Annotated in this window: 61 protein-coding genes and 2 pseudogenes (1 of these 63 only partly in view); 33 read left to right on the top strand and 30 right to left on the bottom strand. The window is 37.5% G+C overall.

Going from position 1 to position 57,196, the window contains the following annotated elements:
- The first annotated feature begins 212 nt into the window (after window positions 1-212).
- Window positions 213-1,577: an IS1634 family transposase gene (locus D0T60_RS15300; RefSeq protein ID WP_370524683.1), complete on the top strand. Its 1,365-nt coding sequence runs from the start codon at window positions 213-215 to the stop codon at window positions 1,575-1,577.
- A 382-nt stretch (window positions 1,578-1,959) separates the two neighbouring features.
- On the opposite strand, the gene D0T60_RS15305 is transcribed toward D0T60_RS15300, so the two are convergent.
- The 8 genes and pseudogenes from D0T60_RS15305 to D0T60_RS15340 form a co-directional block, all read right to left on the bottom strand.
- The gene (locus tag D0T60_RS15305; protein WP_163219005.1) at window positions 1,960-2,874 is read right to left on the bottom strand and encodes an AAA family ATPase; all 915 of its coding nucleotides are present in this window, start codon (window positions 2,872-2,874) and stop codon (window positions 1,960-1,962) included.
- Window positions 2,875-2,878: 4 nt separating this feature from the next.
- Window positions 2,879-4,063, bottom strand: a complete 1,185-nt coding sequence (locus D0T60_RS15310; RefSeq protein WP_163219006.1) for a hypothetical protein — start codon at window positions 4,061-4,063, stop codon at window positions 2,879-2,881.
- A 13-nt stretch (window positions 4,064-4,076) separates the two neighbouring features.
- Window positions 4,077-5,381, bottom strand: coding sequence for a bifunctional 2-polyprenyl-6-hydroxyphenol methylase/3-demethylubiquinol 3-O-methyltransferase UbiG (locus tag D0T60_RS15315; protein WP_163219007.1), 1,305 nt, complete (start codon window positions 5,379-5,381; stop codon window positions 4,077-4,079).
- Between the two features lie 206 nt (window positions 5,382-5,587).
- Window positions 5,588-6,139: a GNAT family N-acetyltransferase gene (locus tag D0T60_RS15320; RefSeq protein ID WP_163219008.1), complete on the bottom strand. Its 552-nt coding sequence runs from the start codon at window positions 6,137-6,139 to the stop codon at window positions 5,588-5,590.
- Window positions 6,140-6,221: 82 nt separating this feature from the next.
- Window positions 6,222-6,548 (bottom strand): annotated as a pseudogene (locus tag D0T60_RS15325) (cell filamentation protein Fic); the annotation flags it as partial.
- A gap of 267 nt (window positions 6,549-6,815) precedes the next feature.
- Window positions 6,816-6,983 (bottom strand): hypothetical protein, encoded by a 168-nt coding sequence (locus D0T60_RS15330; protein WP_163219010.1) that lies wholly within the window; start codon window positions 6,981-6,983, stop codon window positions 6,816-6,818.
- A gap of 318 nt (window positions 6,984-7,301) precedes the next feature.
- Window positions 7,302-7,463 carry a hypothetical protein gene (locus D0T60_RS15335; protein WP_163219011.1) on the bottom strand — a complete coding sequence of 54 codons (162 nt, stop codon included), beginning with the start codon at window positions 7,461-7,463 and terminating at the stop codon, window positions 7,302-7,304.
- Between the two features lie 3 nt (window positions 7,464-7,466).
- A complete protein-coding gene (locus tag D0T60_RS15340) occupies window positions 7,467-9,605 on the bottom strand; it encodes a DUF262 domain-containing protein (protein WP_163219012.1) in 2,139 nt (712 codons plus the stop codon).
- A gap of 587 nt (window positions 9,606-10,192) precedes the next feature.
- Between D0T60_RS15340 and D0T60_RS15345 the strand changes: the two genes are divergently transcribed.
- Together D0T60_RS15345 and D0T60_RS15350 are read left to right on the top strand one after the other, a co-directional pair.
- A complete protein-coding gene (locus tag D0T60_RS15345) occupies window positions 10,193-10,570 on the top strand; it encodes a transposase (RefSeq protein ID WP_163219013.1) in 378 nt (125 codons plus the stop codon).
- An 8-nt stretch (window positions 10,571-10,578) separates the two neighbouring features.
- On the top strand, window positions 10,579-11,556 hold the full coding sequence (locus tag D0T60_RS15350; RefSeq protein WP_163219078.1) for an IS3 family transposase: 978 nt from the start codon (window positions 10,579-10,581) through the stop codon (window positions 11,554-11,556).
- 432 nt (window positions 11,557-11,988) lie between these two features.
- On the opposite strand, the gene D0T60_RS15355 is transcribed toward D0T60_RS15350, so the two are convergent.
- Window positions 11,989-12,408 (bottom strand): hypothetical protein, encoded by a 420-nt coding sequence (locus D0T60_RS15355; protein WP_163219014.1) that lies wholly within the window; start codon window positions 12,406-12,408, stop codon window positions 11,989-11,991.
- A gap of 230 nt (window positions 12,409-12,638) precedes the next feature.
- Entirely contained in the window at window positions 12,639-12,944 is a 306-nt protein-coding gene (locus D0T60_RS15360; RefSeq protein ID WP_163219015.1) for a hypothetical protein, read from the bottom strand.
- A gap of 315 nt (window positions 12,945-13,259) precedes the next feature.
- Between D0T60_RS15360 and D0T60_RS15365 the strand changes: the two genes are divergently transcribed.
- From D0T60_RS15365 to D0T60_RS15380, 4 genes are all read left to right on the top strand, one after another.
- The gene (locus D0T60_RS15365; RefSeq protein WP_163219016.1) at window positions 13,260-14,000 is read left to right on the top strand and encodes a Fic family protein; all 741 of its coding nucleotides are present in this window, start codon (window positions 13,260-13,262) and stop codon (window positions 13,998-14,000) included.
- A gap of 8 nt (window positions 14,001-14,008) precedes the next feature.
- Entirely contained in the window at window positions 14,009-14,503 is a 495-nt protein-coding gene (locus tag D0T60_RS15370) for a GNAT family N-acetyltransferase (protein WP_163219017.1), read from the top strand.
- Between the two features lies 1 nt (window position 14,504).
- Window positions 14,505-15,296: a class I SAM-dependent methyltransferase gene (locus D0T60_RS15375; RefSeq protein WP_163219018.1), complete on the top strand. Its 792-nt coding sequence runs from the start codon at window positions 14,505-14,507 to the stop codon at window positions 15,294-15,296.
- A 320-nt stretch (window positions 15,297-15,616) separates the two neighbouring features.
- Window positions 15,617-16,279 (top strand): DUF1361 domain-containing protein, encoded by a 663-nt coding sequence (locus tag D0T60_RS15380; RefSeq protein ID WP_163219019.1) that lies wholly within the window; start codon window positions 15,617-15,619, stop codon window positions 16,277-16,279.
- Window positions 16,280-16,678: 399 nt separating this feature from the next.
- On the opposite strand, the gene D0T60_RS15385 is transcribed toward D0T60_RS15380, so the two are convergent.
- Window positions 16,679-17,809, bottom strand: a complete 1,131-nt coding sequence (locus D0T60_RS15385) for an ISAs1 family transposase (protein ID WP_163219079.1) — start codon at window positions 17,807-17,809, stop codon at window positions 16,679-16,681.
- 351 nt (window positions 17,810-18,160) lie between these two features.
- Between D0T60_RS15385 and D0T60_RS15390 the strand changes: the two genes are divergently transcribed.
- Window positions 18,161-18,907: a DUF4262 domain-containing protein gene (locus D0T60_RS15390; RefSeq protein WP_163219020.1), complete on the top strand. Its 747-nt coding sequence runs from the start codon at window positions 18,161-18,163 to the stop codon at window positions 18,905-18,907.
- 535 nt (window positions 18,908-19,442) lie between these two features.
- Here the strand turns inward: D0T60_RS15390 and D0T60_RS15395 are convergent.
- From D0T60_RS15395 to D0T60_RS15405, 3 genes are all read right to left on the bottom strand, one after another.
- A complete protein-coding gene (locus tag D0T60_RS15395) occupies window positions 19,443-20,150 on the bottom strand; it encodes a hypothetical protein (protein ID WP_163219021.1) in 708 nt (235 codons plus the stop codon).
- Between the two features lie 55 nt (window positions 20,151-20,205).
- On the bottom strand, window positions 20,206-21,339 hold the full coding sequence (locus tag D0T60_RS15400; protein WP_163219022.1) for a WGR domain-containing protein: 1,134 nt from the start codon (window positions 21,337-21,339) through the stop codon (window positions 20,206-20,208).
- Between the two features lie 207 nt (window positions 21,340-21,546).
- Window positions 21,547-22,551, bottom strand: coding sequence for a hypothetical protein (locus tag D0T60_RS15405; protein ID WP_163219023.1), 1,005 nt, complete (start codon window positions 22,549-22,551; stop codon window positions 21,547-21,549).
- 103 nt (window positions 22,552-22,654) lie between these two features.
- On the opposite strand from D0T60_RS15405, the gene D0T60_RS15410 reads away from it, so the two are divergent.
- On the top strand, window positions 22,655-25,207 hold the full coding sequence (locus tag D0T60_RS15410; protein ID WP_163219024.1) for a DUF6493 family protein: 2,553 nt from the start codon (window positions 22,655-22,657) through the stop codon (window positions 25,205-25,207).
- Window positions 25,208-25,209: 2 nt separating this feature from the next.
- Here the strand turns inward: D0T60_RS15410 and D0T60_RS15415 are convergent, their stop codons facing one another.
- Window positions 25,210-25,752 carry a hypothetical protein gene (locus D0T60_RS15415; RefSeq protein WP_163219025.1) on the bottom strand — a complete coding sequence of 181 codons (543 nt, stop codon included), beginning with the start codon at window positions 25,750-25,752 and terminating at the stop codon, window positions 25,210-25,212.
- 314 nt (window positions 25,753-26,066) lie between these two features.
- On the opposite strand from D0T60_RS15415, the gene D0T60_RS15420 reads away from it, so the two are divergent.
- The 8 genes from D0T60_RS15420 to D0T60_RS15455 are packed head-to-tail and all read left to right on the top strand — an operon-like array spanning window position 26,067 to window position 30,209.
- Entirely contained in the window at window positions 26,067-26,519 is a 453-nt protein-coding gene (locus tag D0T60_RS15420; RefSeq protein ID WP_239059581.1) for a pyridoxamine 5'-phosphate oxidase family protein, read from the top strand.
- A 31-nt stretch (window positions 26,520-26,550) separates the two neighbouring features.
- Entirely contained in the window at window positions 26,551-26,946 is a 396-nt protein-coding gene (locus D0T60_RS15425; RefSeq protein WP_163219027.1) for a VOC family protein, read from the top strand.
- 26 nt (window positions 26,947-26,972) lie between these two features.
- Window positions 26,973-27,620, top strand: a complete 648-nt coding sequence (locus D0T60_RS15430; RefSeq protein ID WP_163219028.1) for a hypothetical protein — start codon at window positions 26,973-26,975, stop codon at window positions 27,618-27,620.
- Window positions 27,617-28,246 (top strand): hypothetical protein, encoded by a 630-nt coding sequence (locus D0T60_RS15435; protein ID WP_163219029.1) that lies wholly within the window; start codon window positions 27,617-27,619, stop codon window positions 28,244-28,246. Before D0T60_RS15430 ends, D0T60_RS15435 begins: the two co-directional genes overlap by 4 nt.
- A gap of 19 nt (window positions 28,247-28,265) precedes the next feature.
- Window positions 28,266-28,919 carry a hypothetical protein gene (locus tag D0T60_RS15440; protein WP_163219030.1) on the top strand — a complete coding sequence of 218 codons (654 nt, stop codon included), beginning with the start codon at window positions 28,266-28,268 and terminating at the stop codon, window positions 28,917-28,919.
- A gap of 29 nt (window positions 28,920-28,948) precedes the next feature.
- Window positions 28,949-29,332, top strand: a complete 384-nt coding sequence (locus tag D0T60_RS15445) for a hypothetical protein (RefSeq protein ID WP_163219031.1) — start codon at window positions 28,949-28,951, stop codon at window positions 29,330-29,332.
- 20 nt (window positions 29,333-29,352) lie between these two features.
- The gene (locus D0T60_RS15450; RefSeq protein ID WP_163219032.1) at window positions 29,353-29,790 is read left to right on the top strand and encodes a hypothetical protein; all 438 of its coding nucleotides are present in this window, start codon (window positions 29,353-29,355) and stop codon (window positions 29,788-29,790) included.
- Window positions 29,790-30,209, top strand: a complete 420-nt coding sequence (locus D0T60_RS15455; protein WP_163219033.1) for a lipopolysaccharide assembly protein LapB — start codon at window positions 29,790-29,792, stop codon at window positions 30,207-30,209. The genes D0T60_RS15450 and D0T60_RS15455 overlap by 1 nt, the downstream gene beginning before the upstream one ends.
- Before the next feature lie 491 nt (window positions 30,210-30,700).
- Here D0T60_RS15455 and D0T60_RS15460 read toward each other — a convergent pair whose 3' ends face one another.
- Both D0T60_RS15460 and D0T60_RS15465 read right to left on the bottom strand, forming a co-directional pair.
- On the bottom strand, window positions 30,701-31,069 hold the full coding sequence (locus D0T60_RS15460; protein ID WP_163219034.1) for a DUF6334 family protein: 369 nt from the start codon (window positions 31,067-31,069) through the stop codon (window positions 30,701-30,703).
- Window positions 31,070-31,071: 2 nt separating this feature from the next.
- The gene (locus D0T60_RS15465; protein WP_163219035.1) at window positions 31,072-31,524 is read right to left on the bottom strand and encodes a hypothetical protein; all 453 of its coding nucleotides are present in this window, start codon (window positions 31,522-31,524) and stop codon (window positions 31,072-31,074) included.
- Window positions 31,525-31,678: 154 nt separating this feature from the next.
- Here D0T60_RS15465 and D0T60_RS15470 point away from each other — a divergent pair, with 154 nt between their 5' ends.
- Genes D0T60_RS15470 through D0T60_RS15480 form a run of 3 tightly spaced genes read left to right on the top strand, consistent with a single transcriptional unit; the run spans window position 31,679 to window position 34,509 of the window.
- Window positions 31,679-33,070 carry a WGR domain-containing protein gene (locus D0T60_RS15470; RefSeq protein WP_163219036.1) on the top strand — a complete coding sequence of 464 codons (1,392 nt, stop codon included), beginning with the start codon at window positions 31,679-31,681 and terminating at the stop codon, window positions 33,068-33,070.
- Window positions 33,071-33,091: 21 nt separating this feature from the next.
- A complete protein-coding gene (locus tag D0T60_RS15475) occupies window positions 33,092-33,550 on the top strand; it encodes a hypothetical protein (protein ID WP_163219037.1) in 459 nt (152 codons plus the stop codon).
- Window positions 33,547-34,509: a hypothetical protein gene (locus D0T60_RS15480; RefSeq protein WP_163219038.1), complete on the top strand. Its 963-nt coding sequence runs from the start codon at window positions 33,547-33,549 to the stop codon at window positions 34,507-34,509. The genes D0T60_RS15475 and D0T60_RS15480 overlap by 4 nt, the downstream gene beginning before the upstream one ends.
- 315 nt (window positions 34,510-34,824) lie before the next feature.
- On the opposite strand, the gene D0T60_RS15485 is transcribed toward D0T60_RS15480, so the two are convergent.
- The 4 genes from D0T60_RS15485 to D0T60_RS15500 all read right to left on the bottom strand — a co-directional run bounded on the left by D0T60_RS15485 (window position 34,825) and on the right by D0T60_RS15500 (window position 36,614).
- Entirely contained in the window at window positions 34,825-35,181 is a 357-nt protein-coding gene (locus D0T60_RS15485) for a hypothetical protein (RefSeq protein WP_163219039.1), read from the bottom strand.
- The gene (locus tag D0T60_RS15490) at window positions 35,178-35,633 is read right to left on the bottom strand and encodes a hypothetical protein (protein WP_163219040.1); all 456 of its coding nucleotides are present in this window, start codon (window positions 35,631-35,633) and stop codon (window positions 35,178-35,180) included. The genes D0T60_RS15485 and D0T60_RS15490 overlap by 4 nt, the downstream gene beginning before the upstream one ends.
- A gap of 47 nt (window positions 35,634-35,680) precedes the next feature.
- The gene (locus D0T60_RS15495) at window positions 35,681-36,052 is read right to left on the bottom strand and encodes a DUF6578 domain-containing protein (protein ID WP_163219041.1); all 372 of its coding nucleotides are present in this window, start codon (window positions 36,050-36,052) and stop codon (window positions 35,681-35,683) included.
- Between the two features lie 100 nt (window positions 36,053-36,152).
- A complete protein-coding gene (locus D0T60_RS15500) occupies window positions 36,153-36,614 on the bottom strand; it encodes a hypothetical protein (RefSeq protein ID WP_163219042.1) in 462 nt (153 codons plus the stop codon).
- A 129-nt stretch (window positions 36,615-36,743) separates the two neighbouring features.
- Here D0T60_RS15500 and D0T60_RS15505 point away from each other — a divergent pair, with 129 nt between their 5' ends.
- Entirely contained in the window at window positions 36,744-37,094 is a 351-nt protein-coding gene (locus tag D0T60_RS15505; protein WP_163219043.1) for a hypothetical protein, read from the top strand.
- Here the strand turns inward: D0T60_RS15505 and D0T60_RS15510 are convergent.
- Complete coding sequence (locus tag D0T60_RS15510) at window positions 37,055-37,621, bottom strand: DUF4274 domain-containing protein (protein WP_163219044.1); 567 nt, start codon at window positions 37,619-37,621, stop codon at window positions 37,055-37,057. The two genes, D0T60_RS15505 and D0T60_RS15510, sit on opposite strands and share 40 nt — an antisense overlap.
- 92 nt (window positions 37,622-37,713) lie before the next feature.
- Here D0T60_RS15510 and D0T60_RS15515 point away from each other — a divergent pair, with 92 nt between their 5' ends.
- The 3 genes from D0T60_RS15515 to D0T60_RS15525 all read left to right on the top strand — a co-directional run bounded on the left by D0T60_RS15515 (window position 37,714) and on the right by D0T60_RS15525 (window position 41,170).
- Window positions 37,714-38,778, top strand: a complete 1,065-nt coding sequence (locus D0T60_RS15515; protein ID WP_163219045.1) for an ankyrin repeat domain-containing protein — start codon at window positions 37,714-37,716, stop codon at window positions 38,776-38,778.
- 89 nt (window positions 38,779-38,867) lie between these two features.
- Window positions 38,868-40,055, top strand: a complete 1,188-nt coding sequence (locus tag D0T60_RS15520; RefSeq protein WP_163219046.1) for a radical SAM/SPASM domain-containing protein — start codon at window positions 38,868-38,870, stop codon at window positions 40,053-40,055.
- The gene (locus D0T60_RS15525; RefSeq protein ID WP_163219047.1) at window positions 40,052-41,170 is read left to right on the top strand and encodes a hypothetical protein; all 1,119 of its coding nucleotides are present in this window, start codon (window positions 40,052-40,054) and stop codon (window positions 41,168-41,170) included. The genes D0T60_RS15520 and D0T60_RS15525 overlap by 4 nt, the downstream gene beginning before the upstream one ends.
- A 3-nt stretch (window positions 41,171-41,173) precedes the next feature.
- Here the strand turns inward: D0T60_RS15525 and D0T60_RS15530 are convergent, their stop codons facing one another.
- Both D0T60_RS15530 and D0T60_RS15535 read right to left on the bottom strand, forming a co-directional pair.
- Window positions 41,174-41,608 (bottom strand): hypothetical protein, encoded by a 435-nt coding sequence (locus D0T60_RS15530; RefSeq protein ID WP_163219048.1) that lies wholly within the window; start codon window positions 41,606-41,608, stop codon window positions 41,174-41,176.
- Window positions 41,609-41,758: 150 nt separating this feature from the next.
- A complete protein-coding gene (locus D0T60_RS15535; RefSeq protein WP_163219049.1) occupies window positions 41,759-42,652 on the bottom strand; it encodes a PD-(D/E)XK nuclease family transposase in 894 nt (297 codons plus the stop codon).
- A gap of 772 nt (window positions 42,653-43,424) precedes the next feature.
- On the opposite strand from D0T60_RS15535, the gene D0T60_RS15540 reads away from it, so the two are divergent.
- The 8 genes from D0T60_RS15540 (at window position 43,425) to D0T60_RS15575 (ending at window position 51,459) form a co-directional block, all read left to right on the top strand.
- Complete coding sequence (locus D0T60_RS15540) at window positions 43,425-43,889, top strand: hypothetical protein (protein WP_163219050.1); 465 nt, start codon at window positions 43,425-43,427, stop codon at window positions 43,887-43,889.
- 16 nt (window positions 43,890-43,905) lie between these two features.
- Entirely contained in the window at window positions 43,906-44,562 is a 657-nt protein-coding gene (locus D0T60_RS15545; protein ID WP_163219051.1) for a hypothetical protein, read from the top strand.
- Window positions 44,563-44,625: 63 nt separating this feature from the next.
- On the top strand, window positions 44,626-45,789 hold the full coding sequence (locus D0T60_RS15550) for a hypothetical protein (protein ID WP_163219052.1): 1,164 nt from the start codon (window positions 44,626-44,628) through the stop codon (window positions 45,787-45,789).
- Between the two features lie 336 nt (window positions 45,790-46,125).
- A complete protein-coding gene (locus D0T60_RS15555; protein ID WP_163219053.1) occupies window positions 46,126-46,965 on the top strand; it encodes a hypothetical protein in 840 nt (279 codons plus the stop codon).
- Between the two features lie 135 nt (window positions 46,966-47,100).
- The gene (locus tag D0T60_RS15560) at window positions 47,101-48,042 is read left to right on the top strand and encodes a hypothetical protein (protein ID WP_163219054.1); all 942 of its coding nucleotides are present in this window, start codon (window positions 47,101-47,103) and stop codon (window positions 48,040-48,042) included.
- A gap of 34 nt (window positions 48,043-48,076) precedes the next feature.
- Window positions 48,077-48,787, top strand: a complete 711-nt coding sequence (locus tag D0T60_RS15565; RefSeq protein ID WP_163219055.1) for a hypothetical protein — start codon at window positions 48,077-48,079, stop codon at window positions 48,785-48,787.
- Between the two features lie 11 nt (window positions 48,788-48,798).
- Window positions 48,799-49,653, top strand: coding sequence for an ankyrin repeat domain-containing protein (locus tag D0T60_RS15570; protein WP_163219056.1), 855 nt, complete (start codon window positions 48,799-48,801; stop codon window positions 49,651-49,653).
- A gap of 573 nt (window positions 49,654-50,226) precedes the next feature.
- The gene (locus D0T60_RS15575; protein WP_163219057.1) at window positions 50,227-51,459 is read left to right on the top strand and encodes a hypothetical protein; all 1,233 of its coding nucleotides are present in this window, start codon (window positions 50,227-50,229) and stop codon (window positions 51,457-51,459) included.
- A 417-nt stretch (window positions 51,460-51,876) separates the two neighbouring features.
- Here D0T60_RS15575 and D0T60_RS15580 read toward each other — a convergent pair whose 3' ends face one another.
- From D0T60_RS15580 to D0T60_RS19135, 3 genes and pseudogenes are all read right to left on the bottom strand, one after another.
- On the bottom strand, window positions 51,877-52,317 hold the full coding sequence (locus D0T60_RS15580; protein ID WP_163219058.1) for a hypothetical protein: 441 nt from the start codon (window positions 52,315-52,317) through the stop codon (window positions 51,877-51,879).
- A 268-nt stretch (window positions 52,318-52,585) separates the two neighbouring features.
- Window positions 52,586-53,479: a hypothetical protein gene (locus D0T60_RS15585; RefSeq protein WP_163219059.1), complete on the bottom strand. Its 894-nt coding sequence runs from the start codon at window positions 53,477-53,479 to the stop codon at window positions 52,586-52,588.
- A gap of 76 nt (window positions 53,480-53,555) precedes the next feature.
- Window positions 53,556-54,257: pseudogene (locus D0T60_RS19135) on the bottom strand (Imm43 family immunity protein).
- A 309-nt stretch (window positions 54,258-54,566) separates the two neighbouring features.
- Between D0T60_RS19135 and D0T60_RS15595 the strand changes: the two are divergent.
- Window positions 54,567-55,148, top strand: coding sequence for a hypothetical protein (locus D0T60_RS15595; protein ID WP_163219061.1), 582 nt, complete (start codon window positions 54,567-54,569; stop codon window positions 55,146-55,148).
- Between the two features lie 5 nt (window positions 55,149-55,153).
- Here D0T60_RS15595 and fic read toward each other — a convergent pair whose 3' ends face one another.
- The 3 genes from fic to D0T60_RS15610 all read right to left on the bottom strand — a co-directional run.
- Window positions 55,154-56,041, bottom strand: coding sequence for a protein adenylyltransferase Fic (gene fic / locus D0T60_RS15600; protein WP_163219062.1), 888 nt, complete (start codon window positions 56,039-56,041; stop codon window positions 55,154-55,156).
- 306 nt (window positions 56,042-56,347) lie between these two features.
- Window positions 56,348-57,034: a hypothetical protein gene (locus tag D0T60_RS15605; RefSeq protein WP_163219063.1), complete on the bottom strand. Its 687-nt coding sequence runs from the start codon at window positions 57,032-57,034 to the stop codon at window positions 56,348-56,350.
- A gap of 55 nt (window positions 57,035-57,089) precedes the next feature.
- Window positions 57,090-57,196, bottom strand: partial view of a hypothetical protein gene (locus D0T60_RS15610; RefSeq protein WP_163219064.1) — the final stretch only. 313 nt of this gene lie beyond the right edge of the window; only the last 107 of its 420 coding nucleotides appear in the window; its start codon lies off the right edge, out of view; it ends in the stop codon at window positions 57,090-57,092.

The raw sequence follows: 57,196 nt of genomic DNA on the forward strand, positions 1-57,196 counted from the left end.
AAACGGGTTGCGATTATCCATCAATGCCAGTGTGCCGTCGAGATCGCAAATGATTGCTTTCGGCAAGGACTTATCCTGTTCCAGCAATGAGATTTTTTCCTGACTTCGACACTTTTCCCCGATCTATTTTATATCTCTTTGATTATTAGCGGCTTGCAATTTTATTGTTTTGTTTTTGGGTGTCCCAGTGGCTAAATTTCTATCTTTGGGACATGTTTGTTCGTAAAAAGAGGAACCCTAGTGGAGTTGTCAGCATTCAGATCATTGACAATAGCCACGGCAAGTATCGTGTAGTAAAAACTATCGGTAGCAGTTCAGATGCTAATCGGATAGATGAGCTGTATGCAGAAGGCAAACAATGGTTGAGCGACCATTTGGGCAATCGTGATATATTCGTAGAAGCAGCAAAAGCAGAGGACGAGAAACTAATGATTGAAGAGTTACTTTCCAACATCGACAGCATATTGTTGAACGGCATCCAACTAATTCTCCATAAAGTTTTCGACCTCATTGGTTTTAATCAAATCCAAGATGAAGTGTTAAGGCATCTGGTTACCGCCCGCCTTTCCCAACCTATGAGTAAAGCAGCCACAGTGGATTATCTAAAATCCCATTTTGACCAAGATCTACAACTCCACAAGATATATCGTTATTTGGATAAGTTGGGCAACAATCAGCAAGACCTCATTCAACAAATCAGCGTAGAACATACCCGTAAGATTCTGGGTGGTAATATTGGTTTAGTGTTTTATGATGTGACTACTCTTTACTTTGAATCGGACTATGCTGATGGTTTTCGTGAAACAGGTTTTTCTAAGGACGGCAAACATAGCCAATCCCAGATTGTGCTTGGTTTATTAGTCAGTCGTGGGGGATACCCACTTTCATATTCTCTATTCAACGGTTCCCAATATGAAGGTAGAACCATGATACCCATCATAGAAGATTTTATTTACAAGTTCAATTTAGAGGATTTTGTTGTTGTTGCCGATTCCGGTTTGATGAATAAATCCAATCTAGAGCTTTTAGAGCAGGGCGGTTATAACTATATTATTGGTGCCAGAATAAAGAATGAAACTGATGAAGTTAAGCAATGGATCTTTTCATTGGAGAAAGTTGACGGTGTGTTTTATGAGCATTTTAAAGGGGAGAGGAGATTAATCGTTTGTTATTCACAGAAACGGGCAAAAAAAGACTGTTACAACAGACAGAAGGGAATCAGGCGTTTACAAAAGGCATATAAGAGTGGCAATATAACAAAAGAGAATATCAATAAACGAGGATATAACAAGTTCTTAGACATTTCCGATGATGTGAAAGTAACTATCAATTCGGAAAAGATACACATGGATGAAAAGTGGGATGGCTTAAAGGGGTATATCACTAACACCAATCTTGCTCCGAAAGACGTTTATGCACAATATAATGAGCTTTGGGTTGTAGAACGTGCTTTTCGTGTCACAAAGGGCACACTTGAGGTCAGACCAATGTTTCATTTCAATCCTGTGAGGATAGAAGCACATGTCTGTATTTGCTTTGTGGCGTATAAAGTATATATAAGGAACTGGAACGAATAATACGCCTAAAACAAATCAACCTTAGTGTAGACAAAGTATTGAGCATTGCTAGAACCATAACAACCATAAAAATTAATCTACCTACAAGTGGAAAGGTGATGAGTAAGACTATGATTTTGACCGAACAGCAGAGAAGCATCGCTCGCTTTTTCGATGAAAAATTTTGGGAAAGTATTTAGGGTGTCCCAGTGTCAAAGTCAGGAGGAAATGGACATGATGCCGAAGTAGGTAACTCCTTCCGGCATTGGGAACACAATGTTCGTTTTGATAAATAGATTAGAGCCTATAATAATTATTCTGTGGAAAATTTAAACGGGCTCTTAGTATTTCAGGCTAACAACAGTTGATTTAGGTTAAAAGAGAGCGGCGGTATTCGTCGCTCTCAAAACTCCCCATACCCCACCTGAAAACAACTCAACCCCAACTCCTTACGCCACATATCAACCACCTGATTACGATCATCGAGAATAAAATCAATATAATACTTCCCATTTATTTCCGCATCAAAGATTTCTCTTTTGATGATCGAATCTTTTCTATAATCCTTCGACGGACGCATCCATAGCTGATGATAAGTAATGGCATGTTTTTCAAGGAAACGAACTGTAGGCTCGCGGAAGCGATCTTCCCGACCCGACACTAAAAGTATCCGGTATCCCTGGCCGGCGAATGTTTTCAACACATTTGCTACGGGTTCATTCAATTCATCTTCATCGGCGTGTGTGGCGTCAAACGGGTTGCGATTATCCATCAATGCCAGTGTGCCGTCGAGATCGCAAATGATTGCTTTCGGCAAGGACTTATCCTGTTCCAGCAATGAGATTTTTTCTTTTGTCTTCGGACGGATGGAGAAGTCGAATGTCTTTTTCAACTCTTTCAAATCGCTTAAGAAATGGCGCTGTACATTAATCGGGATACGTTTCCCAGTTTCCTGTTGTCGTTTCTCGCACCTTTCTGCAATAACTTTGGCATCCACCTCAAAAATCTTAAAAGAGATATCGGCCAGGTGATTAAACTTGTTGATATAATGCTCCAGATAATCAGCACGACAGTGTGTAGCGTCTATTATCACATTACTTTTCTTTTTTAGTAATGCATGGATAGAGGCATCAATCATATCGGTTATCAAACATTCTTCGTGTACGGAAAGATTGGAATAGGTAAAATGCATTGTACGGAAATCATCCCGGCTAAGGCGCATCCAATTCTCTTCAGTACGGATAAAGTATTTTGCGAAAGTAGATTTACCCGATCCCGGGGCACCTACCAATATTAATAGTTGTGGATTCTTTTTCATTTTCTTATAACCTCTTGTCTAAAGTAGATTCTACATTCTCGCCCATGATGCGGTCCAGTACCAGATTCTTAAAGAAATAGTTCTCTTTATCTATGTCTTGATACTTCACCTTAAGCAACTCCCAGTTCAGCATCCAGTCGTTGATGGAACATTCAAGTTTCCGGCCGATACTCCTTTTTTGCAGGTAACTGTTGTAATGATTCTGATAATCAACACCGTAAATCATAGTGAGATACTGATTGTTCCTGATCTTGAATGCAGGAGGCAAACCTTTGATAAAAGCCTGACGGGGTTTTACCAATATCCCTTCTTCCAGATTCTTTTCCAAAGTAGCAAACCAGGCATATATCTTATCTATGGAGTCGGCTAATTCTTCATCGTTTCTGATAAAAAGGTGCATAAACTCATCGCTGTTTACTTCTGCATAACTTAGGTTGTCGTTAATAAACTCCTCCGTGCCATCATCAAATATCTTTTTGAGGATGTTAAACGGTTTGAAGTAAATATCGCCCTGACGACCAAAATGGTTTATCTGTTCTTCGTAAATATCCAAACTCTTTTTATAGGCCTCCAGATCAAGTAGATTGAACTGAGTCAACGAATCGTATTGACGAAGGATGTGGTGCGGATACTTTGCCCGTAATTCCTTATGTGGAAGATTTTCTTTGTCGGCCATATACTCTTTGTAAGCAGCAGATTCCCGTACCTTGGTCATTTTATCATATAAGTCCGATTGCAACAGATAATCCGAATGGTTGCGGTGAACATTGAGGTAAGCAACAAATTCGTTCTCGATCAACCCTTTTCCCAGTACGCTCCACGGCATCATTTCCGATTGGATGATTGCAATGCTTAGGTTTGTCCAGTCCATTCTGGCATGCAACTCCCGGCATGCTTCCTTTGCAGCTTTCATGTCGATAAAATCTATCATATACCCATTGCGGCTTACAAAATATGTTTCTTCCAGGTTTTTGTGCAGGTAGATATCGCAGTACGAACCCATATATTTCTTCTGAACCACTATCTCTGTTACCTCGTTTTTATAAAAGAAGCGAACTGCTTTATCTATACTTTCAATTTCATTGCGTTCCAATGATTTTGGCGCAGGAGATATGGTAGGCGAAAAAGCATTTACCTTGTTCGCACAAAAATGGTCTATTCTATTTTTTAATTTCTTCAGGTCTTCCATCTTTTCTAAAATTTCAATTTCCAACTTTACTAATAATACATCCTTGTGTGGGTTGAATACCATTCAAGCTATCGCCCAGTTGAAAATATTCTATATTCAAAGACATGTTTGCCGTACATGTTTCTATCAACTCCTTGAACTCCTGGCGGGTAGGTTCAAAGTGATGATCCTCGTGCCGCATATCACTATCCATTGTATAGTGTTGGTTGAATTCTGCATTCGGGGTGGTAATTATCAGTTTGTTGAATTTGTACGACAATGCTTTACCGATCAACTTCGGTACTTCGGTCAATGGGTTGTGTTCAATCACTTCGGTCATAATGATATTTACCTTCTCGGGAGACACAAACTCATCTACCGAACGATAAAAGTGTAAATTGTCTTCATCGTACCTGCGACCAACTGCTTCTGCCAGTTTAACGAACCGGGCATCCTGATCTACTGCATGGTAAGGTGCGGTAAAACCTTTCTGCATCATCTTTTTATAATACATAAATTCTCCACAACCAATATCGAGAACAGGTATATCGGGCTCCAATTGCTTGGTAATAAATTCCAGTCGCTGGCGGGTAGTTCCCATAAGAACCAGGTTGGCTTCCAAACCATTCTTTGCCAGATAGTTTTCGAATACAGGTTTCAGTTCTTCAAATTGTTGTGGCGATTTTACTGCACGCATAATGAAGAGGTAAAATACAAAGTAGGGCACATTATCAATGTTGGTCAGGATGCGTCCGTACTTTTGTGCCAGATGTTCGTCTATATAAGTATAAATGCTGTATTCGTTTGTTGCATGGGTAAACAGGGCTACGAGTGCCAGCAGGTTGAAAGCTTCGAATATGCTCTTGGCTGTAATTGTTAGTTTAAAGATACGGTTGCTCTGCTGCTCTACCAATATTCCTTCGAAGTATTTGGATAGTAGAAACTTCCCTCTCCGGTACCACGAAGAGTCAATGTAAAACGATGGAACTTCTATTGTACAACTTTCCGTATCGGCTTCGCCCTGTGTTATATGTAGCCAAGCTATTTCTCTTGTTTCGTACTCTTCTTTGCTTTTCAGCAGATGATTAAACAATTCGTTGCAGATGTGCAAGATAGTCAGTGGCGAGCAGTAGCTTTGATAATCCATTTGGTTGGCATCTTCGGGCATATAGCTGTAGCGGGTATCCTGAAATACCACTTCGTAGCAGTGCTTGCTCACGGCATTGCCAACTACCTGCCCGTTTTTCATGGACTTAAAATAGAGTCCAAAGTCGGTATCCGGATTCTTATAGAGAATATCCAGAAGGTGTTTGTTGTCGCTTTTGATTTTCAGTATCATAATTGATATGCTTTAATTGTTGCACAAAGTTAAGAAGGCAGGTGCGCAATTTTTGTGCGTAGTTTTATTTTTTTTCTGAATTGTTTTTCCCTACCTTATTGGCGAAGATGGTATGGGACGTGGCAATACACAAGAACCTGATGCAATTGCAGCAATGGCTTTTTGTATCATTGTTTTATTGATATTGTTAGGTGGCTGGTTTTTGTTTAGCATGATTTTGGCATGGAAAGTAAGGTGGCCGGTGTGTTAAAAACCGCATAGCACTCATTATCAAGTACTTCGCCATCGTAACGTTTCTCTGCCAAGCTAAGCCGACCTTCGTAGCGGAATCCGCATTTCTTCAATACATTCTTCGATCCTTCGTTATATGGATAGCAGTATGCAGAAATCAAATCAAGGTTTAATTCCTCAAATCCAAAACGCAGCAAGGCGGTAACAGCCTCGGTCATATAGCCTTTTCCCCAGTAATCTTCCCCGATTGCATAACCAATCATTCTTGATTTTTCGTTTTGTCTTTTGGGGTCGGCAACCAAACCAATGGAGCCAAACAATTTGCCTGTTTCTTTCAGCACTATACCAAATACAAACTCTTGATTGAGGAATACTATTTTCATTACCTCACGTGTTTCTTCAATGTTTTTATGAGGTTCCCATCCTGCATTTATGCCTACATTTTTATTTTTGGAGTAGCTGTAAATGTCGTCTGCGTCGTTTTCTGTAATCGGACGAAGCAGTAAACGTTCTGTTTCGATGTTCATTTATTCTTGTTTTTTATTGCAAAAGCAAAGGTGTTTAATGTGTTATGATAAACGTTCATTTCAAATAGTCGGCATTATTATTCGCTCGACTGGTATTGACATGGTATCTGACAGAAATAATTGCATCAAGATTATAGTGTTTTGTCTTGTAGGTCTTACCATCTGATGCAGTTACCGAGAATTCCTCGGTAACTGAATTCTCATCTAATTCGTTCTCTTTGAATATGTTTTTAAGATGTAGTGATATGTTGTCTGTTGAACAGTCAAACAAAGTTCCCATCAACTTTTGACTAAGCCAAATCGTTTCATCCTGAACTCGTACTTCAATACCATTTTCCTTCGCCTGATTGGTGAAAATGAGAAATTCAGCTGTACTATTGCGGATTTGTAATTTGTTTTTCTTTGTCATATTTTAATCTTCTTTCTGATAATAAACCTTATAGGATTTCCCTTTTTTATCTTCGCCTTGCTCTATAAGTTCTCGGTTGCCATGAATATAAATATGAAAATTCTTATCCGGTTTTATAATATTTCAACCTATAACAGAGAAAAAGTTTTCTACTACCTTTTCTCCACGAGTATAACTTTCAATCTATTAAGCTCCATTTGTCAAATTATTGATGTGTTTTGCAAATGTATTGATTTGTTTCCAATCAACCAATAGGATGCTACTATTTTAGTTTTCATCGGTTTGACTTAACTGATTGAGGAATAAACCTTTCACAGAGTTTTTGAATTTCAGAAGTAATGATTTAGTAACCGTGCGTATTTCAGCGTTTTGCGGTGTAATACTATCAAATAACTCGGCTGTAAAGGTAGATGATTTCTTTGGGACTTCAAGCATATATTTTTCCTTTTTTATCTGGTAAACACCCTCTTATGAAAAGAACAAATAAGACAAGGCTTTTATCGAAAATACTCTTTCGAGGTACGAGAAAGGAAGATTTTTGATAAAATTCATTTTGACCTTGACGTTTTGTCCTTGAAATATACCTTTGTGTTCAGATAATAAAGGATATTCCAACTATTTTTTATCTCATCTACGTCCATAGGCAACGGTCTAACTCATAATCAATATATTCTAAACCTGCTATGCCCAAGTAATATTGATGTATTTTACCTTTAATCAAGCCTTTAGAGAAAGTGATTTTAAGCAGGGAACTTACATTATAGTAGATATTTGAAGAATTGCCCTTGCGGATATCCACATAAAAACCTTCTGGCTATTCTCTTTTACAAATTGCCACCAAGCGGGATTATCCCCTTTACGTTTTTTAAATAATTCATCATCAGTGTTTAATGAAGTAAAATCACTATTTTTCATGATCTATTCATCTGATTGATTATCCTCTTCTTCATCTGGAAACGTAAAATCAAGAAACAGCAATTCTGCTTTTGCATATTCGTTTTCAAATTTTAATTCCCAACGTTTCTCCATAAACTCTAATAGTTTATTTCCTCTATGCAAGATAGATTCAGGATTCCATTCATCATAACCGGCAACCTCAATCTCTGAATGAGAACCATCAGAATACCCTTGTCTTATTTTCTCATTCCTGTCATTGTATTTTGCCTTTTTCTTTTCTTCAAAACAATCATTTTGCAGGCTTGAGTTAATGCTCTGAGATAGAGGTAGCAAATTGCCTAATGTGCCTTGGAAATATGGGCGTTGAGATTTCTTATAGCCCTTAAAGCTCTCTTTCCAGCATTTATGCGTAGGCGTTTGTGGGTAAATATGTTCGATTGATACTTTGTCTTTTTCGCTTTTTACAAAAAGTTTCCAATCAATCTTTAGGCTACCTCTTTGTCTAACTTTATCCATCTCATATTCGTAAAGAAAATAACGAAGTCCGTTCCAATAATAGAATCCACCCCCACTTTTGAACTTTTTATCTAAGAATTTCTGAAAATAACCATAGTCAAAATATGTATTTCCGTCATCTTTAGAGATATAAAAGAATACTTCTTCTGTCAGATTATTAATTCTTTCTACTACTTCATTTACTGTAAAGTGATTTACTCTTAATAATCGAGCTGTTCTATAGAACTCACTATTTCTGAAATTAGCCATTGAGCGACTCATTCTGAATGCTATGAATATAAACCTCTCAATAGTTTTAAAAAGCTTTATTCTTTCATTAGCATTTATATTCTTATTGAGGAAAGAGGCTGTGACCAAAGGGCGGAAATACATTATCCCTATCCTATTTAATCTGTCAATCCATAAGCATTCTTTGGAGGTCAGATCGGGATTATTGATAGGATTATGAGTATTATACCAATGAACGGCAGCAGATTTTAGACTATTCACATAATCCTCTATTTCTTTAGGAGAAAGTTTAGAGCGTAAAACCGTAATTTCTTCTTCTCCATTTACATTAACCTCCTCTTGATCTTGATCTTCGTCCTCTTTAATCTCTTCAAAATCTTGTAACGAGGTGATCTCTATCTCTGTTTTTGTGTATATATTTTGCGGAGTGAATTTTTGTTCTAATAAGAATCTTATATAATCATCACCTTTTTCTCTTGTATATTGAAAATACATGATCCAATGAGCGACTAAGAAGTCATCGTCATTTAGCGGATTTCGTTTATTTCTTCCCAATTGGTAATATACTTCTTTCCAAGCGTCATTAATTTTCTCTCTTAAAGAGTTTCTTTCATCTTTTTTCAGTTCACTTTCTTCGTATAGAGTTGTCAAATAAATCAGCCTGTTTTTCAGAAGCTCCAAATTTGATAATTTCTTACCTCTGTTGTTCATTGTTTCAAAAGCCACAAACACATCAAAATCATCACTAATTTCATAGACATTAAACATCAAATTTTGTGTGGCTTTCTTAAATAATACCTCTATTTCAGGCAAGCCATATTGATCGTAATATTTCTGAAGACTCTCTATGAAAAAGCGTTTTGCGTTTTCAAGGTTGAGTGTATAGAATGTTTCTTGAATCGTACCACTATTTGATTCGAGGAAAATTTTATGTCGAAGATATTTGAAACTCGGATTATCTACTTCATAACCAAACTTATAGGTTCTAATAATAAACTGGGGTGGACGTTCTATGACAAGATATTCTTCTTTAATGGCTTTTAGGCTAAATGAACCAAGATAAATCTCATCATCTGTTTTGCCTATATTCTCTGGGGTAGATTTTAATAGCTCTAAAACAGCCTGAATGAAAATCACGAATGTTGTAAGACGTTGTTGACCATCTACAATATGAAATGGCTTAAAGCCTCTTTCTTCTATAAGCCAACGTTCATCATTCCAGTTATTCCATGTGCTTCTATCTGCTTTTTTTAAAGAAAGAAGCCCTGTGTAATGAAATCTGTTAGAAGGAAGATTAACTAAATCTTCCCAAAAGTCTTTTAGTTGTCTGGTTGTCCAAGCATAGCCACGCTGATAGTCTGGTATTTTAAATATTCTGTCCTTGAATATTCCTTTTAGTGATTCTAACTCATTCATATAATTATCTTGTTTTCATTGTTCTGCCAAAATTAGTAAATATCAGGAAAATAGACATCATTATCTCTTAAAAACCTTTATCCGTATTTCGTTCTGGCTTCGTCGGAGGCTTATATTCCTTGCCTTCTCTTTGGCGTGGGCAGAGCGGGTTTTATATGTGGTCTTACAGTCTGTCGAAGTTTGCCGAACTGTTCTTTAAACCAATCTATGATATTCTGCCCGTTGATAGATAATTTCAGCCTGTCGGTGTCGACCTCATAACTTAATGATTTTTCTGGTTACAAAATTAGTTATTTGACGGCATGAGAAACTACGCAAGCCACTGAATAAAAATCGATTAGAAAATTATCTACATCGTCATTTAAGTAATGATATAGTAGCGAAACTCCTACTGTGGTTCGCTTAAATATGCTTTTCAGCCTATTGCAATACAAAGCGTAACGAACACAGATTCAGTTAATTCGTTACACTCTGCTTAAAAATGCTTTCTGTTTAGGAGTTTATTTTAGTTTTCAACATAATTACAAAGGGCTGTCTTATACTGATATAGGTAGACACATTTAGTAACCAATAAATGTGCAACTATTATGCGTAAAAAAGCAAAAGTTTACAGTGATGAAGATCGTTTATCTCTTCTTCAACTCTATTATGAATCAGGTCTTAGTAAGAACGCTTTTTGTAAGCAACACGGTGTTTATGACATATCTTTGCTTAATAGCTGGATTCGAAGATACTCTGTTCGCGAAAAAACACTAAATTTGCCTTCTGACCAAGAATTCTCAGAAATGCCAAATCGCAGTAAGGATGACTACAAAGATGAGAATGCGCAACTCAAGAAGCGCATAAAGGACTTGGAAAAAGCCCTTTCTTACTCTAAGCTTGAAACAGAAGCGCGTGATCTTATGATTACCCGTGCTGAGGAGTACTTTAATATTCCCATTAGAAAAAAATCTGGGGCCAAGTAGTAACGGAACTGGTCAGTCAGCGCAATCTTAAGGTTGCGTTGGCTTGCCGTCTGTTTGGCCATTGCCGTCAAGCCTTCTACCAGTCAAAGGCTGACATTGAATCAGAGATGAGAAGGAATCGCGTGATCTTGGATGCGGTTCATGAGATTCGTAACGAGGATCCCGGTATCGGTGGGTACAAGCTTTGGATAATGCTCACTATGCTATTCGGCGAGAAATTTATGCCTGGCCGCGATAGCTTCTACATGCTGCTTCGCCGCCATCATTTGATGCTTCCCGTTCGTAAGGCGCGATGTACGACAAACTCCAATCACCGCTATCGTAAGTGGAAGAATCTGATAAAGGGATTTGTCCCAACCGCCGCTGGTCAGCTGTGGGTCAGTGATATTACATATATATCACTTCATGGTGGGAATATATGTTATCTTCACCTGATCACTGATGCATACTCTCATAAGATAGTAGGATGGGTACTTGCCGATACTCTTCGCGCTGCCATCACTGTGGAAGCACTACTACAAGCAATAAAGCAAGCAACATCCATCAGGGGAAACGAAGATTTATCCGGACTGATACATCATTCCGACCGTGGCGTACAATATTGCTGTGACCAGTATGTAGGAGTGCTTCAAAAGTACAAAATCGGGGTCAGCATGACGGAAGATTATAAACCTACGGACAATGCTATTGCTGAGCGTATCAATGGAATAATCAAGGTGGAAACAGTCTATCGAAGAGAACGATTCAACGATATAGAGCATGCTCGCAATGTTATCGGACGCTACATACACTTCTACAATTATCGAAGACCACACATGAGCATAGGGTACAAGATACCAGCTGTGGTACATCTGGAGAACGGAATACAGAAAAAAATGTGGAAAAAGAAAAAATATCTTCCCAAATGTGATAATAAAGAAGAAGATACTATACCTTTGCAAGACCGAACAACAAGTCAGGGCGAAGGTGTATGCCGGCAAACCTGAATAAAGATTTTATGCCCCTTCGAGGGGCACAAAATCTTACCGAACAAGCAAGCCGGGCTCGGAAAATCCGGCAAGGTTTGGGAGCAGATGTCAAGGAAAACAGCACAACTTTCTCAGTTGTGTCTACTACGTCAGTACGACTTTCACAAAAGTGTCTACTGATATAGATAATAAAACAGAAAACCGTCTACTGAAATCAGGAAAAGACAGGCACATACAGCTAAGTCAGTCAACACACCCGGCTAAGTCGCCCAACTCATACGGCTAAATCGGCTGTCGCATACGGCTGAATCGACCGTTTCGACCGTATAAGTTGGCCGGATTTTACATGTAAAATCTGACCACATTGTGCATCGTACAAAAAAATCCCCCACAAACACCTTAATATATAAGACATTTGCGGGGGAGTAAACTCCGGTGGCGGTATAAAACCTACCCGTTTTTCTTTGCTGCTTTGCGGGCTTTTACGGATAGTACCTGCTCGTAAGTATGGTCGGCTACGGAGGTGCGAATCATGCGACCGGGACGAAAACGAAGTTTCACGTCGCGAATACATCCTGAGGTAAATTCTTCTTTTGTAGCCGCTCCGCGACTTGAGATGTGATACTGAAACCTACCAAAATCGCCCAGGCTAACGCTGTCTCCATCGGCCAGATGCTCGCCCGTTTTCTGAAACAGAGAGAAAATGGTACTCAACACATCGCCCTCAGTCTGACTACTCGAATACGCGATTTCACGCGCAAGGCGGTAAATGTCAACATCTTCGCGCACTTGGCTACGGGCATAAAACCTCTTATCATCTTGTGGGCGCAACGGGTTTCCTAACTCTGCAATACTGTACTTTAAACTCATAATAATGTTTGTTTTAGGTGAATAAATAAAGATTATATATACAAAGGTAAGGCAAGGGGGTGACGTAACATGTCGTTGCCTTGAAACAAAACAAAAATAATTTATTCACACATTGAGTTAGCACATTCGAGTCGATCAAAGTGCCCGAGAAGGGGCTGTGGGGTGGGTTACAGAACGGGCTGAATAATAATTTACTTTTTGGGATAAACTACTATCTGAAAATGCCATGATTAGCCCCCCATACCCAAACCAAACTTTGATAATACAACCTCAAGAAAACGATCATCAATCCCTCTTATTGGTAGCTCCGCAATGAGACATGAAGGGTTTTCACCAACAATCTCATATTTTTCGACTCCTCTGTTACGCAGGCGCAAGAGGTAAACCTGCTTACCATTGCTACAATAGAAATCAACTTCGTGGTGTTCCGACATTTTATCCGGGATTTCATGTATATCAATGATTTTCCATTCGCCGAATACTCTGTCATAGCCACCTTGAAAAGAGGCTCGGTTTTCAAAGTCTTTAATAGTCATAATTCTAAAGTCATCTTAACTTTGTAATCACTAAACAATAAATAACGCTTCATTATGTACAAAGTACTCAGCAAAGATACGATTACGAATAAGATAATTCCTCATTTATCTGCAGCAAAACATGGACTTAAGACGAAATGTTGTCTTGGTAACTATTGTTCTCCGATGTATTTCTTATCTTTGTGTTGCGTAGAAATACGCATTCACTGCGTAAACACCTTGGACAATTAAAGAAAAAGAAAGTAATTAAAACTCCGGCGTGCAACAAGCGTTATAAACTCAATATTATCAATATTAATAACAGAAAACAATAATATGCACCCCATATTCAATAAAGAACATAAAGAAAAAGCGGCTTTCATATTGCAAAGTCCCTTAGCTAAATTGTCAGAACTTTATTCTAATGAAATAAAAGACTTGGCAGTTGTATGGTGTTATTATTCCGGGAAAATAGAAGGTAACACCTATACATACGTTGAAACAGAAGCTTTGCTGAAAGACGGTATTACCTCCGAAAAGCGGTATGAAGATGCTAAGATGCTTAAGAACCTCTATAATACATTCATTTCAGAACTTGAATATATCAACAAAGGGGAAAATCAAGAGGCAATAAATGAACGTACTCTTTTCAGGGTACATCAATCTATTTCAACCGGATTGGTTTCTAATGAAGAATCGGGAGCGTTAAGAACGCGTGGTGTTCGTATTAGTGGAACAGAATACACTCCCCCTAAAAGCTTGCAGGAAATAAAAAGCGGATTAAATGAGATTCTGTTTAATCAGGAACAATATACCAACCCATTAGAAAAAGCTGTATATCTACATTGTAACCTTGCACGTTTGCAGCCTTTTATTGACGGAAATAAGCGAACAGCCCGCATGATGGAAAGCATTGCCTTGATGAATGCAGATATAATCCCGGTTTATTCAGCCAAAGATGCTGATATACTGAATTACAGAAAAGGATTGATTGCCTTTTATGAAACGGAAGACTATACGATATACGCTGATTATTTCTTGAATAGGCAGATAGAGCGTATAAAAGAAATAGAATAGTAATTAGTATGAATTTAGAAAAGAATAAAATCCGCCAAGCAAGCCCGTCTGATATTCCGATTTTGAAAGAGTTATATCAGAATACAATTATGACTGTAAACCGAAAAGATTACACAGTCGAGGAAGTGGAAGATTGGGCCTCATGTGTAGATGATGTCAGTTATTTAGTTGAGCATTTCGATGAACAGCATTATGTAGTGGCAGAAAGTAAAAATGGAATGATTGTAGGTTTTGCTTCTGTAAATGATACTGGTTATATACATACGTTGTTTGTACACAAAGATTTTCAGCATCAGGGGATTGCAACATCTTTATATAAATTCATTGAAGTCTATGCGAAAGAAAAAGGTGCAAAGAAATTAACATCAGAAGTTAGCATCACAGCAAAACCGTTTTTCGAAAAGCAAGGTTTTCAAGTTGATGAAGAGCAAAAACGGAAAGCAAATCAATTGTACCTCACTAATTTTAAGATGAGTAAGGAACTTTTTAAGTTTGAAGAATAAAATGAACACAGATTACAAAGTTGGTGATTTGATTTATGACGCAAATATTTATGATGGATTAAATACCTTTCTGTCTGATTTGCAATTTTATAAAAAGTGGTTACCAAAAAATAAGGATGCAAAAATACTGGAACTTTGCTGTGGTACAGGAAGGCTCACCATTCCCATTGCACAAGATGGATACAATATTTGCGGAGTAGATTATACTCCATCAATGCTTGAACAAGCAGAGACAAAAGCATCCAAAGCTGGATTAGAAATTAATTTCATAGAAGCTGATATTCGGACATTAAACTTACAGGAGAAGTTTGACCTTATTTTCATACCATTTAATTCAATCCATCATTTATATAAGAATGAAGATCTGTTTAAAGCATTCAATACTGTTAGAAACCATCTTAAAGACGGAGGTTTATTTCTATTAGATTGTTTTAATCCTAATATTCAATACGTCGTTGAAGCAGAGAAAGAACAGAAAGAAATTGCTGCATATACTACCGCTGATGGAAGAGAAGTTTTGATAAAACAGACAATTCGATATGAGAATAAGACTCAGATTAACCGCATAGAATGGCATTATTTTATTAATGGACAATTTCATTCAGTCCAGAATTTAGATATGAGACTGTTTTTCCCGCAAGAATTAGATTCATATTTGAAATGGGCTGGATTTAGTACGATTCACAAGTTTGGAGGCTTTCAAGAAGAAGTTTTTGAGGATAAGTCGGAAAAACAGATATATGTATTAAAATTATTGACTAAAACAGAATTATTGACTGAATTGCAATTTTAAGAAATTATATCTGTCTGATTATCAATATAGAATGATTTTTGGCACGAAATCGCCAGAAAGATTCTCCTAATGATGTTGTCAAGTTGATATTTGTTTTTTTTATTTATTTTTGCTTCAAGCATATTCCATGAATTTCTCTTGAATTTGCAAATTAGAAAGCAATTTTGTATGACATTATGAAGAATAATCTTTGGAAAGATACGAATCATTGGAACTGTTGATTTCGCAGTCTCAATTTTGTTCTCAGAAATTAATAACATTAACTGACGAAATTGAAACAAAGTGCTTAACTTTGGACGAAATATGATTATATAATCGTTATGTTGACAAAAATAAGAAACGCAAATCGTCTAAATGAACTGTTATTTTTGGGTGGACTATCTCTTTTTTGTTTTGCCCTAACAATATTGAGGCATGGTTACTCTGACACAAAAGCATTCTTGTTCTTAAATTGGAATTTGTTTTTAGCATTTATTCCTTGGTTATTAACCACTTGGTTGATAATACACCCCAAAATTCAACAAAACAAAATAATAGTTGGTTTAGTTATTTGTGTTTGGTTGCTGTTTTTTCCCAATGCCCCTTATATTCTTACGGATTTGTTTCATTTAAGACTTAAATTATCAATGCCTATTTGGTTTGATTTAGTCTTAATACTCTCGTTTGCGTGGACAGGCATACTTTTTGGATTCTTCAGTTTATGGGATATTGAACGCATTCTTTCAAAGTATCTGAAACAGAAATATATTACTATGGTTTCAGTTTCGCTATTGTTTTTGAGCAGTTTTGGTGTTTATTTAGGGCGATACCTTCGTTGGAACAGTTGGGATATTATACAAAATCCATTTGGATTGGCATTCGACATTAGCGATAGATTTCTTAACCCATTTGCTCATTCAAGAACTTGGGGGATGACAATCTTTATGGGATTATTATTATGTATTCTCTATTTCTCGTTTAAATTTATAAAGAAGCGAGAATGAGGTGTTTGATGAAAACACATTACTATAATGAGTAACGAAAATAGAACTATTGAACCAAATTCCAATGTCCTCACAATTCATTGCTAAAAAGTATCCATGAGCCCGAAACGATTCTCGGCTTGCGGCAGTTTATATCGGAAGGCGAAACGGTGGTTTTTGTCGGCTCCTCGGGTGTTGGCAAAAGTTCGCTGGTGTTATCCTCCGAGTTATATTTCACTCACCCTGAAGGGGTGATCATTAGGTCACTCCTTTTAGGGAGAGTGTTTTCTGAGATGCACGGCTTTTTCATTTAAGCTTTGATTTAGGCGTACAATGCCCCTACCCATACCTGTGCAATATGGGCGCTAACTCTATTGTTGGTAATCAATAATTTACAACTATATCAAATCTGAATTATTCTCATTTTTGATCTAGAAAATGCAACATATTAGTGAAACTCGCTGATAGCTCTCTCATTATTTGAGCCGTCCCCTTTCTCTTATCTGATATTTTTTTCCTTCTGTTCTTCCAAACGGCAATCAGTGCCAACACCATCCTTTGAATTGTGTCCAGGTTCCTTGCCGCCCGTTCAGCTTTACGCTTTATACTGTCCTGGCGGAGATTGCGGTCAAGATCCCAGTGCATGCTTTCAATAGCCCAATGCTGTTTGGTTATCCGACTAAGCCGTTCCGCACTGCTATCCAGACTTGAAATGTACAGCCGCTGTTCAGATGAACTCTTGCCATCAGACTTTTTCTGTGTAGATGTGAGTATTTCTATAACTGTCAAATTGCCATTCCATTTTTCCCTGTCAACAATAAGCTCTTCTCCACGGTATATACGGCATATCCTTGACTCAATCCTGCCGTGTTCCAAGTATGGACCTTCCTTATAGACATCAGTGGGAGTGGCGGTTTTTATGGAATCTTCAAGCCCATAGCGCAAAGATCTTTGATTCGCCTTGAGTTCGATCACGAAGTCTGCTCCTTTATCTCTAATCTTGTCTATTATTACCTTTTGAAATGACATGGCATCTGCCGTGACTACACATCCTGACACATCTACTTTGTCCAATAGTCGGGGAACGGATTTGATTTCGTTACTTTTCTCCTTGCAAATATCAGTAGCCAAAGTAAAGCCCGAACGGAGTGAATATGCGGATACGATATCAGGGTTACGTCCGTTATCGTACAAGGTACCTCGCATAGCCTTTCCATCAATACAAATGATGTCAGTTTCCCAAACGGATATTTCCTTGCGGAAAACCTCTGCAAAAGCAGACATTCGATCAGCCATCTTTTCATCGTCTATGTTTTGAAACACACGGCAAAGTGTGGCTTCTGAGGGTAACCCGGACGGGAATAGCCCTTTTGCTTGCAGACGTTTTAAGTGACGTTTGCCAAATTGAAGTATTTCAGCTCTGGTAATACACTTACTGAGCCTGCCCAAGATTGCAAGCATGAGGATATCTTCAAGTTTGTGTTTGAAGTTTCCCCTGCTTGTTCTGCGGTATTCGGGAACTGATGACACAAATTTTCTCAAATGAGTCATAATGCTGCCACGAAGACAGTCAAGGTGTTTCTTCTTTAGGTTAATTATGCGTAAATAGTTGTATATCAGGAAAATAAGTCGTATTTTTGCTATCGCAAAAACAAAGGCGGAAGACAAATTAGCATTGAATTCCGCCTGCAAAAAAATATTAAAAAATGAACGATAAGAAGAAACACCTAAGGCGGTGCTTCGGCATCGCTGTGCACGAATATAAGGATTTTTATTACAACAACAAGTAATGAACAATATTTCTTAAATGAAAAAGCCGTGTGAGATGCACAAATATCGAATATTTTTTTGATTATCAGAAGATATATATATAAATTCGCAACGTAATGATTAAATTGTAAGATGATAGAAGACAACCACACCCATCACGACAGAGAAGCCAAAAAAACAATATTAAGCAATATTGAAACTTATGGTTGCCACTTGGCGCTGATTGAGCCGGACAATTATCTACCCGGATTTGTTTACACAATTGGGCTTCATAAGAAGTTCAACCACCCAGAAATAATTTGCTTTGGATTGCACAATGAAATTATGGGAGCCATTTTAAATCATGCTCGGGATTTGATAAAACAAGGTGCTTCATTTGAGCCGGGCAAACCATATAGTGGATTTCTAAAAGGCTATGATATTCAATTTCTGGAAGTAGAGAAAGAGTTTTACGCCGATTATGTGGGGTATGCCGGTTGGTATTATGACAATAGTTTCGATTTCCCACTATTGCAAATTGTATGGCCGGACAAACAACATAATTTTCCTTGGGATAAAGCCTTCAACCCCGATTGGAAATTCCGCCAACCATTATTAGACAGAAACACGGATTTTAAATTTTATGAAGAAAGAAATCTGGGTGTATATACTACCAAACAAGCCTTTGAAGGAGAACCAATACTCTTTGTATATCATAATGAAGATGGCGACTGGCAGTTTCATACAACTTCCGAACCCAATACAGATGATGCACAACTCGTTTGTCTGGAAGAAATAATAAAGCTCGATCCCTCAATCAATGAAGTTTATCATTTGCAATACGGTTGCCGCGCATGGAGGGAGAGTTCTAATGCCGAGTGGGAATATGAAGAAGAATAAGATTACAACCTATCTACTTAATATACGGCAATTTATCCTCAAAAGTAAATAATTATCCGGGCCGTTTTGCCTTTGCCGCAAACGTCGACTTGCCTTTGCGGCAAACGCAACATCGTCTTTGCGGCAAACGTAAGCTTGTCTTTGCGGCAAAGGCAAATCGATGTTCTGTAACCCACCCTACAACCCCCTCTCGGGCACTTTGGTCGACTCGAATGTGCTAATTCAATGTGTGAATAAGTTACTCTTGTTTTGTTTTACGGCAATAACTTGTTACGTCACCCCCTTGTAAACGGATAGGTTCATATCGCCACCGGAGTTTACTCCCCCGCAAACGTCTTATATATATAAGGTGTTTGTGGTTTTTTTTTGTACAATGCACAATATGGTCAGATTTTACATGTAAAATCCGGCCAACTTATACGGTCGAAACGATCGATTCAACCGTATGCAACAGCCGATTTAGCCGCATGAGTTGGTCGACTTAACCGTATGTGTTGACTGACTTAGCCGTATGCGATTGACAATACATACATAGCTAAAAATTATTGACTAATAACTCTAATCCGTATAATTGATTGATAAGCGTGTCAATAATATTCCGATCGGTACAATAAGTACATAAGTAATATCCTTCTCCACCATACCAAGGAGCTATTTGAATGCTGATCTGATTGTTCTCGAACCAGGTAGCATATTTATCCGAACACGGCATTACCTTTTTATATTGAGCAGAAAGATATTTGCATAATTTAGTTTTGTCGGCAACATGATGATGTGAAAAGTCTGCAATTTCTCTCCTGTAGAGCAGGTCTTTATAAGCACATTCCTCTATCAATACATCGATGGAGGAATACAGTGGTACAATTGTGCTATTGGTTTCGCAACCATAGGTGCAGATTTCCCCTTGACTATTTACATAAAACGTAAACTGAGCTGTGGCATATCCTTCATTAATTTCGAGCAGACGCTCGTTGTTTGCTCGTGTTAGTTGCAATGGCTTGTTGCCGGCAATCTGTCCTTTTGAGATTAGGAAGAAAGAAAAATTGTGTTTACGATGACAGCTAAACTCATAACCGGAATATTGCAATTGCAGATCGAGAAAAACGTCGGGGATGTCTATCTGCTGATTCAGAAAATATTCAATCGTGGTTTCTTCGGAATCGAACCACTTACCGTATCGCTTTTGCTTACGAAGATAATTCTCGCCGCGCTCTGTTAGTTGGGGTAGTTTCATGTGTTTCATAAATAAAATTCAATCAGTTTCCAGGTATAATTTTATCAAGTTCAAAGCCAATGATTTACAGATGATACAGGCTAAAACAACCATAATCTGTGCGTACCCCCAACATATCGCCAACAAATTGAACATGAGCCGTTTTTACACAATGCTCCAATGCAAAGCTGTATAGAAACTTTCTTTCCTTGAAATTGTAGACGTAAGCCCGGTGTCGTTGTGTCTGAACCAATATAGACTGATCAGCATTGAAACAAAAACAATCTACCTGTGTGCTATATTCGGGGATCGCCAGCTCCGGATAATCAAGCTTTGCTCCGGTAGCAACATCAAAGAAGTGGGTAGACCAACTACCATAACGCTCGCAAACCATCAATACCCGATCATCTTCCACAAATTGCATTTGCTTGATATCGCGAATATCATTGGTTATTATTTGTCGGCAATCACCTGTCAGCGGATCAAGGAGTTCGATTTCGCCCGGTTTATTATGAAATGCAAGTATATCTCCCTGCTGAGAGAGGGCGGCATAAAATGGGATACTTCCTTTTATAGTATGAACATCAAACCGGTTTTCCCACAGTATATTCCCTTGATGATCTTCAACCCGCAGAATGGGGTGACTGCCATAAGCGATGTACTTCTCACTGAGCGAGAGGAAACTTGCAGGTTTCTTTTGTTCTGTTGTTTTAGGAATGAATGCTTTCTCATGCAGATTGTAGGTGTAAATATGGTGGTCGAGATTCATCCACAGTGCATTGTTTGCAGCATTGTAGGCGGTTTCCCAAGGTAGCACTTTGGGCAGCCGGATGGTTTCCAGAAGTTCTCCTCGCTCATTGATGCGTACCATAAAGTCTGCCTGATCCTCGGCTGTATTATACCACCCGTGTTTGTAAACGTATATGCCTTCGGGCGTTTTGGCAAAGGACAGGCAACCGGAATACCCGGTGCTGGTAAAATAGTGCAAGTAAGGTGTGCCGGCTGTTACTTCCTCATTCAGTAAGACAAAGCCTTTCTTCAGCAACTCCCATCCTTTCTTTTCGAACTGTTTGGCGGCTTCTTCAGGGTTGTCGAATTCCTTTTCGCGAAGGGTAGATTTTCCTTTGCTATTGATGGTGTTTGTCGATAACTTATTGTCCGACAGGCTTACTTCGCATCTCTTTTCTGATGCGTAATCGGTGTATTTATAGTGTTTCATTTTTTGCGAATTTAGCTTTACAAATAATTACTTCTTATACTTCAACTGACCCACCCCACAATCCTCTTTATCCATATCCGGTCTCACCCCACAATAAATAGGCTGATACAAGGAGCCTTGTGGATAGGCATACAGATAACGTACTTCTATGATTTGTCCTACTTCGGGAATATCATATTAACCGGGATGGTTACCGAGCCAACCAAATCAGAAATTCAACTCCTCATTCCACATTTTAATTTGTTGTACTTCTTTATAGGGATTTTCTTCATCATCTAGCATTTTTAAGAAATAGATAATTGGGCCAATCCCCATTTTAAATGATCCTTTTCTTGGTGGCGAAGGACCATCTCCTAAAAGCCTGCCGACAATTCCCGGATCACCATGCCCGGGATCAGTATAAAACCAAGGGCCAGAGTCTTTAGAAAAGTTGCAACCTATTCCTAATTCTATATGATCAAACTTGATTTTATTTTTATAGTAGCATTTGGGGGTCGTTTGTAAATTTTCAATATAATGATGGCGCATAGGTACAATTTCAGGAAATTCTTTTCCTGTCTTCATCTTTTTATCTCCTAAAGCCTTAGCAATCAGCCTTGTTGACTTGATAAGCCAATCTTCATCATCAATAATTTCGTGAAAACGAAAACTCGAAGTAAAAAAGATCTCTATCTTTACTATTTTAGAAGAATCACGAAGAGCTCTTTTTGCAGTAAAACCTATATCATCCCAGATGTAAATCCTTTCTTTTTCAACTCTGGAATATTTGCCGATAACCTTTACAAGGTCTTCGATGCTACAATCGGTTAGGTAGAACTTTTTGCCATTGCAAATCATATAGTCATCGCCTATGGAAGAAATAATAAGTTCGGGATATGTTATTTCTTTTGTTTGTTTTCCATAACGTGGGTTGTTATCAAATCCATAATCTACTATGATGTTGTCTTTGGCTACAATCCAGATTTTTTGTTCGGGCTCAAATATGTTAGTACCTTTCCATGCGAAAACGTGAAAACCGTCTTTTGTATGCAATTTAGCATAGTCTGTACCCAGCGCATATATTGCCTTGCAGGTGTCTGCTCCTATCAAGTATGGTTCTCCTAATTTTGTGGGATAGAAATCGTACACTTCGGTAGAGAAACACGAAGTTAAAAAAAGAAGCAGTATGAGTGACAGCAAGTGCAGTGTTGGTTTTATTTTAATTGTCGCCATTTAATATTTAAGTATTTGCAACAAAGATATTTCTTTTTTCAAAACTAAAAACATAATTTTGACCCCAAATGATTTAAAAACTGATATTGCGCGACGTTACTTTATGGAAAAACAACTTAAAATTATTATCGACAAGGCTGATAAAGCGAGTATTGTTCCTTTTCTTCAAAAGCTGACTCCCGAAGAAAAACAAACCCTCTACCCGGTAATAAAGAAAATGGAAGCGGCTTACTTTCGCAAAGAATTCTATTCCGACAACTCGAATCAGAACGCCGACAGATACGAAATATACAGAAAGTGTCTTTTCTTTTTCCTCAAAAAGAGCGACCTTGCTCCCAATATGTATTGGAAACTTCCATCAAGCGAAATCATTCAGCAGATGCTTGAGTGGTATCGCCCCGATTGGTTTTCGGACTATGTAAACACTTGTTTGCAGAATGAAAATTGCTATATGCCTTATTCTTACATAGCGGAATGGACAGACCGGAAATTAATCGACCCATCGCCCGAAATCATCGTGCAGACTTTACCAGACTATTCGCAGGCAGACAAATACTCTTTTGTGTTGGACGAACATGTGTGGTATATTTTTCAATATCCTTCTCCCATTCATTGGGCCGATAGAGATCGGAACTTCTGGATCAATACACTTTGCAATGCTGCCAATTCGGGTAGAATAGATCGTATTCGTTTGCTGCAAGAAAGCCTGCTAATGTCGGTTCGCAACCTCGACAAAATACAAACCGGATGGGGCATCAACCTGTTTCTGGCGCTAAAGCCAACTACCGAAGAGCTCATTACCATTCAGCAGGAGCTGCTGACGGCTCTTACCTCGCCACATTCTAAGGCGGTGAATACTGTACTTACGCTGCTTAAAAAGCTGAGTCCGGAAAAAGAATTTGATCGCGAAGCGTTTATCTTCACAACCTCTGCGTTGCTTTCGTCGGAAGTAAAATCAATCATCACCTCCACCTTGAGCATACTCGAAAAGTTGGGGAAAAAGTATTCAGAAAATCGCAAAAGCATCGTGCAAACAGTGGTCAACGCATTTATGTGTAAAGACGAAACGATTCAGACCAAAGCTGCCAAACTGTTTTTGGAATATGCCTGCAAGGAAGAGCCGGCGCAGAATGGCGCCTTGTTAGAACCATACATTTCCTTTATGTTTGTTTCGGCAAAAACTCTTCTAAAAGACTATATAACTACCAATCAGTTGCCTGCCGACACCATCCCCCACGAAGAAGCCGCGACAGAACCGGAGCTTTTATCCAAGGAAAACCGTATACCTGTGGTTGCCACTCCCGAGGAGCTTCCTTTTTTTATCGGAGATGTTTTTGCCAACCTTCGCCCCTGGCAATATTATGCGCTGGCCGATGCCTTCATCCGGCTTACTGCTCAACTGGACGGGAATACCTGCAATCAATTGGAGCCCGCTTACCAAAAAGCATATAAAACACTGAACAGAGGCGGAAGTAGCTTCTTTGAATATCTGCTGATTGTTTTCTTTATGAGCTATGTCGATTACTTGATTGAGTTGTATCCCGACCGGACAAGTGGTTTACAGAAATTACGCGATAAATTCAAACACATCACTTCCCGGTTGGAAACATGGCAGTCGGCCGGTTTATATCTGCTTGAGCCTTTCCGGCAAATCCTAACGTTGGCAATGAACCGGATAAAAGCAGGAAGAGCTGTCACATTATTGTCTACCCCCACTCATTACCCCTGTTGGATACATCCGGTTGCGTTGGTAGACAGGGTTCGGGATCATCTTCAAAACGGAGTCGAACCGGACAATGTGGATTTGCAACTGGCCATTCAGCGTTGTGCAATGGGTGATACATCCGAAGCTCTCTTGCGAGCCTCCGAACTGCCGGAAAGTGAATATAAATACCTGCTGCTCTTCTTGTTTAGTGGCGAGTTGAAATACAAAGAAAAGGCGCACAACCTTCATTGGTGGCTCACGGCGGCTCTATCTCTGAAAGACAAATCGTTGTATCGCGAATTTCTCGACGAAAGCAGTTCTCTTATTCCTCCTGCCTATTTTTCGGGCTCTTTCGATTGGGTAATCGGAAACAGAAATATGCTAAATCTCTACATTCCCGGGCATGGTTTATCCAATAGCAATCGGAAACTGCTGATTGAATATCTCTTCAGCAAGAAGAAACGATACTTTATGACGGGGGATTTGTGCCACCTGATGCATTCTTTTCCCAATTGCTCAGACTATGTGTTGCGCCACATATTTTACGATGAAGCCTCTTACAACTACGAGCCCAAACACCCCATCGAAGTACTCACCGCCTTGTTGGAGTTGAAGCAGCCTTTAGGAGAGTTCAGCTATCTCACATTGTCGTCTTTCATGCTGATTGCCCACAAAGAGATTCGTTTGCTGACTTCCGAAATATGGTTGGCCTATATCAACGCCGGCTTATTCGATGCCACCAAAGCCGGAACGATTATCGGCAGACTGATAAACGGAAATTGGAGCTCCCCGAAACGTTTTACCGATCAGCTTATAGCAATGATAAACATTTCGCCAACCATCAACAAAGCGTTGGGGCAGGTAGTTGATGCGGTAATCGCGCAGATAGATACTCCTACCGTGAATATGAAGAAGCTGAGGGAGATTCATCGGGAGTTGGTGGCGGAGTGATTTTAAGAATATTGCCAGAAACCAGCGATTATTTTTCCTGTTACATTATGTTTATACAGATACAAAGCACCATACATAAATACATATTCCATATCTTGCCTATACCCCTCTTCATCTATTTGTAAAAAAAAGGAATAACCATTTCTTTCCAGTTCCTCATAATAATAATCTTTATATTGAATGAAACGTGGTTCGCCCCCTACTTTTATAAACTGAAAATCATTATCCTGTATCTCTTTATAATCGCTAATTGAATTTACAGGCAAGTTTGTAATAGCTTTATGTATATTGCTTCCCATTTCGGAATATTTATGTTCTATAACTTTCACAGCTATTGAAGGATAAATATTGTTTTCTATGAGGGTTTCAAAATTATTGTGAATCAAAATGGTAAGCATAATATTCTCTTTTTCGGGATGAACTAATGTTGCATAAAACATATATTCATCGGGTATCTGTTCTCCAATTGATTGTGGAGGATTACCGCCTATTCGTCCTTTTATACCGCTATCATGCGAGATGCATTTTGCAAACAATTCTTTCATTCTACCAGTTATTTTTGCCAAAGATACTTATTCAAAACAACTTATAATGGATTGTTTTCCAAATATTCCAATTGTACTCTCTTTGGGAATTTTTTTAGTACTTCTTTTATTGAGTGACGAATCACATTTATATGTTCAATGTTCCTGTCATTGGTAATTATTCCGCTTGTATATTATTTGTTCTATCGCTTGCGAGAGAGATTGAGAAGTAAGAAAGCCACAAGTTAATGCGAATTCTCACCTGATATTTACTAATTTTGTTGCCAATTCCCAGAGTACAAATAAAACATATTACACAGAATATGCAAGGAAGAATGAAAAAACATCAAATATCTTTTCCTGAGATAGAAGAGATTTTGAAAGAGCAAAAAGTAGGGAGGCTGGCTACTCAGAATTCCGACGGATACCCGTATGTAACACCGGTTCATTTCGTTTATGAAAACAATTGCATCTACATTCATGGTTTATCAAAGGGCCAAAAGATTGGTAACATAAACGATAATCCAAAGGTTTGTTTTGAAACAGAAGAGATGTTAGGGTTGATATTGGACGAGAAACCTTGCGATGTGAATACCGCCTACAAAAGCGTAATCATAGTAGGAAATGCCAGATTGGTAGAAGGTGAGAAGAAAGTTAATGCCTTGAAAGCTGTTGTAAATAAGTATACTCCCCATCTGGCAGGGATGCCGTTTCCCGACAATATGTTGAAAGCGACAGGCGTTATCGAAATAGAGATTGTGGAGGCAACGGGAAAGAGGTATGAGTAACAATCGTGTATAATAAAGTAAAGATCTTAATATGAAAGTAGAGCACATAGCTGTTTGGGTAGACGACATTGAACTCATGAAGGAATTTTACCTTAAATACTTCGATGTTTGTTGCAACAATAAATATGTTAACCCAACAAAGAATTACACTTCTTACTTCCTGACTTTCAATGAAGGGGGGGCTCGCATAGAGTTGATGAATCGCCCGGATATTGAAGAGAACGACCATCTGCGTTATATGCTCAAAGGCTTGGCGCACATCTGTATTTCGATTGGTGGAAAAGATGCAGTCAATGACTTAACCGAACGATTCCGAAAAGATGGTTACACCATCGCAAGCGAACCACGCACATCCGGCGATGGATATTACGAAAGTGCGGTTCTCGATCCTGAAGGCAATTATATAGAGTTGTTAGCGGAAAGATAGTGAAAAGTAATTTATTGAAGAAGACCATGAAAAAACTAATCTGCCCCTACACCTGGTTTTGCGGAGAAGAATTCGAAGCGCAAGACATGAGCGAGTATGACTATAAATTCTTGCAATCGGCAATAACAAAAGGAATGACGTTCATGTTTATTCACTGTCCGAAGTGCTCCACACAATTCAGATTCAATCCTGTGGAGTGGAAGGCTGAAGCTGCATTTTCAGACCCGAACAAGAAAGCTGCAAAAGAGCTAAAACCCACCACAGAGTTGCTTGCAACCCTCGAAAAACAAAACATCAAGATACCACCATCGTACTTGGATTATTTAACAAGCAAGACGTTCAAACCCAACGTTTCAATAGTTCGCGGACAAAGCAAATTCCACCTCTACAACCTCAATGAACTGTGCGAAACAGTAAGTATTGACGGCAATTCTTGTTTAAGGATTACCTCTCTGAAAGCCTACGCCAAATCGCTGGAGGAGGTGTTCGGAGAAGAAAATACAGAAACCTTCTCTCTTGCACAACTATCCAATTGCCTGACAATCGGGTGCGAGAATGAAGCCGTTTTGTTCATAGACTATCGGGATAATAATTCACTCTGGATTTTTCACCCCGATGGCGGAGACATCGAGCCTACGAAAATGACAGTAGAGAAAATCGTGAAAAGAAAATGAAGAAAACAACAAAAGCCCAATTAAAGCAGAAGTTAGCTACATTGGGTTATACATATCTTGAAACTACAAGGAGCAAAAGCGACATAATCTTCTGCAAAGAGCAAGATAACGGGTTGATACTCTCTCTTGCAATAGAACAATCGCGTTTATATACCCATACGTTTACATACTCTTTCTACATTGCAATGTCGTACACATGGGCTTTGTATGTTCCCGGTTTCTTACCATCGGAGGTCTACCAAAGGATGGGAAATTTATGGTGGAAGATTGAAACAAATGAAGAACTTGAAACCTTTTTTGATGCAATACAAACAGCCGAAAAGAAGTTTGTAGCCGAGAACAGAAACTTGTTATCAATCCTTCAAGATTCAGGTAAGTACAAGGAATACCGAACCTATTTACATGTATTATACGCCATACTGAAAGCCTTCAGAGAGCAAGCCCTTTCAAACGAAAATCTCTTAGAGTCATTGGAGGAGATAACCCGAAAGATAGTGAAAGAGAAAAAGGATATCCGCAACAACAAAGGTGGAATAAGCCTACTGAGCATAGATGCTTATAATTGCTTGCATTTATCTACAGAGAAAAATCTGAAGTTGATAGAGGACATGGCGGACCAAAAATGATAAAAAAGATTAAGAATATATGGCAAAAAAACAATTAACCCCGGAAGAAATCTCTCAAATAGCCACCGACTTGCAAAACTCACAGAGTACAAAACGGAAAAGCGCTGCCAAGAAAGTAGGAAAGAATCAGCTCACTGCATTAGGTGATTCCCTTTATGAAGCCTACATAAAAGAAAGAGGAGATAAACGCACGTGGGAAACCCAAACCGAAATGATTTTAGCCTTAGGCAGAATTGGTTACACGAAAGCACTGCCCGACCTCGAACTGATTATCGACCGAAACGAGCCGCACGATATGATAACCATTGCTGCAGCCAGATCGTATGTACGACTAAAGCGTAGCGACTTAACCGATGCGAAACCTGTAATTGATTTACTAAAAAACGGCAAGCTTTCCGTCTTAAACGGTGCAACAGATATTTTAGCTTTCGACGAGATGAAGCCTTTGGAAGAGGATATAAAAACAATAATCTCATTATTGAATAGCAAAGATGAAAAGGAAATAGCTATTCCCGGACTTGGAGATCCTCGCGAATCCTTGCTCACGGCAATGAGCAAATGGAAAGACCCCGGCAGCCAAGCTTACTTGAAGCGTTTTGCCGAATCAACTAATCGCGGTCTGAAAGAGTGTGCTGAATTGGCGTTGAGTGGGAAGAAATCGAGGTATGAGTGAGAGATTACTTTATAATAAAACAAATAATTATGACAGACACAAAGCTATTTATAGAAAAGTTATGTGAAGAATTTCCGGATATGTCTAATGACATTTTAGACGAAGATATTTTAGATATATTTTCTCTTCAAATTGGTGTATTTAGATCATACACTCAAGAAGCAATAGACGGTGGGGATTTTGAAAAAGTTGATCGTTATTTTAATTTCCTGGATCCATATTTGAAAAATATTTATCAAAAACCATCTTCGACTATTAGTGCTTCAAAAATAGAAAATAGTATCGTGTTATCATATATAGGTAAACTTGATTTTAAAAATTATCCTAAATCAAAGTGTGTTAGCAAAATTCAAAAAGGACTTCAAGACTACTATGACGACTCAATAAGTCAAGACGATAAACTAATAAAATAACAAATAAAAAAATATGATTTATGGCAGTATTAGATGATAAAATACAAGAAGAGATATTCAGATTAGAAAATCTTGCTTACGAAAGATTTCAAGAAAATAAAATAGATGAGTATTTCAAACTATCAGAAGAAGCTTGGAGTTTATATCCTGAACCAAAAAATAACTGGAATGAGGCATATAACTCAGCAATGTATATAGTTAATGTTTGTTTCAGTATCAAAGATTATGACAGAGCTAAAAAATGGCTCAATGAAATGATAAATGTCAATAATAATCTTCATCAATCAGATGAAGAACTGGCTCATTATATTGGCAAATATCACTTTGATACAGGGAATTACGAAGAAGCATTGATGAGATTCAAAGAAGTGGTTCAAGAAGCCGGATTCCGGTATTTTGAAGACGAAGATCCCAAGTATTTAGATTTCTACAGAAACCCTGAAAAATACATGCAATAATGTTAGAGCTTAATGACGAATTATATTCAGCGATAATGTCCGACCTTGAAAAAGGCGACGATGCTGCGGAAAACTCTCGAAACTCTACTGCCTTAAAGTACTATCTTTCAGGTTTGGAAAAAGTTCCTGATCCAAAAACGGATTGGGAAATAAGTTTGCATATTTACACAGCCATGGGCGACCTATTTATTAATATGGAACAATACGAAAATGCAGTATTTCATTATCAGTCGGCACTGAATTGTCCGGATGGACTTTCTAATGGATATATTTGGTTGGGATTGGGACAAGCATATTATGAATTAGGAGATATGGAGAAAGCAAAAGATGCTTTAAAGAGTGCTTATATGCTTGAAGGAGACGAGATTTTTCAGGGTTATGACTTGAAATATTATAACTTAATTAAAGAAATCATTTAGGAGATATATAATATCCATAGTTCAAACATCCCGAAAAGTAAATTATTATTCAGCCCGTTTTGCCTTTGCCGCAAACGTCGACTTGCCTTTGCGGCAAACGCAACATCATCTTTGCAGCAAACGTAAGCTTGTCTTTGCGGCAAAGGCAAATCGATGTTCTGTAACCCCCTCTACAACCCTTTCTCGGGCACTTCGCTTGCCCCAAACTTGCAAATTCGATGTGTGAATAAATTATTTTCCAATCTTTGTTTATTCGCCTAAAACAAGCATTATTATGAGCTTTAAGTATTGCAACTGGTCAGATTTTACATGTAAAATCCGGCCAACTTATACGGTCGAAACGATCGATTTAACCGTATGCAACAGCCGATTTAGCCGCATGAGTTGGTCGACTTAGCCGTATGTGTTGACTGACTTAGCCGTATGCGATCTGTCTTTAGGTGTTTCACCGAATGTACCTTTTTCTATTGACATGTCTGTTGATGTCAAGATCATTTATTCGCATCCACATACCCAACAACCCCCAACTTTATTTCAGATGCAATAGTCGACATACTTATTGTTGGAATAAACTCATCGATCCCTAATGCTAAAAAATCGAAATACCCATTCTGGTTGTGAGGTTTCCAAACTCCAACTATTTTTTTGCCCACTAAAGATGTGCTCCAGTATGGGATTTTAAATAAAGCAGAATTAATTGCAGGTAATATTGCAATTTCAAATTCATCAGTATCATCATTAACAGTCAATGCTACATACACATCATCTAATTGAAAGGTGATGTTTGAATATCCATTAGTCTGAATGTCAAAACTCTTACAAAATACGTTTTTTATTGTCTTCCCTATAAATTCTTCCATCTTTACTTTTTCTCCTCTATCCTAATTGTTTTTGCAAATACCTCCAAGCAACCCTCTTCTATTGCAAAGATTGCCCGAAAAACCAACATATCTTCTTCAAAAGAATTCTGCTCAAATCCTATTTCATAGGTTATTAAGTCGCGATACATATCCGAGTTTATTTGTCGAATTGTATATTCTTGTACTTCTTCAAAATAAAGATGAAATTCACAGTTTTCTCCAAGTAAAACAATAAGAAGGTTCGTATTCTCTGTATCAAAGTCTTGAGTAAACTCAATTTTCTTAACCCAACTATCGTGCAAACTTTCGACACCGAAACCGTGCCTTTGGGGATCTGAAACAAATTCAAATAATTCATCAGAAAGGTGGTGTTTGATTGTTTCTAAATATGTAATGTATGATTCAAAATCTCCACCTTCATAGGCTTTATTGTATTTCATTGTTATTGTTTTCATGAATTATCCTTTATTTTAATTAGGGTTGGTAAAGATACATAGACAACCAGACTTAACACATTAAATATGATTTTTTTTGGACTATTTCTTCTAAACTGAGGTGTATTGTGTTATATTTGTCCAAATTATGTAAATATACACATAAACCAACAAAATGAATACAAAACGTACATTTATTTATTCTGATGATAAGTCTGAAAAGTTCTGGACTATCGACATCGCCGAAACCAGCTATACTGTAACCTTTGGCAAAACAGGTACTAACGGACAAACGCAAACCAAAGAGTTTGCCGATGAACCCACCTGTACAAAAGCTGTAAATAAACTAATTGCCGAAAAAACAAAAAAAGGATATGTTGAAACAAGTGGAGAGGGAGATATAATACCAGCAACTCAACCTGCTCAACCCAAAGAAGCCCCCAAGCCCAAAGCTAAGAAAGAAAAGAAGGTTGAACCGGACGCTACCGCACCATCTTCGCAAACCTCCGAACGACAGAGTACCACTCTTTATTTCCGTTTGGGCAGTTCCGACAAAGTTTATCAAGCCGAATTGATTCCTGCTACCGATGGTTCCGGTTACCTTGTCAATGCCGCGTGGGGACGTCGTGGATCGACTCTGCAAACAGGCTGTAAAACGCCTAATCCCTTGCCATTGGATAAAGCACAAGCCATCTATAACAAACTTATCTCCGAAAAAACAGCCAAAGGTTACTCACCCGGCGATGACGGAGCCTTGTTTGTAGATACCGATAACGCTAACCGGGTATCCGGACTATTACCACAACTCCTGAATGTAATTGACGAAGAGTTGCTCGAACAGTTAATAGCCGATCCGTTATATTGCGCCCAACCCAAACATGATGGCGAACGACGCATGATCAAAGAATCGCAGACTGGCGTTAACCGGAAAGGGCTTACCGTGGCCTTGCCCGAGCATCTGGTAGAAACCTTTTCTAAACACATTCATGGCATAGCCGATTTGGATGGAGAAATGGAAGGCGACCTCTATACCACTTTCGATATACTTTCGTTAAATGGGGTGAGCCTTCGCGAACAACCCTACTCAGATAGATTAGATACCTTATATAAGCACGTAACACCCACCGACACTTTCGCCCTGATCGAAACAGCTTTCACAGCCGAAGAGAAGCGCAACCTTTACGAGCGTTTGAAAGCCGAAAACCAAGAGGGAATTGTATTCAAACGTCTTGATGCCCCTTATACACACGGACGCCCCAATAGTGGTGGTCCACAACTGAAGTATAAGTTTTGTGCCTCGGCCACCGTTTATGTAATTGCTCAAAACGAAGGCAAACGCAGCGTACAAATGGGAATCAATGAAGAAGACGGAGCGTGCCGCTCGGTTGGTTCGGTAACCATTCCAGTAAATTATAACATTCCCGAAGTAGGGCAAATCATTGAAGTACGTTATTTGTATGCTTATCCGCAAGGCTCGCTGTATCAACCTATTTATTGTGGGGTACGTCCGGATATGGATAAAGAGGATTGCAGTGTAAGTCAGTTGAAGTATAAAAAGAGCTTATAAACAAGCAAAGATGAAGTTGTGATGATTGATTTATTGCTGACTCTACAACCACATGGCTGGAGCTCTTGCCTTATAGGCAAGAATAAACGATATGAATTTCTGGTAACCCATGTGTTTAGTAATCCCTATTCTGATTTAATCCAAGTTTTATCTGAATTGATAAACGGGCAACAAAGTGCAACGCTTCTTTGGTACGACGAACCTGGCGGACACCGGATTGAATTTATGGTACGACAAGAAAATGTACTGGTTTCAATCGATGAGTTTCCTCAATTATGCTATGAAGAGCCTAAATCGTATCAGCTTGTGTTTGAATTCGAAATGGAACTGAAACAACTGATTGCACTTTTTTATTTTCAACTACAAAAAACAGAATTCCTCCTACGTTATAATTCCTTTTCTGAAAATAGAGCAGAATATTTTCCGTATCAGGAGTTCTGCACATTCAAAAGGATCGCGAAAACATTTTTAGAATTATGAGAACAGATACTGAAGAAATTGCCAACATTTATCTGCAAGCCAGAAAGGAAAAACTAACAGAGAGCAAGGCGTTTTTAAGAGTAAAGCCCTTTTTAGAAGATAGATACCAACAAGAAGGACTTTCTTCCCTCTCCAAAGAAGTGCTGGAAACAACCAACCTTTGTTGTGTAAAAGCAAAAGATGCAGAAATCTTTGGAAAAGGATTTTTCAAAATTATAGCAGGAGAAGGAGACACTTTAGGAGATGATGAAGCCCTGCTTTTCGAAAAGTTGGTAGAGCGATTTCCCAACTCAGCAAAGTTAGCCGAAATGCTTGCCGATGTGTATGGTGTTATTGTTAACGAAACAGGAGACGAAGTATACACGCAAAAACTGGATGACCTGTCGAAGAACAATCCGGCTTTAGAAAACGCAGCGCTACAACGTTTATATGCACTTGTTGATATGCATTATAACAAAGACTTCAACCTCAATAACTATATAAAAGCAATCGACAAAGCCAAGGAAATATATCAACAGCATCCCAAACTTGATTTTGCAGAATATTATGCCAGAGGGTTAAATAAGATAGTTCAAGAACAAGAGGAAGAAGATGATGCACTGAAAACAATAGAATTACTTAAAGAGTTATTGCATCGCTGGAACGATTCTTTCATTGCAGCACATTACTTAGATGCTTTATCAAAATTAACCTGGAAGCAAGACGAAAAAGGTTGCTTGGAAACCATACAGAAAATGGAAAGCTATTGGAACAATTGGCCTTACAAGAAAGGAACATTAGCCATGCATTTAGCTTATACATTGGCCAACTACTCGCTTTGTACCAAAGGAACAGAGAGAGATAAAGTATTGGATAAAATACATAAACTATCTGCCTACTGGGAACCGGCAGCAGAGCTAGCTTACGAACTCGCGGAAGGAACATATAGATATGCTCATAAACCGGCAAAAGCAAAGTAGAGACCGGTAGCTAATCGACCCGCTTTCTTTCCCTTTCCTTTCGTCTTTCAATCCTATTTAAGTGCGATTTTACTGGAGGAATAGCGTAGATGAATATAAGAATCCCCCACACCATTAGCATATAGCTCAATGAAAGCTTTTGGACTGCTACAATCAGCAAGAATAACAGTATCCCATGAAGAAACACTATGATTCCGAAGAGTAACAAAAGATCTGATCCGGCATGAATCCAAATACTGCTTCGGAGAGCTGTGCGTATGTTAACCCGGCACAGCAAAATCGTAAGAACGATTGCAATAACTATAAATACAAGCTTCATTCCTCCCACCCCTCATTTTGAGGATTGTACTTAGCAAATTCACCTGTATCGGTAAATTCGGATGTAGTCATTCCTATTTCAAAAATGGCATCTTCGTTCCAACCTGCTGTGAAAAACAGCCCTCTATTAGTGAGTAATGCCGAGGTTTCTTCTGCCGAATTATAAAAATGCTCGCCCAATTGGTCTTGCTGTTGATATACATAGTTGTACTTTAAGAGGCGATTTCTTAAATACTCTATTTGCTGTTGCGTAAAAGGCTCAATATTGTTTTCATCATCAAAGAAATCCTTACTACCCATTTGCAACTCTTTTGCTTTCGTTTCTATACGATAAATCGATACATTGTAACTCATATCACACTTCTTTTTTCTATTATTAATCTTTCAGTATCACAAGACAAGGTAAAACAAACCGACCAACGAAAGTCTGCATCAAAGATGGCTAAGATTGTATCTCCACCTTGGTCGGCAGGGTCATTGCATAAATAATCGAGAATAAACTTTATCCAATCGTTTTCCATATTCAATAGTCCAATGCCTATATATTGATTGACGGCTTGGTCGGCAACATTTATTCTGTACCACAATGGTCTATCGAAAGTGTCGAGATATATGCCTTCCAAGAATTGAACTATTGGCTTCAAACGTTCTCTGATAGCATAAGATTCGTGTGGTAATTGCTCTATTGATTTTACCGGAAAATAGATTTCTTCTGTGACTTTTCCAATCTGTTTCAAATCAATTCCACAATCCAGCTTCACAAAATTATTTTGGATGTAGCTGTCGTAAAATCCTAATGTGTTCATTCTCTAATTGTTTAATGGGGCAAAGATACTTATTTCAAGTAGAATCCTTAGCTTATTTCGCAATCGGTCAGACAAACAAAGTAAGCATATAGTTCTTTTTCATCTACCTTTTTATCCCATCCGTCGACCTGTGTTTTTTCTACTGTTATTCCTGACGCAGGAATCATTAAGTTAGATGTTTTCGATTTCCGGTAGGCATAGTGAATGGCCAAGATACTTGTTACATTGCCTTTCAGTTTAAATATTTGAGTATCGATGTCTGCATGGTTTTCATAGTAGAAATCTATTTTGCCTACATCGACCAGTAGTTTTTCATTTCCCCATTTGATAACAGTCCATTCTACGGCATCGCCCACCTGAAAAGGAGTTCCGCAACATTGCATTTGCCAAGCTTCAATGATTATAGTGTATTTTTTCATGGTCAAATTAAATCGAAAACTAAGTTTACTGAGATTTGCATAAAAACTCTACTATTTATGCAGATAGTATTTATCCCTGATACATTTTCTTGCATGGTAGTCAACGGTTTGATTGTGTAATTTCCAAATTCGGATATGGATTAGCTTCCGATGATTTTCTCCAAATACTTTGCTCCGCTAATTGCAATCTTCTTTCTAGTTCAAAATCTCCCATTTTGAGTTTCAATGTTTCAAGCGGAACAGACTTATCCGTATTGTCGAAAACTTCTCCATTTGTTTCTTTTGCAAGAAAGTACGCTATGATATATACGTTTTCTATTTTGTTAGATGTTACTTCAAGTATTGATGTGTCGTCCTTATTTATCCAACTAATGTCAAACCATAAATTTTTGATTTGTCGAGAACACATATAAAGTTCAGTCCATTCTCTACTTGAAACAGGGAAACTGTCTCCTTCACTATCGTAGTTGTGAAAATCGTCTCCAAAAAAATATGTCCCGAAAACACGAAAATCAGGTCTTTTAGAATTAACTTTTACTTTTAGTGAATAATTGTCGTTCATGTTTTATTATCAGTTCGTTCATTAATCTTTGTTTTTTAGAACAAGAGCAAAAATAGCTATAATTATCAATATATTTGCCTCTTCATTCAAATACTCCTTATATTTGCGGAGCTAAACAAATGAAACATTATGTTAGAAGAAGCTCTAAAGCACAAATACAATAAGGAAATTGTCGACATTTACAACAACTGGAATATTGATTTTGATAAACCCCTTGAGCAACAAATAGAAGAGTTGCACGAAGATATCATTCAGATTACCTTTGCCAAAGGTTATAGTTTGGATGTTGGCTGGTATCCGGCATATAATATCTGCGGACAATTCAAAGGTGTGGTGCTTCAACATAGCAATTGGGATAACCCGATCTATACAATGGAAACTAATAATCCAAAAGTAATGGAAGATTGGGTAATGGAAGCAACAGAATGTGTGTTGGATTCTTATTCCTCCTCAGGCAACCACAAAACAGCCGGTATCTGACTATAAGGCGAATCTTCCTCTTTTTCAGCTACTTCTTCATCCTCAAACTCTGCGGAAAGCATATTAACAAAACCACCTGCCACGGCTTTTTCTTCAATTAGGGCTAATAGTTTATCGTCTTGATTATTCTTTGTCATTCCCACGCCGCCGAAGTTATCATAATAATAGTCCGGTTGCATAAGCCAATAAACCATTCTTGCTGTGCGGATGTCGCAAGCAGGGTTTAATATGACTTGTTTGAGTGGCCAACATCCGTCATCATAGTTATATTCGGCAACCAAATAATGCAATTCTATTGGGTTGTAGATGGCAGCTATCTTTTCAGCTATTTCTGTCTGAAATTTCTCTAAGCCGATTTCGCGTTGATATACGTAAGCTTTATAAAAATCTTCCTCCTCATTGCCTTTCATACTTTTCTCAAAATCGGCTTGCTGCATATTGAAATAGTAATTGTCTCCGGCACAGGCTGCCCAGGTTACAATACTGTCTAATTCGGTTTGTCTACTATCACTTAAACTTGAATACATATTGGCTTCAATTATTTAGGGGATTAATATCTGGTCTTTATATCGCAAATTTATATCTTTGCTTTCGCAAATATAAAGAATAATCACATACAATGGCTAAAAAAAGAAAAACACTTCCGGCAGATTTTGAGCAAATAGTGACCAATGCCGGGTCGGCAGAACTACAAGCAATTTTCGACAAGTGTGACATCAATGCATACGGCGGATTTTGGAAAGGGAATGCTCTTACTTTTTGCGGTATTAACGAAGAATTTATTCAGTGGTTAGTCACTCAGGGGATAGACCTGAATGCAGGAGACACATGGGGTTATCGTCCTGTTTCTTATCAAGCAGAATACAGCAGTAACAATCTTAAGGTACTTTTAGAGCTGGGTGCAGATATCGAAAAAAGAGACAACTATAACTGCACGCCCCTTTGCAATGCAGTCTCGAAATGTCATATACAAGCAGTTACTGCTTTGTTGGAAAACGGTGCGGATGTCCATTCGTTAAACGGGAACGGAAGCGACCTTATGACGCCCCTCGAAAAAGGGCTTGCTCATTGCAGCAACATAGATATTTGCAAGATGGCCGAAATAGCAGATATGCTACTTGCCGCCGGAGCAAAGACTACACCTAAGATGAAAAATCTGGTAAAGAAAATCGGAGAAACATTTGAGTTTTACCGTGCGGACTTTAATAAAGACTATCTACCTACTACCGAACAGGCACTCGAACACTTATATCATTTGTTTGATGCCGAGCCCGTTGCTAAAAGAAATATACACAACGGAATCGACCCCATTCTTGTTAAATCCTCAACTTGGCAACAACAGTTTGCCGAACTTTGGGAGATGCTGATACCAGGCACAGGTCATGCAAAAACAGTTCAAGGCGAAGTGATACGAATTACCGGAAAAGTCTCACGAGAGATACTCGATAACGGTGCGCCCAATTGGAACAAAGGATATAAAAAACTGCCACAGGCATTGCCCATGTATTTTGCAATGGGAAATCAACTGCCCCCACAAGAGCACGAAGAAGCTAGATCCCTAAGCCTAAGTGTCTCGGCAAATAGTGAAGACGATACATTGAATCGCCTTTGCGAACTTGCTGTTTGGTGGGTGCTACTGAATCCTGAACCAATAGCTTTGCAGGGAGTGGATTATGAAAGATGATAAACTCCCGGTGTTATTCGTCGTGCCCCTGAGCAAAGGTAATGGAAGCAACAGAATTCATAGTAGAATAAACAATAAATACTCCCCCCTTGATTGCCAAACTACACCACAACCAACTATTCACCTTCGAGAAAACAACAGGAATGAGCGCCGTTTTCTCCGGAAACGAACTCGCTTTGCTGCAAGAATATACACAAAGCGGAGTTGTAACGCCTTTCATCGAACGCCTTTTCCACTTAGGGATTCTTGCCGGAAATATTATCCCCATACTGAGCAACAGCTTCGCCGCAGGCGAAATCCATTCACCTCAATCACTACATATTGATATCACAAACCGCTGCCCCCTCCATTGTTCCATCTGCTATAAAATACCTGATAAACCCAAAGACATAACCTACCTCCGTTGGGACGAACTGATAACAGAAGCTGCCAAGCTAAAAGTGTTTCAGATAGCCATCGGAGGAGGAGAACCACTAACCCACCCCGATATAGTAGCATTTGTGGGGCGTGTGGCGCAAACACCAATGTCTGTCACCATTACCAGCAGCGGATGGGGGCTCGACGAAAATCTTTTGAACCAACTCATTGGTGCCGGACTCAATCACCTGCAAATATCGCTCAACGGAAGCACCGAAGCAATAAACCGTCTTTCGCGCGACGGATACGCTCATGTCATCCGAGCCTTGCAACTGCTTTCGCACACCAACGGTCTGTCTTATGGCGTAAACTGGGTAGCCCGCAAAAGCAATCTGGCTGATTTTGAACAACTCGTCGCCCTTGCCAAGCACTACCGAGCAGGTAATATTAATATACTACGCTACAAACCTTCATTGGGAGAAGTTTATGCCAACGAAGCCCTCAATAAAGACGAATTCTTTTTGCTGGTCGACAAGATAAAACAAGTAAGAGGTATTCAAATAAAAACGGATTCTGCCTACTCTCATCTGCTGCTTTATCTCAATAATGGCAAGGTAAGTGCCCACACTTGTGGTTGCGGTGCCGGCCGAACTTTCATGGCTATCTCGCCCGACGGCACCATGAAACCTTGCAGCCACCTGCAAGTAGGCAGCCACAGCGATAGCATTGCCGGATATTGGAATCACTCGGAAAGTTTGCATGCATTCCGAAATTTATCTTACCGGGATGCTCCCAATCACTGCGGAAGTTGTACATTTGTGCATCAGTGCGGAGGTTGCCGCGCTATATGCGAAAGAGCATATCACAATCATCCGGCAGGCGAAACAAGCTGCCCTGTTTACAAAAGAAAAACAACATGATAGAATATTGGCAATCTTACGAAATAGACGGTTCGGACTCAAGCTACAATGTAGTAGTGGCTGAACGCGAAAAGTGCATCGAGTTATTAAAATTTTATCTACAACTGAAAGTTGCTCATCGTGGGAAACCCATCAAAATACACAGGAGTTCGGGCAAAGACTCGCAAATAGTAAAAGACATGTATTTTGCTTACGAACACCTCGACGACCTTTGGGATGTTATTCGCCATTGCAACCTAAAGTATCTTCAACTGGAGTATGAATATGTGGCTTCCGGCTCCCTCTACCCGGAAGTGAAACGCGAATTGATAGATATGCTTGCCCATCATGCAGGTGTAAAGAATCACACGTTTGTCAATCCCGTGTTTTCAAATTCGTATACAACTACAAGCTACATAAATATTAGTTTCGATGCAAAACCAAGCAATGATTATGAGATGGTTTGTAGCGAAAACTATTTCCAAATAATAAGTAAAGAGCACCCCTTGTTAGTAATTGATTTCGATTGTGTACTCAACGGTCCTCACGAACTGATGTTTTATGGTATGCATAAGATGAAAGACGCTTTCCCCGAATTCGAAATAGATATGCATACAAGCCATGAGCTCTTAGCGGCATACTCTATCAATTGGGACGAGTTGATTATGGAAGGAATCTCGCTGGAAAGTTCGGATTACGCCTACACACTGAAATGGCTTTTAAGCAATCCTGCCATCACCATGCATCCGGATAATGATACAATTTATCTGGGCCGACTGCCTATGGGTTTCGAGCATTTCGACCCGTTGGTTGTCTACATCGATGAAAAAGGTTCTAATTATTGGACAAAGGACGAAATAAACGACTACTTGGCACTTCAAGGAATATTCGGCAAACGCACATTCAGCATAGATGAGTATTTGCAGAAAGTGTATAAAGCATCCAAAGCCGAAATATTTAGTGATGCCGATTTCGAAAGCTATACCTCATTCAACATCGAAGTGGCAGTAGGCAAAGATAAACAGCAACATGCAGTCGTGAAGTTCGTCAGAGAGAAAGACGGACCGAAGTTGATGATTTTGATTGCTTATAAGTATAGGGAGGGGTTGGAACGGATGATTAGGCTGGGCTGTTAAATTTTAATATCCATTGCCGAATACAAAGTTTACTTTTATCGATTCATATACAGGCTTATAATCTATCTCCGAAAATGAAGAAAAACATAACACAGGTATTGCAATAGCTAAAACAACTATCGCAGTCATAACGCTCAGCACAATGATAGTTCTTTTCTTTAAAAGTATTTGTTTTTTTATTGCAGAAGAAATAATATGTACAATGAGGCTTGTAGACACTATATATATCAGCAAGTCTACTACAAAAAATCTAAGGTCTATTATTTTGTAGATTGATGTTGTTGGGTCGTCGGCCATATAGATAAAAGGAAAACCAGAACCCCTTTCAGCCAGTCTTTCCCCGCAATAAGACATTTCCATTGTTGCAGGAAACAGAAAGAATATTATTATAGATAATAATATCGAAAGGCAAATTGTATTGAAATTTATATATTTCATTTCTTAAGCGGAGCTATTCTGTTTGTCTGATTCTTATTATTTGTTTTTCAGCCATTTCCATTCCCAATATTCTTCTGAATAGTCCAATTCCTGACTGTAATCAATTTCATCAGCAAACCAATCTGTTTCTTGCCCAACCCGAATGCTTCACTACAATTTTATTATATCTTCCTCAGTCAGTCCCGTAATTTCTATAATGCTTTCGATAGGAATGCCTTTGTCTTTCATTGCAGAGGCAATTTCGAGTTTGCCTTTGAGTTTCCCTTCTGCTATTCCTTCTTCTCTTCCTTCCGCTTTCCCATCCATATACCCTTCATAACGCCCTGTACTAATCACACTTTTTTGGTAGCGCACTGCCTCCATGTGTGTAAAATATGCCTGACGTTCTTCTTTCGAGAGGTGTTCAATCCGCAGATTCTCACGAGCTTCGGGCAAACCGGCGGCGGTGGCATCTTCGGCTATTTCGCCTGTTTTAAGGAAAGAGATCCATTGATCGAGAGGCTCAACGGCTTGTTGGTCGAAATCGTTGACACGCAATACATAGTATTCCGGAAAAATATCACCGGCTTCTTTTCTGACAAAACATTCGCGTTGGCGAACGGACAATTGCAAGGTATCGTTGTTGTGAATACCTTTGAATACGGTCTTTCCGTGATATACATAATCATCTCCTTGTCCCAGGTCGAAGTAAACGATATTGATGGAGTAGACTTTGCGTACTTTGTCGTACTCATCGCCCAGATTGATGTATTCGGCAATGGCTTTTGAAGTACCGAAAAGCATTCGATGGAAGTAATCGAGTTCGCGGTTGTTTTGTATTTCGATGATGATGAGTTCGCCTTTGCTGTTTTCGGTGAGCATATCTACCCGGTTGAACTTATCGTCGTAGGTATCCTGATTGCTTTCGCTCTCCAGAATTTGGCGGATGCGGATCGGCTCGCCAAGCAGCACGGTAAGAAGACCTTCCAATACTACAAAGTTGGATTTATTGCGCAGCAAGCGTTTGGCTGCCCAGTCGAAACGAACTAAATGCGGACTTTTCATATTTCTTAATTGTGGTTTCTTTCTATATGGCAAAGATAATGTTTATAATTCAAGATACATAGAAATTCCCTATAGATTGGAGTTGTATCTACTTAATATCCGGCAATTTAGACCTAAAAGTAAATTATTATCGGGGCGTTTTGCCTTTGCCGCAAACGTCGACTTGCCTTTGCGGCAAACGCAACATCATCTTTGCGGCAAACGTAAGCTTGTCTTTGCGGCAAACGTAAATCGTTGTTCTGTAACCCACCCTACAACCCCTTCTCGGGCACTTTGATCGACTCGAATGTGTTATTCCAATGTATGAATAAGTTACTCTTGTTTTGTTTTACGGCAATGACTTGTTACGTTCCCCCCTTGTAAACGGGTAGGTTTATACCACTACCGGAGTTTACTCCCCCGCAAACGTCTTATATATACAAGGTGTTTGTGGGGGATTTTTTTGTACGATGCACAGTGGTCAGATTTTACATGTAAAATCCGGCCAACTTATACGGTCGAAACGATCGATTTAACCGTATGCGACAGCCGATTTAGCCGCATGAGTTGGTCGACTTAACCGTGTGTGTCGACCGACTTAGCCGTATGCGATTGTTTTATATCATGTTTTTAAACTTGAGAATCGTAATCTCCATATTTATTATATCTTTGTCTGTTACTTGATACATAGGAAGCGTGGCGATTTGTGTTTTGATGATTACAGAATTAACGCTTTCTGATTTTTATAATGCTATTAGGAATATATATAGAGAGAGACAAACAACTCTAAAATATGGAAAAGAAAAAAACATGTATCATAGTAGGAATTGTTACATTTTTTATAGGCTGTCTAATTGTTTATCCAATTGAAAGTAGAGATACAGTTACTATAGAAGAATTAAAATACACTTTTTCAACTTTGATTACAGGGATATTGATTGCTCTTTATGGATTATTAGGTTCTAATATCTTAAAATGTCTATTGTTTTTATTCTTTTGGATTTCGATGAGTATGTTATTTGTCTATCTATGGGAAGATGACGGATGGGGACGTGGTATCGTTGTGTTTTGGTTGGGTCTACCCTCCGGGGCTATTTCAGGAATATTATTTCTGATAATTAACCACTTCTTCTTAAGAAAAAAATCAAAAAGTAAAATGCGATATGTAAAACAAGTAGGTACTTTAATTGTAATCTATTTGATAGTAGTATTGATTATGAAATGGGGTGGTGATGTTTTATTTTATTTACAACAATAACAAGCAGTTAAAGAAAATGGTAAATAGAATCATTGTATGTGTATTATTCTCTTGTTATACAATACACATATATCCTCAGATATTAACAGAATCGAATTTAAGAAACAGAGCAAATGAAATTAGAACGAATGTTGAATCAGACTTAAAAAAACATTTCAACAATCAAATGCTGCTTATTCACCCTGTTCCTGTATGTGATATGATTGTAGATAGTTGCCAAAAAATAGTCTTATCGTTAGACACCATTACAGGATATGCTGTTTTGCAATCAAATGAACAGACTATAGGCTATGCATACAAATACACAACGGAAGACCATTACTCCTTAAGAAAAATAGTTCAAGATTCCACCATCTATATTGGAGGTGATTTAATGCGTCTTTTAGATGTAGCATTACGCTTCAATCCAGGTCCTTTCCGAATCAATACATTTTCTAAAGAAAACACTACCATATTTGGAAAAACTGTTTTCGTTGGATTTGGATTTTTCAAAAATGAGAAGCTGCGATTTATTGGATTTTCAGAATCTGTTCCTGTATTATTTGATAGTATAGACGATTTTTTCTCTTTCAGATTTCAGTCGATAGAAAATTATTTAGAACAAAAAAGAAACTACAAAATGAACAATGAGATAAAACTCAAAAAACGGAAAAATAGAAAACGAAAACACTAATAAGAATGAAAACAACCATATTCATAATAACACTTTTATTATCAATCAATAGCTAACTTAGATATGAAGAAAGCAAACAATGTATTACGCATTCTCCTATTTGTTTCTTTGTATATGTTTATTGCAATGGGGCTATTTTATTTAAGTTGTGAAGCTATTGGAAAATGGGAAAGACAATATGAGGAAGTTCCTCTTGCAGGAGTCAAAGGATTGGCTGGTTTTGCTGGAGAATTACTTATCTGTTTAATCTTTATTGGTATTTTCCTATTAGCTATTATCATATTTTCGTTTACTTTTTCCAACTCTGCAATGCCCCATATTATTTGCTCGCGTCCCAAGAAGTTAGAACCGAATGTCTTTTTTGAAGAAAACATTTCAGGTGTGCAAATCAGGGCAGATGATAAATTTATTATTTTTGAAGAAAGACCTACGAAAATTATCTATTGGATTTTCGGAATTATCCTTGCTGCTTTTTTCTTTGCTCTTGTTTTAACTTGGCAAAATGGAGATTTTTTCTCTAATGGAACTGGCATTTTTTCTTTTTCTACATTACTCTTTCTTATCTATTTTATCAATATCATTGTTCATCCGGTTAAAAGAGTTGTTTTTGACAGAATGAATGGAACAGTAAGTTTACCAGGGATATTCGGCATATTTCCTCGAAACACCATCCCTTTTAGCGAGGTACAAGTTAGTATTTTTTATGGTCATATGATTTTTCAATATGCTAAATATCTCCATTTGGGCGTAACAGTTTGGTATGAGTATAATGCGGAAACGTGGTATATGTTGCTGCAATATATGGACAAAAATTATCCATTACCTTGTGGTAGTGTTTTTGACCCATACCGTGAGCAGGATTTTAAACGTCGACAATCAGAAGGATTTCCAAAACCGATATGTATGTCTTATGTTTGGCTTACAGATGAAGTATGCGGTTATATCAATGCATCAAAAATCGTTAGAGAACGAATTGCAATGTTTAAGAAAGTGGATATATTCGGAGCATATAAAACAGTGCAAGAGGTTGTTTATTCTTTAACGGATAAATATGTAACACAAAAACATGGCGAAATAGCTTTAGTTGGAATATATGAAAACAACTATGTGTTTAAGCTGTTTGATGATTTTCATGACGAGATTATTGAATATACAAAAGATATGCTTTCCGATTGTTTTTTAGTTAGTGGGATATCTCAAAAGAAAGCTGAATATATTGCTTCTTGATAATAATTGATAAGGATATGAGAACATAATTTTTAAATTTGTTGCAAAAAAAACGATATCGAATAAGATTCACTGTTATATCTGTTTTACTTATATAGATTACAATTCATGTTATTTTTAGCAGCATTATATAGAACTCACGATCCGAATGAGATAAAAAAAGTAAATATTTTCACCACAATCATCTACTGATGGTACAACGAATGGACAGATTATAAGTTATAGAATTCTTTAATAATGAAACGACAGATATTTTTAATAATACTAGGGATAATGTTTGTGGATGCATACACCCAAAACAAAACTCTCAGATATGCATTAATACATAAATCGCAAATGTATAATTATAAAGAAACATTTGAGGCTGAAGATTCTTGGGATAGCATTTCTGTAATAAATCTGAATACTTTAGTTGAAAAAAAGATAATATGCATTCCTAAAAATATAAAGAAGAACAACTCATGGCAAATAAAGGATTCTATATTGTATTATTGTTTTCACGAGAATTTGAGACGAGAAATATGGAACACAGATCAATGGGCTACTTATTCAACTCCTTATAACCCGGCATATAGACTCTCATATTTGAGAGCCAATAAATTGATTGCATATTCGGATGCTTTATCTACATCCTTTTTCGATATTTATTACTTGAATGAAAAGAATCTCAAATATTGCTTCAGAGATCAACAAGCGTTATTTGTTTTTTCATTCGACCAAACCGCTGATAGGTTTGAAGAATGGAGTACAGTCAATATTTATACACGAGTGAAGTATTCAAAGAAACACTCTCCATTTGCTTACGCTCTTTCTGAATACAAAGATTACATAGTGTTTAATGCCGTAAAAGATCCTCTCTTTTTTCAAGGAGACTTCAAAGTAATCATCCAAAACGATTCAACCTACATTCTCAACCTCTTCACTGGTCGTATTTATTTAATAGAAAAAAAGAAAATCCACCATATCGGAACCATCGAGCTAACAGACGATTACCCTGAATTATTTGGAAACAAACTTCTAATAGAAGATAGGGATAACCACGAAGTAATTGTTTTTGCTCCGATTCGTTGGGAGAAAACAAAACTAGCAAAACCTACGATACGAGTAATGAGTGAAGAGGAAATGAAAGAGAAATTCAAAAATATAATTACGAACAAAGATACAACCAATGAATAAACAGATTTTAGAAATAAAAAGACAACAGTACTCCAAACAAGATGAAAATAAAAAAGATAATAATTACTATAATTTATCCAATTATAAAAAAATGACAAGTGAAATATGAAACGAATTAGGTTATATATATTAAAAATGAATAAATTACTTTTTGTATTTACTATTTTATTTGCAAGTTCATGTTATGGAGTGCAACAAGAAAAACTACCTCAAGGTATTTTAGATTACATCAATTCTCATGAGGAATTTAAATTGTTAACTATAGACGACTTGAGGCTATTGGATGACTATGTTAATTTAAAAACTTATTATCCAATCTGCTTTGGCGATTTCAATCGTGATCAAAAGGAGGATGCTGGGTTGATTTTAAAACACAATGGGCTTTTACAACTAGTTATTTTTAATAGCTACAAAGAGTCTGTAAAGCCTACCTTTGTTTATAAAACCGGGATATATAAGGAAATAAACTTTGGAGGTAATCAGGATGATCAAAGTGTAATTTTTGAGCACTTAGGAATGCTTTTTTCCGTTATCCATACTGGCGAAAATTGTGGAATAGAAGTTATCGACATTGTGATACCGGAGAAGTCAGCCTTTTTTGTTTATTGGGATTCAAGATTTTTGCAGTATAGATATCTGAACTATTTAGATGATGAATATGACTGTGAAACAATCAGTAAACAATTTCAAACGCACACAAGCGAAAAAGATTTATTGGGAAGGTGGTATACAGAAGAAGGAGTGAGTGAACCCAATTTGATAATTTCCGACGTTGAGTATCCAAGTATAGAAATAGCTTTTAATCAATTTGTAATTAATTTGCAAAGATCACACACCAATAACGACGTTATTTATTATAAATTTTCAAATATTGATGGAGCTGGTGCTCTGCCCTATAGCAATGTTGAGTTCGACAATAACGAACCAATCGCTGAAATAAAACAGATTAGTAAAGATCGTATTTTATTCAAATGGTTGGGGTTTTGTAAAAAAGAAACAAAAGAACGAATATATACTGAAAATCTTTTTCATGAAAACTTAGAAGAAGTAATGCTGGTAAAGCTACTTGAATATTAGGTCAAAAGAAGCTCTAAGTTATTCGTATATTAAAATGAAAACAACCATATTCATAATAACACTTTTATTATCAATCAACAGTTATGCACAAATTGATACTATCAGTGAATTGGAATTTATAGAAGGCTGCAATATTGCAAATGAAAAATTGTATAGTAAATACGCAAATGGTAACGATGCAGATTCCATCACCTCAATTAGTTTCGTTGGATTTAATGATACCATACCCGATAAATTGAAAATTTTCAAGAATGTAAGAAAGATTATTCTTGTAGATTCCCAAATTAACAATTTGTATATTTTCCCTTTATTAGAGAGTGTCTACTTGGATATAGAAGAAGGGGTTATTATCAACGAAAATGATAATTGGCTAAAAATGGTAAAGGGAATAAAAGTTCATAAATGCGAAATCAGAGGAGTCACTTCTTTTAAAAACATCCCCCATCTGGAAGAGCTGGTTATGACATATTCCAAATTTGAAAAAGGTTTTCCATCAGATATAAACTCTTTAAAAAATATAAAAAGGATAAAGCTTGGAGTTTACACAGGCGAAGTAAATTTAAATTTGATAGATGTAACAAAGCCATCTTCTATTCAAGAGGTAGAGGTCGTTTCATGGACAGGTAATATTACAGGAATTCCTTATGGAGTTAAAAACTCTAATCTTCAGAGATTGAGTATCCAGCATCCCTTGTTGACTCAGGAAGAGAAAAATATACTTCGTGAGTTTGAACACAATAAATAGAAATAAAAACAATGAAGGAAAGATTGGCAAAAAACAGAGAAAACAAATCTACAAACATGAACAAAGTAAATAAAGTATTAATATTAAGCAGCATTCTAAGTCTTTTTTACCTTCCCTGTAAAGCTCAGATAGAAATAGTAAAAGATCCACCTTCGGAAATCGTAGATGCTTTTTATAGCAATGACACTACGCTAATGTCTGAATATATCAAAAGTGGAAAATATCCAATGGGGTATAAACCCAGTTATAGGATTTCACCAATTGAATCGGCTATTTGGAAGAATCGAATAGCCATTGTTATGTTTTTAATTAATAATGCGGGATTTACATTAACTAACGATGATATAAGTTCAATGCTTTATCGTGAGCATGTTAACATTGATGAATTTAATTCTCTATTGTCCCTATCAAGTGGTAAAAATAAAATAGATGTTACGAAATGGAAGGAGAAATATCTCAACGAATGGGAAAATGAATCTTCCGATGGTGCTATTCTTAATGGATATTATTATTTTAGATTTAAACTAATAATTATGTATGGATTTGATCTGATTAACGTGGTCGATTCAGAGCAGCGAACAGAGTTTTATATTTCAGTTATAGAACATCAAGATTTGGAACTCCTGGATTTGTTGAACTATGAAGATGAAGCATTTAATGGGCATACCTGTAATGGACCAACAGTATTAACTTCTGCTGTTTATTCAAAAAATTACTATTTAGTGAAATATTTAGTGGATAAGGGCTTAGATAAAACAGTGAGAATATTCGAAGCTTGTTATGATGATGCAAAAGAAGGACCAAATGCTTATGAAATTGCACTTTCCTTAGGTAATAAAGAACTTATTGATTTATTAAAAGACTAAAATTACAAACATAAATGAAAACAAAAAACAATAGATTTAAAAGCGTAATAATATTACTGTTCGGAGTCTTGACATTTTGCAAAGCATTCACTGTGATCATTTCTTATAAAGATGATCCAACAATGACTCTTGCCTTGAAACGAAATCCTATTTCAAGTAATATCATTCGCCACTACGAATATGGAAAAACCGACGAATATTTACATATTATTTCAGATGAAAATGAGGTTTTGGGAGAGCCCTTACTACGCTCAATATATAGAATTCCACTTTATGCCTACCTATGTGTTTTTTTTATTTTAATTAAATACTAAATATATCTTTGTCTGATACTTGTGATATATAGGAAGCGTAGCGATTTGTATATTGTTTGGGCCTACCCTCCGGGGCTATTTCAGGAATATTATTTCTGATAAAGAATGATTAGTTGATTGTACGATTATAACAAAATCAGTCCGTTAGGATTCTCTAATAATGAAACGACAGATATTTTTAATAATACTAGGGATAATGTTTGTAGATGCATACACCCAAAATAAAATTCTCAGATATGCATTAATACATAAATCGCAAATGTATAATTATAAAGAAACATTTGCGATTGAAAACGAAGAATCTTGGGATAGTATCTTTGTAATCGACTTGAATACTCTGGTTGAGAAACCGATAACACATATTCCCAAAAAGGGAAAATCATGGCAAATAAATGATTCTATATTATACTATTGTTTTCACGAGCATTTAAAAAGAGATATATGGAATACAGACCAATGGGGTATTATTTATTTAACACCTTATCCTTTCTATAGACGTTCCTATTTGAGCGCAAATAAATTGATAGCGTATTCAGATGCTTTATCTATGTCCTGTTTTGATATTTGTTACTTGAATGAAAAGAATATCAAATACTACTTCAGGGATCAACAAGCATTCTGCATCTTTTCATTTGATCAAACTGCTGATAGGTTTGAAGAATGGAGCACAGACAATGTCTATACACGAGTGAAATATTCAAAGAAACATCCTCCATTTGTTTATGCTCCTTCTGAATATAAAAATCATATCGTGTTTAATGCAGTGAAAGATCTTGATTTTTTCCAAGGAGATTTCAAAGTAATCATCCAAAACGATTCAACCTACATCTTCAATCTCCTTACCGGTCGTATCTATCTAATAGATAAAAAGAAAATTCGTCATATCGGAACCATCGAGCTAACAGACGATTACCCTGAATTATTTGGAAACAAACTTCTAATAGAAGATAGGGATAACCACGAAGTAATTGTTTTTGCTCCGATTCGTTGGGAGAAAACAAAACTGAAAAAACCCACGATGCGAGTAATGAGTGAAGAGGAAATGAAAGAGAAATGGCATCCTCAACAAGAGACACTACTTGTCTACCTGGAGAATGACACAGCAGACTATTGCGTTAATCTTGTTTTTGAAAATCCATCCACAGATACTATTTTTATAGCAAACAGATATAAACATCAGCGAGATATAGTTCCTTATAAATCTTCATTGGGAATTATGATCAATTTCCATAAAAACAAAGAACCGATAGGTAAAGTATGGGATTACGCTCCTTTATATTTTGAAATTAGCAAAGACTATGGTGATCGAATACCTATATATCCTTTGGAGAAAATTAAATTGAACATTGCGCTACCTTGGCTTTATTCTGAAAATGAAATTAGAACAGATGAATATGGTATAGATATCAACATATCATGGAAATATGTAAATCGCTCAAAAAGATTATATAAAAATGCTTGTGTAACAACAAACTATTTAAAATTAGAGTAAATAAAATTCTCTTAAGGGTCAATTCACATCAATGTAAAAAAAACTATGAAAACATTATTCATTTCATTAATCACTACATACTTTTCAATTTCTTTATATTCACAAGATTATAAATTGAATCTGGAAGATATCAGAAAAGAGGTACACGCAAGCATGTAGCCTATATTTTGGTTGTATTTCTTGAACCAATAGAGCAAACTGTCGTCTCAAAAGACTCATCAAAATCATCGTCTGCATTCAAATAAGAAAATATATGGTTTATCAAATTCAAGCATAAATGAAAACAAAGATATAGCCATGATCAATGAGAGCGAATTTGTCAAGCAATCTCCAACTCCACAACAAATTACACATCCAATTCTTTGTAAAGCGGAGCTATTCTGTTTGTTGTATTATCCATTTCCGCACCAATAGCCATTAATGTCCATTTGCCTTGTTCGTTAGCTTCAAAGTATAGAGCAATGTGAAATGAATGATGTAAATAATCTGTTCCAGTTCACTTTCTGCGTAGTAACCAAGTGCTTTGTATGATATGTTCCACGACTTCAAGATGCCTTTGATAGTAGCAATCTCCAAATTTCCATTAAGCAAGCCTCTATCTAATTTGAATTGTTTTTTATGTGGACTTTTCAATGCTTCCAACCAGTCGCACCAAATGAAAATCAGTTCATCATTCATAAAATGAAACTCAAGCTTACCATACAGCCAGATAGACATTCCACCACCCATCGGGTTTATAGAATCCGGTTTGGGGAATATTGCTTTTATTTCATCCATTTTCATACCGGGCTTCACGCCTCCAAACTGTCCTGTTTGAATGAATTCGTTGAGAAATATGGTAAATGGTCTTCCGCGCATATATTTTGTTTATTGGGACAAAGCTGTATTTTGCTCTTAATCAATAGTATTATTCGTATCCATATACCTAACAAAACTAAGTTTACCGAGATCTACATAAAAATTCTACTACCGATGCAGACGGCGTTTATTTATCCCTGAGCCAGATTCTCTATCGTTCCCCAAACCATATTCTTTGTACGGGGCACGCTGTCTGTTGTGAGATACTTCTGTAATACATCTGTGATTGTTTGCACATCAGTACTGTTTATATCCGTTAGCTGGGGCTTTAATTCGCGCAACCAGTGGATTGGGCAGCATAATCATCGTCTGCAAGGGTGCACATATATAAGGCATCGAGGGCGATAAGACTTAATGGGCGTCCGGCCTTCAGCCATTTTGCACATCGCTGCCAACTGAATTGAGAGGAGGCGGCAAGTTGTCCCCAATCCTGACCGATGTTTTTCATTTTGCCAGTTTGGTTTTCTATCCAATCGAGTGTTTTCTCACTCTTCATATATAATAGGGCAGAAATACTGTTTGCGAAATCGCTGTCGTTTAGCGTGGCGAGCTCGGTGGTAATCAACCGGAAAGCGTCGTCGGAAGGAAGGCTGGCGGCAATCAGTTCGGCATATTCGTTGATGCCGGCTCCCTCTTCCCTGTTTTGCCATTGTGTCTTTGTCCATTCTTCGGCAGCGCGTCCTACCACCTTGGCTACTATTTCGTAGGCTTTGTAGGCAATGGAGTGGTTGTAAGCGACTTTACAGTCGATTATTTCGAGGATTTCGGCTTTGTTGAATTGTTTGAGTTGGCAGATTACGTTGTCCTCGGTAAAATATTGCACAAAGGAGTAATCAATCAGCCGGGGAAGGTTGTTTTTAACTTCTTCGAAGGTGGGGAAAGGATATTTATCGGCATCAACAACATCAGTTTCGGGTTGACAGGCTTCGCCTGTGTCGTAGTCGTAGAAATCGTCATGCAGGTATCCAGTATGGCTGTGAATGGCTGCCAAGTTGAAAAGTTCCAAAGGACGTAATGCCATATTCTTGAGTCTCTCGCAGCATGACCGACAGAGTTGATAAGGGGTCGCTTTCGCTTCTGTGTCCCAAATACCGTCTTCCAGGCCTTCATTTTCAGGTAATACGATGTCTACGGGGTAGGTGTTGCAGCTTTCACATTTCATAAATAAGGGTTTTCTTTGGGTGATAAATATGAGAGGCAAAGATACATATTTAGCCTCAGACAACACTCTTTTCCTCCTATTCAACAATCAATTTTGTCTTTTGATTAATCCATCCCACATTATAAATATAATCAAAAATATTTTCTATTTCCGTTATTACCACTGTGTTGATTTTCGCCTTCTTGATATCCTCAACCACCTTTTGATTACAAAAAACAAACCTGTTTATATAGGCATTATCAATCCAAAACAGTTCTTTGGGAATAAAATAATTGGAGTTAAATACGAGTTTGTTTAAATATTTATAAATCGCAGGTTGTTCCTGTTTCGAGTTTTTATCAACCAGTTTCACTTCCGACTTCAGAAAGTCAATACATGGGCTTCGTTCGATAAACTTTATATACCAATAATCCTTTTTGGTGTTTCATTCACCCTCTCTTGTCAAAACCTCAAGGCGAGACGACACGTACTGAGGGTGGTTGTTTTCATCAATCACTTTTTTAAATATATCGGATACGATGAAGCCTCCGTCTTTATACATCAAATCAAAATTAATCGTTCGGTGTTTATTTATCAAAAAGAGCTTCTCGGGCATTTGCACAGACTTATCCTTTGTGATTGGTTTATCCCAAGCCGGTGTTGGACTTGCTGCCGGAGGAAATACATAATCTTTTATATATTTTTCTTTTTCAATAAATTGTTCATAAATACCTGCTTCCAAAAGAGCAGGAACTCCTGTCTTTGAATTATCTTCTCTAATAAAATAATATTTCTCCATTCTATTTAAACTTGTGTTGATTTCGTACAATCTGATTTTGTTTAGTATAGTTCTATAAGATACTTCAAAGTTACTTTTTTTGTGAAATGCAGCCAAGAAAAGCAAAGACAATATCCATTCAACCAAGAAATTTCAGTTCTTTACTTCTTAAATAAACTGCATTGTGTTATATTTGCCAAGCTTAATAGACATAAATAATGAAACACTATAAATACATTGACTACGCATCAGGAAAGAGATGTGAAGTAACCCTTTCGGACAATAATAGCCTATGACATTCATTAATATGTAATCTGAATAAACAGCGCTATGCTAAAACGCTTACTCCTCGCACTGCTTATATTTTCCGTTGTTATCGTAATCTTTAGGGGAGCACTCTACCGAGCTGCGGTAACTTATCAATCAGTAGGTCAGCGGTTGAGTTATAAAATAACTAACGAAAATCTTATTCAGTATATCGAAGAAAACACTAAAGAAGTAACACAAATAGAGGACATTATTCGTGAAAGTCTCTCTCTTACATCTAAAAAGTTGAGCTTCTCTTTTGCTAAAGCCAGCAATGATCCCAACCAATTAATTGAGACAGGGGTTGCCAATTGCATCGGCTATTCCACTATGTTCTGTTCTGTATGTAATTACCTGATAGCCCAAAACGACCTTTTGGAACATTGGGAAGCCTCTGCGCACATAGGACAACTCAATGTTTTTGGCGTAAACATCCACTCTTATCTAAATTCTCCCTTTTTCAAAGATCATGATTATGTAGTTATCGAGAATAAACAGACAAAAGAAAAATTTGCAGTAGACCCCAGTGTGAATGATTACTTGAGAATAGGATATATTCGGTTAGGGGGAAAGTCTAAAAGTTTGCGGGTAAAATCGGCCATCTGATTATTTTATTCATTTTCCTCATAATAATAAGAGTAATCAATTCCCTTCATAAACATTTCGCGACTGTCTATTTCATCTGTTAGCGCATTCTTCAGCAGGTTTTTCAGTTCTGTACTGTTTATTGCGCTGCTTATCATAGCGTTCAGATACTCCTTTTTGTTAATCCGGCTCCAATCTACACAACGTTTCAGTTGCTTTTTGAATATCAGGTCTAGCCAGATTCGTGTACTTCGTTCGTTGCCTTCCATAAATGGGTGGGCAATATTCATCTCAATGTATTTATCAACGATTTCTTCGAAAGTACTTTCGGGCATTTGTTCTATCTGCTTCAGGGTGTTGCCAAGAAAATGCGATACAGCAAACTGAAAGCCACCTTTTGAAATGTTTTTCTGTCTTATCTGTCCGGCAAAGTCATAAAGCCCACCAAATATAAAGGCATGAATTTGTTGCAAACTTCTTGTTGTACCGATTTCTGCATCACTAATAAGATTGCTCTCGAAAAAAGAATATGCCTTTTTCTTGCTTTGTCCATCAATGCTGTTGTCACTATATGTAAACCAATCGAGGAATTTAATAGCGTTACTATTGGGAAAGTGTTTGGCTAAGGAGAAAACGCCGTCGCTATCAAGCACATTTGAAAGACGCATTTTCCCATCAGGTGATTTTAATTTCAACTGGGTAGTGTCACTACCCAGTTCATTTCCCTCTCTTTTCAATTTGGCTTTAAGATATTTCCAGTAGTTACGAGTTTTCGTATAGTCGTCCTGACTTGTAAGAGCTGCAACAATATCTAATACAGAAAACCACCACTTGTTGTTCTCTTCGTCCCAAATAGCACGAACTTCACGATCATCGAAGAAACGAATTGATATCTTGGTATTATTTCTTGCCATACCTTTATATTTGCTCACAAAGGTAATCTTTTATTTATTTTTGCTCATAAATAAACGTTCATAATTAGTTCATTCATACAATTTCATCCATCTGCCATTTCTGACTGAAAGCTAGTATTTACATAACCATGGATCTATCATGAGTGAACTTATTATGAACTTATTTTCCTCTTTATTTGATAAGTCTTTATATTTGCATCACGCTTATCAATCAATTATACAGATTAGAATTATTAGTCAATAATTTTTAGCTATGAAACAAAGGATAGACGACAAAGACTTCTGTTGACCTGCATAAACAGGCTCTTAATCCCATTTGAATTTCTGAAATACTTTTTGTTGTTTTCTGTCGATATACAATCCTATTTCGCCCACATCATAGATTTTGTAATTATAGCCACATACTTTTCCAACCAGTTCTTTGCTTAGTTTGGTTTCTTTGGTTTTGCTTAAAGAAATATATGCTCGCCTGATTTCGTCATCATACGCATGTGTGTAGGCACTGCCTTGAATTAGTTTTCCTGTTTCAAAATATTTATCTCTTGTAACCCAATAATTGATAAGGCTTTTAGCGTATGTGTCAAATGCACCATTCATTTTTGCTCTTTCAGTTTCTCGTTTAACCAAGTTGCTGGTATTTACCTCTTGGCTTGTTTTGGGGGTTAGGTAATCCGATTTATTTTCAAGGTATTCTTTCTCAATTTCGGAGTACCATTTTAGTAACGTTTCTTTGTATTCGGGAGCAAATAGATGGTTATCGAAGACATATCTTTCGCCTGTCCAGTCGAACTTTATAAAATCAAAACCGTAGTTTATATCATCAGAAATGAGAAAAGGCTCTGCACCTCCACAGCCCCATACAGACACGAAATGAACGAGGCCTTTTCCTTTCTCCATTTCTTCTAAGTTGATAGTTAATAATGGAAAGAACAGTGTTCTATGAATTTCATTAGGACTTTCAAAGACCTCCTCGATTGTAGGAAATAGTTTCATATTTGTTTTCTGTTTCAAGCGTTTTTTGTGATTAATACATATTTATGCGAAAATACTATTTTGAATACAACACCAGAATTTCCCCATCATGATTATTTATCAACGCCCATCCATTGTTAAGTAAATAAATGCCCTCAATGTTATTGCGTAAACAATCTGGAA

Origin of the sequence: Bacteroides sp. 224 (genome assembly GCF_010500995.1) — a bacterium.
Lineage (GTDB): Bacteria > Bacteroidota > Bacteroidia > Bacteroidales > Bacteroidaceae > Bacteroides.

Excerpts from the sequence above, each read along its gene's own strand:
- D0T60_RS15300 (WP_370524683.1), top strand. The coding sequence starts at position 213 with ATGTTTGTTCGTAAAAAGAGGAACCCTAGTGGAGTTGTCAGCATTCAG.
- D0T60_RS15305 (WP_163219005.1), bottom strand. The coding sequence starts at position 2,874 with ATGAAAAAGAATCCACAACTATTAATATTGGTAGGTGCCCCGGGATCG.
- D0T60_RS15310 (WP_163219006.1), bottom strand. The coding sequence starts at position 4,063 with ATGGAAGACCTGAAGAAATTAAAAAATAGAATAGACCATTTTTGTGCG.
- D0T60_RS15315 (WP_163219007.1), bottom strand. The coding sequence starts at position 5,381 with ATGATACTGAAAATCAAAAGCGACAACAAACACCTTCTGGATATTCTC.
- D0T60_RS15320 (WP_163219008.1), bottom strand. The coding sequence starts at position 6,139 with ATGAACATCGAAACAGAACGTTTACTGCTTCGTCCGATTACAGAAAAC.
- D0T60_RS15330 (WP_163219010.1), bottom strand. The coding sequence starts at position 6,983 with ATGCTTGAAGTCCCAAAGAAATCATCTACCTTTACAGCCGAGTTATTT.
- D0T60_RS15335 (WP_163219011.1), bottom strand. The coding sequence starts at position 7,463 with ATGAAAAATAGTGATTTTACTTCATTAAACACTGATGATGAATTATTT.
- D0T60_RS15340 (WP_163219012.1), bottom strand. The coding sequence starts at position 9,605 with ATGAATGAGTTAGAATCACTAAAAGGAATATTCAAGGACAGAATATTT.
- D0T60_RS15345 (WP_163219013.1), top strand. The coding sequence starts at position 10,193 with ATGCGTAAAAAAGCAAAAGTTTACAGTGATGAAGATCGTTTATCTCTT.
- D0T60_RS15355 (WP_163219014.1), bottom strand. The coding sequence starts at position 12,408 with ATGAGTTTAAAGTACAGTATTGCAGAGTTAGGAAACCCGTTGCGCCCA.
- D0T60_RS15360 (WP_163219015.1), bottom strand. The coding sequence starts at position 12,944 with ATGACTATTAAAGACTTTGAAAACCGAGCCTCTTTTCAAGGTGGCTAT.
- D0T60_RS15365 (WP_163219016.1), top strand. The coding sequence starts at position 13,260 with ATGCACCCCATATTCAATAAAGAACATAAAGAAAAAGCGGCTTTCATA.
- D0T60_RS15370 (WP_163219017.1), top strand. The coding sequence starts at position 14,009 with ATGAATTTAGAAAAGAATAAAATCCGCCAAGCAAGCCCGTCTGATATT.
- D0T60_RS15375 (WP_163219018.1), top strand. The coding sequence starts at position 14,505 with ATGAACACAGATTACAAAGTTGGTGATTTGATTTATGACGCAAATATT.
- D0T60_RS15380 (WP_163219019.1), top strand. The coding sequence starts at position 15,617 with ATGTTGACAAAAATAAGAAACGCAAATCGTCTAAATGAACTGTTATTT.
- D0T60_RS15385 (WP_163219079.1), bottom strand. The coding sequence starts at position 17,809 with ATGACTCATTTGAGAAAATTTGTGTCATCAGTTCCCGAATACCGCAGA.
- D0T60_RS15390 (WP_163219020.1), top strand. The coding sequence starts at position 18,161 with ATGATAGAAGACAACCACACCCATCACGACAGAGAAGCCAAAAAAACA.
- D0T60_RS15395 (WP_163219021.1), bottom strand. The coding sequence starts at position 20,150 with ATGAAACACATGAAACTACCCCAACTAACAGAGCGCGGCGAGAATTAT.
- D0T60_RS15400 (WP_163219022.1), bottom strand. The coding sequence starts at position 21,339 with ATGAAACACTATAAATACACCGATTACGCATCAGAAAAGAGATGCGAA.
- D0T60_RS15405 (WP_163219023.1), bottom strand. The coding sequence starts at position 22,551 with ATGGCGACAATTAAAATAAAACCAACACTGCACTTGCTGTCACTCATA.
- D0T60_RS15410 (WP_163219024.1), top strand. The coding sequence starts at position 22,655 with ATGGAAAAACAACTTAAAATTATTATCGACAAGGCTGATAAAGCGAGT.
- D0T60_RS15415 (WP_163219025.1), bottom strand. The coding sequence starts at position 25,752 with ATGAAAGAATTGTTTGCAAAATGCATCTCGCATGATAGCGGTATAAAA.
- D0T60_RS15420 (WP_239059581.1), top strand. The coding sequence starts at position 26,067 with ATGAAAAAACATCAAATATCTTTTCCTGAGATAGAAGAGATTTTGAAA.
- D0T60_RS15425 (WP_163219027.1), top strand. The coding sequence starts at position 26,551 with ATGAAAGTAGAGCACATAGCTGTTTGGGTAGACGACATTGAACTCATG.
- D0T60_RS15430 (WP_163219028.1), top strand. The coding sequence starts at position 26,973 with ATGAAAAAACTAATCTGCCCCTACACCTGGTTTTGCGGAGAAGAATTC.
- D0T60_RS15435 (WP_163219029.1), top strand. The coding sequence starts at position 27,617 with ATGAAGAAAACAACAAAAGCCCAATTAAAGCAGAAGTTAGCTACATTG.
- D0T60_RS15440 (WP_163219030.1), top strand. The coding sequence starts at position 28,266 with ATGGCAAAAAAACAATTAACCCCGGAAGAAATCTCTCAAATAGCCACC.
- D0T60_RS15445 (WP_163219031.1), top strand. The coding sequence starts at position 28,949 with ATGACAGACACAAAGCTATTTATAGAAAAGTTATGTGAAGAATTTCCG.
- D0T60_RS15450 (WP_163219032.1), top strand. The coding sequence starts at position 29,353 with ATGGCAGTATTAGATGATAAAATACAAGAAGAGATATTCAGATTAGAA.
- D0T60_RS15455 (WP_163219033.1), top strand. The coding sequence starts at position 29,790 with ATGTTAGAGCTTAATGACGAATTATATTCAGCGATAATGTCCGACCTT.
- D0T60_RS15460 (WP_163219034.1), bottom strand. The coding sequence starts at position 31,069 with ATGGAAGAATTTATAGGGAAGACAATAAAAAACGTATTTTGTAAGAGT.
- D0T60_RS15465 (WP_163219035.1), bottom strand. The coding sequence starts at position 31,524 with ATGAAAACAATAACAATGAAATACAATAAAGCCTATGAAGGTGGAGAT.
- D0T60_RS15470 (WP_163219036.1), top strand. The coding sequence starts at position 31,679 with ATGAATACAAAACGTACATTTATTTATTCTGATGATAAGTCTGAAAAG.
- D0T60_RS15475 (WP_163219037.1), top strand. The coding sequence starts at position 33,092 with ATGATTGATTTATTGCTGACTCTACAACCACATGGCTGGAGCTCTTGC.
- D0T60_RS15480 (WP_163219038.1), top strand. The coding sequence starts at position 33,547 with ATGAGAACAGATACTGAAGAAATTGCCAACATTTATCTGCAAGCCAGA.
- D0T60_RS15485 (WP_163219039.1), bottom strand. The coding sequence starts at position 35,181 with ATGAGTTACAATGTATCGATTTATCGTATAGAAACGAAAGCAAAAGAG.
- D0T60_RS15490 (WP_163219040.1), bottom strand. The coding sequence starts at position 35,633 with ATGAACACATTAGGATTTTACGACAGCTACATCCAAAATAATTTTGTG.
- D0T60_RS15495 (WP_163219041.1), bottom strand. The coding sequence starts at position 36,052 with ATGAAAAAATACACTATAATCATTGAAGCTTGGCAAATGCAATGTTGC.
- D0T60_RS15500 (WP_163219042.1), bottom strand. The coding sequence starts at position 36,614 with ATGAACGACAATTATTCACTAAAAGTAAAAGTTAATTCTAAAAGACCT.
- D0T60_RS15505 (WP_163219043.1), top strand. The coding sequence starts at position 36,744 with ATGTTAGAAGAAGCTCTAAAGCACAAATACAATAAGGAAATTGTCGAC.
- D0T60_RS15510 (WP_163219044.1), bottom strand. The coding sequence starts at position 37,621 with ATGTATTCAAGTTTAAGTGATAGTAGACAAACCGAATTAGACAGTATT.
- D0T60_RS15515 (WP_163219045.1), top strand. The coding sequence starts at position 37,714 with ATGGCTAAAAAAAGAAAAACACTTCCGGCAGATTTTGAGCAAATAGTG.
- D0T60_RS15525 (WP_163219047.1), top strand. The coding sequence starts at position 40,052 with ATGATAGAATATTGGCAATCTTACGAAATAGACGGTTCGGACTCAAGC.
- D0T60_RS15530 (WP_163219048.1), bottom strand. The coding sequence starts at position 41,608 with ATGAAATATATAAATTTCAATACAATTTGCCTTTCGATATTATTATCT.
- D0T60_RS15535 (WP_163219049.1), bottom strand. The coding sequence starts at position 42,652 with ATGAAAAGTCCGCATTTAGTTCGTTTCGACTGGGCAGCCAAACGCTTG.
- D0T60_RS15540 (WP_163219050.1), top strand. The coding sequence starts at position 43,425 with ATGGAAAAGAAAAAAACATGTATCATAGTAGGAATTGTTACATTTTTT.
- D0T60_RS15545 (WP_163219051.1), top strand. The coding sequence starts at position 43,906 with ATGGTAAATAGAATCATTGTATGTGTATTATTCTCTTGTTATACAATA.
- D0T60_RS15550 (WP_163219052.1), top strand. The coding sequence starts at position 44,626 with ATGAAGAAAGCAAACAATGTATTACGCATTCTCCTATTTGTTTCTTTG.
- D0T60_RS15555 (WP_163219053.1), top strand. The coding sequence starts at position 46,126 with ATGTATAATTATAAAGAAACATTTGAGGCTGAAGATTCTTGGGATAGC.
- D0T60_RS15560 (WP_163219054.1), top strand. The coding sequence starts at position 47,101 with ATGAATAAATTACTTTTTGTATTTACTATTTTATTTGCAAGTTCATGT.
- D0T60_RS15565 (WP_163219055.1), top strand. The coding sequence starts at position 48,077 with ATGAAAACAACCATATTCATAATAACACTTTTATTATCAATCAACAGT.
- D0T60_RS15570 (WP_163219056.1), top strand. The coding sequence starts at position 48,799 with ATGAAGGAAAGATTGGCAAAAAACAGAGAAAACAAATCTACAAACATG.
- D0T60_RS15575 (WP_163219057.1), top strand. The coding sequence starts at position 50,227 with ATGTATAATTATAAAGAAACATTTGCGATTGAAAACGAAGAATCTTGG.
- D0T60_RS15580 (WP_163219058.1), bottom strand. The coding sequence starts at position 52,317 with ATGCGCGGAAGACCATTTACCATATTTCTCAACGAATTCATTCAAACA.
- D0T60_RS15585 (WP_163219059.1), bottom strand. The coding sequence starts at position 53,479 with ATGAAATGTGAAAGCTGCAACACCTACCCCGTAGACATCGTATTACCT.
- D0T60_RS15595 (WP_163219061.1), top strand. The coding sequence starts at position 54,567 with ATGCTAAAACGCTTACTCCTCGCACTGCTTATATTTTCCGTTGTTATC.
- fic (WP_163219062.1), bottom strand. The coding sequence starts at position 56,041 with ATGGCAAGAAATAATACCAAGATATCAATTCGTTTCTTCGATGATCGT.
- D0T60_RS15605 (WP_163219063.1), bottom strand. The coding sequence starts at position 57,034 with ATGAAACTATTTCCTACAATCGAGGAGGTCTTTGAAAGTCCTAATGAA.